The sequence below is a fragment of the Aliirhizobium wenxiniae genome, assembly GCF_014201355.1.
Classification (GTDB): domain Bacteria; phylum Pseudomonadota; class Alphaproteobacteria; order Rhizobiales; family Rhizobiaceae; genus Neorhizobium; species Neorhizobium wenxiniae.
This window is the reverse complement of record NZ_JACHEG010000003.1, coordinates 114634-172304: the sequence shown is the minus strand read 5'-3', so window position 1 is coordinate 172304 and position 57671 is coordinate 114634. Positions and strand designations below refer to the sequence as shown.

General features: G+C 57.9%; 53 protein-coding genes (2 of these 53 only partly in view). 28 read left to right on the top strand and 25 right to left on the bottom strand.

Annotated elements, in window-relative coordinates; translation table 11 throughout:
• From HNQ72_RS16300 to nirK, 5 genes are all read right to left on the bottom strand, one after another.
• A protein-coding gene (locus HNQ72_RS16300; RefSeq protein WP_183993307.1) for a response regulator crosses the window boundary here: on the bottom strand, positions 1-123 show its 5' portion. It extends 303 nt beyond the left edge of the window; the window shows 123 of its 426 coding nt (coding positions 1-123); its start codon is at positions 121-123; its stop codon lies off the left edge, out of view.
• Positions 120-1247, bottom strand: a complete 1128-nt coding sequence (locus HNQ72_RS16295) for a PAS domain-containing protein (RefSeq protein ID WP_183993306.1) — start codon at positions 1245-1247, stop codon at positions 120-122. The genes HNQ72_RS16300 and HNQ72_RS16295 overlap by 4 nt, the downstream gene beginning before the upstream one ends.
• A 366-nt stretch (positions 1248-1613) precedes the next feature.
• Complete coding sequence (locus HNQ72_RS16290; RefSeq protein ID WP_183993305.1) at positions 1614-2318, bottom strand: Crp/Fnr family transcriptional regulator; 705 nt, start codon at positions 2316-2318, stop codon at positions 1614-1616.
• Between the two features lie 91 nt (positions 2319-2409).
• Positions 2410-3306: a formylglycine-generating enzyme family protein gene (locus HNQ72_RS16285; RefSeq protein WP_183993304.1), complete on the bottom strand. Its 897-nt coding sequence runs from the start codon at positions 3304-3306 to the stop codon at positions 2410-2412.
• An 82-nt stretch (positions 3307-3388) separates the two neighbouring features.
• On the bottom strand, positions 3389-4528 hold the full coding sequence (nirK, locus tag HNQ72_RS16280) for a copper-containing nitrite reductase (protein WP_183993303.1): 1140 nt from the start codon (positions 4526-4528) through the stop codon (positions 3389-3391).
• Positions 4529-4990: 462 nt separating this feature from the next.
• Between nirK and napE the strand changes: the two genes are divergently transcribed.
• Genes napE through HNQ72_RS16250 form a run of 6 tightly spaced genes read left to right on the top strand, consistent with a single transcriptional unit; the run spans position 4991 to position 9627 of the window.
• Positions 4991-5206: a periplasmic nitrate reductase, NapE protein gene (gene napE / locus HNQ72_RS16275; protein ID WP_183993302.1), complete on the top strand. Its 216-nt coding sequence runs from the start codon at positions 4991-4993 to the stop codon at positions 5204-5206.
• A gap of 5 nt (positions 5207-5211) precedes the next feature.
• Complete coding sequence (locus HNQ72_RS16270) at positions 5212-5712, top strand: ferredoxin-type protein NapF (RefSeq protein WP_183993301.1); 501 nt, start codon at positions 5212-5214, stop codon at positions 5710-5712.
• Complete coding sequence (locus HNQ72_RS16265; RefSeq protein ID WP_183993300.1) at positions 5705-5986, top strand: chaperone NapD; 282 nt, start codon at positions 5705-5707, stop codon at positions 5984-5986. Before HNQ72_RS16270 ends, HNQ72_RS16265 begins: the two co-directional genes overlap by 8 nt.
• Positions 5961-8465, top strand: coding sequence for a periplasmic nitrate reductase subunit alpha (napA, locus tag HNQ72_RS16260; protein WP_183993299.1), 2505 nt, complete (start codon positions 5961-5963; stop codon positions 8463-8465). The genes HNQ72_RS16265 and napA overlap by 26 nt, the downstream gene beginning before the upstream one ends.
• Positions 8435-8926 carry a nitrate reductase cytochrome c-type subunit gene (locus tag HNQ72_RS16255; RefSeq protein ID WP_183993298.1) on the top strand — a complete coding sequence of 164 codons (492 nt, stop codon included), beginning with the start codon at positions 8435-8437 and terminating at the stop codon, positions 8924-8926. The genes napA and HNQ72_RS16255 overlap by 31 nt, the downstream gene beginning before the upstream one ends.
• Positions 8926-9627: a NapC/NirT family cytochrome c gene (locus tag HNQ72_RS16250; protein WP_280518282.1), complete on the top strand. Its 702-nt coding sequence runs from the start codon at positions 8926-8928 to the stop codon at positions 9625-9627. Before HNQ72_RS16255 ends, HNQ72_RS16250 begins: the two co-directional genes overlap by 1 nt.
• Positions 9628-9722: 95 nt before the next feature.
• Here the strand turns inward: HNQ72_RS16250 and HNQ72_RS16245 are convergent, their stop codons facing one another.
• Together HNQ72_RS16245 and HNQ72_RS16240 are read right to left on the bottom strand one after the other, a co-directional pair.
• Positions 9723-10232: a DUF2249 domain-containing protein gene (locus tag HNQ72_RS16245; RefSeq protein WP_183993297.1), complete on the bottom strand. Its 510-nt coding sequence runs from the start codon at positions 10230-10232 to the stop codon at positions 9723-9725.
• 70 nt (positions 10233-10302) lie between these two features.
• Positions 10303-10584: a DUF2249 domain-containing protein gene (locus tag HNQ72_RS16240; RefSeq protein WP_183993296.1), complete on the bottom strand. Its 282-nt coding sequence runs from the start codon at positions 10582-10584 to the stop codon at positions 10303-10305.
• 204 nt (positions 10585-10788) lie between these two features.
• Between HNQ72_RS16240 and hemN the strand changes: the two genes are divergently transcribed.
• Entirely contained in the window at positions 10789-12141 is a 1353-nt protein-coding gene (gene hemN, locus HNQ72_RS16235; RefSeq protein WP_183993295.1) for an oxygen-independent coproporphyrinogen III oxidase, read from the top strand.
• 68 nt (positions 12142-12209) lie between these two features.
• Here hemN and HNQ72_RS16230 read toward each other — a convergent pair whose 3' ends face one another.
• The 6 genes from HNQ72_RS16230 to HNQ72_RS16205 all read right to left on the bottom strand — a co-directional run bounded on the left by HNQ72_RS16230 (position 12210) and on the right by HNQ72_RS16205 (position 17829).
• Positions 12210-14108: a nitric oxide reductase activation protein NorD gene (locus HNQ72_RS16230; protein WP_183993294.1), complete on the bottom strand. Its 1899-nt coding sequence runs from the start codon at positions 14106-14108 to the stop codon at positions 12210-12212.
• A 12-nt stretch (positions 14109-14120) separates the two neighbouring features.
• Positions 14121-14924: a CbbQ/NirQ/NorQ/GpvN family protein gene (locus tag HNQ72_RS16225; RefSeq protein ID WP_183993293.1), complete on the bottom strand. Its 804-nt coding sequence runs from the start codon at positions 14922-14924 to the stop codon at positions 14121-14123.
• 69 nt (positions 14925-14993) lie between these two features.
• A complete protein-coding gene (locus HNQ72_RS16220) occupies positions 14994-16340 on the bottom strand; it encodes a nitric-oxide reductase large subunit (protein ID WP_183993292.1) in 1347 nt (448 codons plus the stop codon).
• 28 nt (positions 16341-16368) lie between these two features.
• A complete protein-coding gene (locus HNQ72_RS16215) occupies positions 16369-16821 on the bottom strand; it encodes a c-type cytochrome (RefSeq protein WP_148144240.1) in 453 nt (150 codons plus the stop codon).
• Between the two features lie 160 nt (positions 16822-16981).
• Entirely contained in the window at positions 16982-17254 is a 273-nt protein-coding gene (locus HNQ72_RS16210) for a cytochrome C oxidase subunit IV family protein (protein WP_183993291.1), read from the bottom strand.
• A 5-nt stretch (positions 17255-17259) separates the two neighbouring features.
• Entirely contained in the window at positions 17260-17829 is a 570-nt protein-coding gene (locus tag HNQ72_RS16205; protein WP_183993290.1) for a cytochrome c oxidase subunit 3, read from the bottom strand.
• 105 nt (positions 17830-17934) lie between these two features.
• Here HNQ72_RS16205 and HNQ72_RS16200 point away from each other — a divergent pair, with 105 nt between their 5' ends.
• From HNQ72_RS16200 to HNQ72_RS16160, 9 genes are all read left to right on the top strand, one after another.
• On the top strand, positions 17935-18090 hold the full coding sequence (locus HNQ72_RS16200) for a hypothetical protein (RefSeq protein ID WP_183686764.1): 156 nt from the start codon (positions 17935-17937) through the stop codon (positions 18088-18090).
• Positions 18091-18099: 9 nt separating this feature from the next.
• Positions 18100-18576 carry a hemerythrin domain-containing protein gene (locus HNQ72_RS16195; protein ID WP_183993289.1) on the top strand — a complete coding sequence of 159 codons (477 nt, stop codon included), beginning with the start codon at positions 18100-18102 and terminating at the stop codon, positions 18574-18576.
• Positions 18573-19256, top strand: a complete 684-nt coding sequence (locus HNQ72_RS16190) for an NnrU family protein (protein ID WP_183993288.1) — start codon at positions 18573-18575, stop codon at positions 19254-19256. Before HNQ72_RS16195 ends, HNQ72_RS16190 begins: the two co-directional genes overlap by 4 nt.
• A gap of 48 nt (positions 19257-19304) precedes the next feature.
• Positions 19305-19502, top strand: a complete 198-nt coding sequence (locus tag HNQ72_RS16185; RefSeq protein ID WP_183993287.1) for a hypothetical protein — start codon at positions 19305-19307, stop codon at positions 19500-19502.
• 95 nt (positions 19503-19597) lie between these two features.
• A complete protein-coding gene (locus HNQ72_RS31090; protein WP_183993286.1) occupies positions 19598-20617 on the top strand; it encodes an ABC transporter substrate-binding protein in 1020 nt (339 codons plus the stop codon).
• An 8-nt stretch (positions 20618-20625) separates the two neighbouring features.
• Positions 20626-21435: an ABC transporter permease gene (locus HNQ72_RS16175; protein WP_183993285.1), complete on the top strand. Its 810-nt coding sequence runs from the start codon at positions 20626-20628 to the stop codon at positions 21433-21435.
• On the top strand, positions 21432-22178 hold the full coding sequence (locus tag HNQ72_RS16170) for an ABC transporter ATP-binding protein (RefSeq protein WP_183993284.1): 747 nt from the start codon (positions 21432-21434) through the stop codon (positions 22176-22178). The genes HNQ72_RS16175 and HNQ72_RS16170 overlap by 4 nt, the downstream gene beginning before the upstream one ends.
• The gene (locus HNQ72_RS16165; RefSeq protein ID WP_210319625.1) at positions 22175-23395 is read left to right on the top strand and encodes an NnrS family protein; all 1221 of its coding nucleotides are present in this window, start codon (positions 22175-22177) and stop codon (positions 23393-23395) included. The genes HNQ72_RS16170 and HNQ72_RS16165 overlap by 4 nt, the downstream gene beginning before the upstream one ends.
• Before the next feature lie 2 nt (positions 23396-23397).
• Positions 23398-24591 carry an NnrS family protein gene (locus HNQ72_RS16160; protein ID WP_183993282.1) on the top strand — a complete coding sequence of 398 codons (1194 nt, stop codon included), beginning with the start codon at positions 23398-23400 and terminating at the stop codon, positions 24589-24591.
• 201 nt (positions 24592-24792) lie between these two features.
• On the opposite strand, the gene HNQ72_RS16155 is transcribed toward HNQ72_RS16160, so the two are convergent.
• Positions 24793-25836, bottom strand: coding sequence for a LacI family DNA-binding transcriptional regulator (locus tag HNQ72_RS16155; RefSeq protein ID WP_183993281.1), 1044 nt, complete (start codon positions 25834-25836; stop codon positions 24793-24795).
• 270 nt (positions 25837-26106) lie between these two features.
• Here HNQ72_RS16155 and HNQ72_RS16150 point away from each other — a divergent pair, with 270 nt between their 5' ends.
• The 7 genes from HNQ72_RS16150 to HNQ72_RS16120 all read left to right on the top strand — a co-directional run bounded on the left by HNQ72_RS16150 (position 26107) and on the right by HNQ72_RS16120 (position 36227).
• Entirely contained in the window at positions 26107-27288 is a 1182-nt protein-coding gene (locus HNQ72_RS16150) for a YyaL domain-containing protein (protein ID WP_183993280.1), read from the top strand.
• 8 nt (positions 27289-27296) lie between these two features.
• Positions 27297-29042 (top strand): DUF2264 domain-containing protein, encoded by a 1746-nt coding sequence (locus HNQ72_RS16145; protein ID WP_183993279.1) that lies wholly within the window; start codon positions 27297-27299, stop codon positions 29040-29042.
• A gap of 30 nt (positions 29043-29072) precedes the next feature.
• Positions 29073-30368 (top strand): ABC transporter substrate-binding protein, encoded by a 1296-nt coding sequence (locus HNQ72_RS16140; protein ID WP_183993278.1) that lies wholly within the window; start codon positions 29073-29075, stop codon positions 30366-30368.
• A 126-nt stretch (positions 30369-30494) separates the two neighbouring features.
• Entirely contained in the window at positions 30495-31382 is an 888-nt protein-coding gene (locus HNQ72_RS16135; protein WP_183993277.1) for a carbohydrate ABC transporter permease, read from the top strand.
• Positions 31379-32302 carry a carbohydrate ABC transporter permease gene (locus tag HNQ72_RS16130; RefSeq protein ID WP_183993276.1) on the top strand — a complete coding sequence of 308 codons (924 nt, stop codon included), beginning with the start codon at positions 31379-31381 and terminating at the stop codon, positions 32300-32302. Before HNQ72_RS16135 ends, HNQ72_RS16130 begins: the two co-directional genes overlap by 4 nt.
• Before the next feature lie 16 nt (positions 32303-32318).
• Positions 32319-33482, top strand: a complete 1164-nt coding sequence (locus HNQ72_RS16125) for an ABC transporter ATP-binding protein (RefSeq protein WP_183993275.1) — start codon at positions 32319-32321, stop codon at positions 33480-33482.
• 513 nt (positions 33483-33995) lie between these two features.
• Complete coding sequence (locus tag HNQ72_RS16120) at positions 33996-36227, top strand: methyl-accepting chemotaxis protein (protein ID WP_183993274.1); 2232 nt, start codon at positions 33996-33998, stop codon at positions 36225-36227.
• Positions 36228-36607: 380 nt separating this feature from the next.
• Here HNQ72_RS16120 and HNQ72_RS16115 read toward each other — a convergent pair whose 3' ends face one another.
• The 8 genes from HNQ72_RS16115 to HNQ72_RS16080 all read right to left on the bottom strand — a co-directional run bounded on the left by HNQ72_RS16115 (position 36608) and on the right by HNQ72_RS16080 (position 48922).
• The gene (locus HNQ72_RS16115) at positions 36608-37042 is read right to left on the bottom strand and encodes a DUF2721 domain-containing protein (protein ID WP_183993273.1); all 435 of its coding nucleotides are present in this window, start codon (positions 37040-37042) and stop codon (positions 36608-36610) included.
• A 614-nt stretch (positions 37043-37656) separates the two neighbouring features.
• Positions 37657-39591 carry a mechanosensitive ion channel family protein gene (locus HNQ72_RS16110; protein WP_183993272.1) on the bottom strand — a complete coding sequence of 645 codons (1935 nt, stop codon included), beginning with the start codon at positions 39589-39591 and terminating at the stop codon, positions 37657-37659.
• Between the two features lie 150 nt (positions 39592-39741).
• The gene (locus HNQ72_RS16105; protein WP_244654496.1) at positions 39742-40182 is read right to left on the bottom strand and encodes a potassium channel family protein; all 441 of its coding nucleotides are present in this window, start codon (positions 40180-40182) and stop codon (positions 39742-39744) included.
• A gap of 74 nt (positions 40183-40256) precedes the next feature.
• Entirely contained in the window at positions 40257-41963 is a 1707-nt protein-coding gene (locus tag HNQ72_RS16100) for a SulP family inorganic anion transporter (protein ID WP_183993270.1), read from the bottom strand.
• Positions 41964-42052: 89 nt separating this feature from the next.
• Positions 42053-43744 (bottom strand): aspartate-alanine antiporter, encoded by a 1692-nt coding sequence (gene aspT / locus HNQ72_RS16095; RefSeq protein WP_183993269.1) that lies wholly within the window; start codon positions 43742-43744, stop codon positions 42053-42055.
• A 72-nt stretch (positions 43745-43816) separates the two neighbouring features.
• Positions 43817-46558 (bottom strand): aminotransferase class I/II-fold pyridoxal phosphate-dependent enzyme, encoded by a 2742-nt coding sequence (locus HNQ72_RS16090; RefSeq protein ID WP_183993268.1) that lies wholly within the window; start codon positions 46556-46558, stop codon positions 43817-43819.
• Between the two features lie 148 nt (positions 46559-46706).
• A complete protein-coding gene (gene aspT / locus HNQ72_RS16085) occupies positions 46707-48398 on the bottom strand; it encodes an aspartate-alanine antiporter (protein ID WP_183993267.1) in 1692 nt (563 codons plus the stop codon).
• A gap of 227 nt (positions 48399-48625) precedes the next feature.
• Positions 48626-48922 (bottom strand): hypothetical protein, encoded by a 297-nt coding sequence (locus HNQ72_RS16080; protein ID WP_183993266.1) that lies wholly within the window; start codon positions 48920-48922, stop codon positions 48626-48628.
• Positions 48923-49371: 449 nt separating this feature from the next.
• On the opposite strand from HNQ72_RS16080, the gene ppk2 reads away from it, so the two are divergent.
• Positions 49372-50208 (top strand): polyphosphate kinase 2, encoded by an 837-nt coding sequence (gene ppk2 / locus HNQ72_RS16075; protein ID WP_183993265.1) that lies wholly within the window; start codon positions 49372-49374, stop codon positions 50206-50208.
• A 29-nt stretch (positions 50209-50237) separates the two neighbouring features.
• Positions 50238-51398 (top strand): AI-2E family transporter, encoded by a 1161-nt coding sequence (locus tag HNQ72_RS16070; RefSeq protein ID WP_183993264.1) that lies wholly within the window; start codon positions 50238-50240, stop codon positions 51396-51398.
• A 19-nt stretch (positions 51399-51417) separates the two neighbouring features.
• Here HNQ72_RS16070 and HNQ72_RS16065 read toward each other — a convergent pair whose 3' ends face one another.
• The 3 genes from HNQ72_RS16065 to HNQ72_RS16055 form a co-directional block, all read right to left on the bottom strand.
• Positions 51418-51666, bottom strand: a complete 249-nt coding sequence (locus HNQ72_RS16065) for a hypothetical protein (RefSeq protein ID WP_183993263.1) — start codon at positions 51664-51666, stop codon at positions 51418-51420.
• 235 nt (positions 51667-51901) lie between these two features.
• A complete protein-coding gene (locus tag HNQ72_RS16060) occupies positions 51902-52837 on the bottom strand; it encodes a DUF2950 domain-containing protein (protein ID WP_183993262.1) in 936 nt (311 codons plus the stop codon).
• A 29-nt stretch (positions 52838-52866) separates the two neighbouring features.
• Positions 52867-54264, bottom strand: coding sequence for a DUF3300 domain-containing protein (locus tag HNQ72_RS16055; protein ID WP_183993261.1), 1398 nt, complete (start codon positions 54262-54264; stop codon positions 52867-52869).
• A gap of 599 nt (positions 54265-54863) precedes the next feature.
• Here HNQ72_RS16055 and HNQ72_RS16050 point away from each other — a divergent pair.
• The 3 genes from HNQ72_RS16050 to HNQ72_RS16040 form a co-directional block, all read left to right on the top strand.
• The gene (locus tag HNQ72_RS16050; protein WP_244654497.1) at positions 54864-55304 is read left to right on the top strand and encodes a hypothetical protein; all 441 of its coding nucleotides are present in this window, start codon (positions 54864-54866) and stop codon (positions 55302-55304) included.
• Between the two features lie 2 nt (positions 55305-55306).
• Positions 55307-56533: an HlyD family secretion protein gene (locus tag HNQ72_RS16045; RefSeq protein ID WP_183993260.1), complete on the top strand. Its 1227-nt coding sequence runs from the start codon at positions 55307-55309 to the stop codon at positions 56531-56533.
• 254 nt (positions 56534-56787) lie between these two features.
• Positions 56788-57671, top strand: partial view of a hypothetical protein gene (locus HNQ72_RS16040; RefSeq protein ID WP_183993710.1) — the 5' portion only. 868 nt of this gene lie beyond the right edge of the window; 884 of the gene's 1752 nt are visible here — the first part of the coding sequence; it begins with the start codon at positions 56788-56790; its stop codon lies beyond the right edge, outside the window.

The following is a 57671-nucleotide window of genomic DNA, read 5'->3' as shown; positions in this document are numbered from 1 at the left end:
GATCTGCTGGCGTGCCTGAGTGCTGCTCATGGCAAGCCCGGTCACGATATGTCCTGCCATTTCCACCTCGCTTTCGAGCTCCATGGCAAGCAGCATCTCATCTTCTACGATCATGACTTTCAATGCGTATTCTCCTGATGGTCGCCGACGAGAAGGACGACATCGACAATCGTCTTCTGCCCGTCCCGCTTCCGTTCGATTTCGGCGCCGAGTTGCAGGGCGGAGGCCTCAAGCAACATCCGTCCAAGCTCGGCACTCTCGCTGTCCGGCTCAACCGGCTCCGATGTGTCTTCGACGCGGATCAGAAAGTGGCCGTTGAGGCGTTTGACGACAACATGGATATCGCCGCCGCCATCGCTTAGCCCACGCCGGACGGCGTCGCCGACGAGTTCGTTGACGATCAGCGAGAGTGGTGTGGCCTTGACGGCCGGCACAAGAAGAGGTGACAGATCCAGCGAAAGGCGAATGTCTTTGCGGCCTGTCGCATCGACCAGGTCGGTGACAAGCTCTCGCGTGAACTCCGACATGTCGAACCTCGATACATCGTCCAGGGTAAATAACTTGCGCTGAACCGTGCTGAGCGCTTCGATCCGGTTCAGCACTGACATCAGAGTGCGTTTTTGCCGATCATCCCTGGTGACACGCGCCTGAATTTTGACGATCGAGGCCATCGTCAAGAGATTATTCTTTACCCGATGGTCGACCTCGTGGACGAGGAGCGTGCGGGCGTCCAGCGCCGAGCGCAGGTTCGCCGTGTGTTTTGCAACCTCCGCCTCGGCCTGATGCCGCGCGGCGGCCAGATCCGCTTCTCGACTCTTGACGGGCGTGAAGTCGAGCTGGGAAGCAAAGAAGTAGATGATCCTATTTGCTTCGTCGCGCACAGGGCTAATGAATACGGCATTCCAGAACGTGGAGCCATCCTTGCGATAATTGAGGATATCCACGGCCACGTCCTGACCGGCGCCGATCCTTTCGCGCATCAGCGCGATGGTATCCCGATCAGTCTCAGGTCCCTGCAGAAAACGACAATTGCGGCCGATGACCTCATCGTCACCATAGCCAGTTAGTTTTCTAAAAGCCTCGTTGCAGAAGATAATCGGGTTGTCGGCCTGGTTTGGATCCGTGACGATCATTGGCATACGCGTGGCTTTGAACGCCGCCGCGAATGGGTCCTCACTCACATGCCCTGCGACCAAACGGTCCCCGGCGCTGCGTGCATCGCGTTGGTTTTGATCCTTTTCCTGCATAGTAGCCCTGATTGAGTTGCGTCACCAAAGAAGTCATGGCGGGGAAAATGGTTCCTGCTGGTCATGCCCTGCCGTGTGGCGGCATTAACGCCTCGATTTCACAGATGACCCCGGCAGAATCATATATGATCGTTGACGTTCCATTGAGCTCGGCCGCCAGCAAACGCTCGACAAGTCGAGACCCGAAGCCGTTCTTAAAGCTTTACCGGGAAGAGCGGATCATCGAGACAACTTCTTCGTCTCCGTACTTGCCAGCTGGAATCCGTTCTGGATATTCAACGTCTAGGCACCCAATCTTCGCTCTCAGCGCATGCTCCGATCACGATGTGAGATCGATTCCATTTCCTAGCAAAGTGGAGCGGAGTTTTATTTTCTCCGTCGAAATTCGCCCGCGGCAATACTCTCAAGCCCGGACATATCTTTTACAAAGAGCTTTTGTCGTCCGCCCAGTACAAAACCCATTTGTTCCCAAGCGCTTAGAATGCGCGAAACTGTATGAAGGGTAGTGCCAGTCATTTCCGCAATGTCTTGTCGGGAAATCAGGAAATCGATGCGGATGCCAAGCTCCTCCTGTTTCCCCGCCTTCTTGGCGAGGCGCAGAACGGTGTGAGCAACCCGTCGCTCAACTTCCTCGGTCGACATTTCGCGGATGCGAACATGTGCTTCTTCCAGCCTCTCCCCAATAGTCTGCATGGCCGTCACGGCAAGGCGCGGATTGTGCTCCACGAAACTCGGCCAAAGCTCCGTTGGCCAGGCCAGCGTGACACTTTCGGCGACGGCCGTTGCCGTGCCTGGGTAGTCGGTACGCTGCAGTGCCCTGGCAAACCCGAACAAATCACCCGGATGCACCACCCTAACAATGATCTGTTGGCCGTCTTCCGTCACCTGCGTCACCTTCAGCCGGCCGTGCAGAAGAAGAAAGAAGCTGCCGGCGGATCCGCCTTGTTCGAAAACCGCTTCCCCTTGGGCAAAGCGCCGCGCAGACGCATGCTGCAGCAACCGATCCAACTCATCGTCCGGCATAAGGTCGAAAAGCGAAATAGATCGAATAAGCGAGCGGTCGATTTTCAAGGTGGCTTGTTCCTCGGTGCGAAGCCGGTCAGGTCGCGTTCATAGCGAAACGCAGCCCACTTCCCTCCCTGAGGAATCGGGCTGAGCAACGCTACATCGGCCGGCCCGAAATGGCAAAAAGCAGCGGCGCATACCACCGTCTGTCACGCACGAGGCGAAAGCCTACATTATCGGGTGGTGCACCGACCGAACAACCGCCGCCTTTGGGTTCACGAATAAACGAGCTCAACGGGGCGCTATGTTTGCCGGCCGTGATATAGATGCCGCAACTTTCGGCTTCCGATATCGGCTTCGAGTACCTGTCCAGCATGACCCTGCGCAGGCAGGTTGATGTCCATTCCCATATATTTCCTCCGAAATCGGCAAGGCCGTTCTCGTTCTCGCCAAAACTCCCGTAGGGTTGAGGAAGAGGAAGACGCGAGGCTTTACGCGCGGTTTCGCGTTCATAGTCCGCCAGCCAGCGCAATGCGGGATTTTTGCTGTCCGGATCGATGCCGAGTGCATCATCCGGATATTTCGAGCCTGCAGCAAACGCCAGTTCTTCAATGGACGGCAATCGCCAGATCTCTCCGGTTTTATCAGAAAGCCAGCGGGCATACATGGCCGCATCGTCAAAGCTTACCCCGGTCACGGGCAAATCCGCGCGTGACGATGTCAGCAAATCGCGGCGAGTACAGCCCCCTTCGAGAACACATTGATCGTAACTCTCAGCACTCACCTGATATTTCATGATGCTCAGCGACTGCCGAAGAATTTTGACCTTCGGCGCATCGACGGCGAGGCCGTTGCGAAAGAACTCTCCACTTTCACGATACTCCAGGCGCCCCGCAGGGATGCGGATGGTTTCAGGAACTGGGCCGTCGTTTCCGCGCGTCGGCAGCAATCCAGACTGAAAGCCAATTGCGCCCGTCAAGCCGACAACAAGCGCGAACGGAAGAGCGATCGACGAAAAGGCATTACGAAGAAGAGCGGCATTGGGAAACGTCATAGGATCCTCCGATCCCTCCGGCCTCCTCTGGCCGGCACGGGGATGCGGCTCGGCACTCGATCCGAGGCCGAGCCAAACATCGTCAACCCGAGGTCGGCGAGACCACAGCAGTCATAAGGTCATCGTTCCAGTCGCCCGTCACCTTGAAGTGACCGGCCGCGCCAAGCTCGAACGCCTCGATCAGATTGTGGTTTACATATGCATAGATACCAGGCTGCTGGAACGTGTAGTAAGCCGCCCCTGCAGCGCCTCCGGGGATGAACCATGTTTCCTGATCGAGTTCTGGCGGATTGGCAAATTTGCCAGTAGCCCAGACATAGTCGCCATGGCCCCCGATGAGGTGCGGACGCGTATCTCTGTTGGCTTGCGAATGCAGGATCAGGACACGGTCGCCAACCTTTGCCTGCAAGGCGTTGTCACCCGTCAAAGCGCCGACCGCCCCGTTAAACACGATATGTGTCGGGGTCAGTGTCTTCATCGCTTCCAGGACATCCGGATAGGCTTCACCGGCGCTTTCGTACTTTTTGAACTGGCCGTTCTCATCCTTCGGAACATAAAAGTCCTGCTCGCCGACATAGTACACCTTGTCGTAAACAAGGTCGTGGCCCTTGTGGTCCTTGAGACCGTCACGCGGCAGAACCATGATCGCGCCATTCATTCCCGAAGTGACATGCCACGGCACCATGCCGGCGGGGGCACAGTGGTAGACAAACACACCCGCCTTGGTGGCCTTGAAGCGCAGCACCGCCGTCTCACCGGGGTTGACCACCGTCAGCGCTCCGCCACCCAGCGCACCCGTCGCCGAATGGAAATCTATGTTGTGCTGCAGTTCATTGGTATCAGGGTTGACCAGGGTCAGTTCGACATAGTCATCCTGGTGAACGACCATCATCGGCCCCGGAACAGATCCATCGAATGTCATCGCATGGACTTCCGTCCCCTTGTCATCGACGACAATCTTCTTTTCCTGGATGGTCATCTTGAACTCGATAACCTTTGGCGCGCCCTCAGCCTTCTGGGTGTGGGCATGTACGAATGGTGGCCTGACCAAGTCAACCTTCACGCGCTTCAGAGTCGCGATGTTTGCTCCTGCTGCAGCGGCATTTGTCTTGATATCTCCACCTTCGGCATGTGCAACAGAGGTGACGACCGGCGCCAATGCTCCCGCGACAGCTGCGCCGGCCAGCATGCTCCGGCGGGTCAACCGAAACTGTTCACTCATGAAAGTCTCTCCCTTTTTCAAGAAGCGGATCAATGTCTGTTCCGCAACTTTGAAGTTAGATCGACTTGAATGCGCGTTGTTGTTCCAACACAAATAAAAACGAAAGTTATCGCGTATAGGTAGATTACGCGAAGAGACACTCGTCCACTTGATCAATGCTGGTTTTTGGGGAACACTGAAGCGCCGGGCGAAGGAAGTTGTGCTCATTGAGCACCGAGGCAGCGGCCGATCTGAAACCAGATGACCGGACTTGGTTTCAGTCATTGGAAATATCGTCGTTAATGTTGTGCGTTGCCAGCGGTACAACTTCTGTTTGTCTACTTTTTAATCTTTACGCATATTTTTTTAGCGAACTGCGGCTGTAATTGATTTTTATCAAGGTGAGCGATTGGCAGATTTGGTTATAATTAAGGCATTTGGTGCATATTTGCATTTCAGATTCAGCTAAAACCGGAAGCGAATATGGTTGAGCCGACCGCAACTCTCGAACAGACATCGTTCCGTAAAAAGCGGCGTCGCGAGCTGCTGACTTTTGTTGTTCTTGCGTTTGGTATCTGGCCCATAGTCGCAGTCGGCACCGTTGCCTCCTATGGCTTTGCAGTTTGGGCCTACCAGATCGTCTATGGCCCCCCTGGCCCGCACGACATAACCCCGGCACGGCCCAATTCGGCGGAGTGAGTGATATGGGGCAGGTGGCCAGCACACGTCGCGCATTCTTGACCGGCAGCGTTTTGCGCGAAAATAGCAGTTATTATCCACCCGGCGTAACGGATGAATCCGTGCGCAACTGTTCGGGCTGCGGTGACTGCGTGGATGCCTGTCCGACGAAAATAATCAGCTTGCGTGATCGTGTTCCCACCGTCGATTTTCAAGTCGGCGAATGCACGTTCTGCGGCGAATGTTCCGCGCGATGTCCCGAGCGGGTTTTCCCGCCTGAACCCGCCATATCGTTTGCCCATCACGCCGTCATCGCAGGCACCTGTCTCGCGTTGAATTTCGTTGATTGCCAAGCGTGTCGCGATGCCTGTCCGACGACAGCAATCCGGTTCAAACCACGGCTGGGTGGGCCTTTCGTACCGGTGCTCGATACCGATCCCTGTACTGGTTGCGGTGCCTGCATTTCGGTCTGCCCCGCCCAGTCCATCAGCATGACGACAAACAGGATGGAGGTGGCGCATGCGTGAACCACAGCACCATATATCGAGCGCTGTGGTCGTCGTACGGCCGGAGGCGGTCGAGCGTATGACTGCCGCCCTCACCGATATCGAAGGCGTCGAGGTGCATGCCACCGGTGGCGGCAAGATCGTCATCGTCATCGAAGGCCCAAGTTCCGGCTTTCTCGGTGAAACATTAATCGGAATTTCGGCGATGGATGACGTCATCGCCGCACACATGGTCTTCGAACAGACAATTGCAGAAAAGGAGATGTCGGATGACGGCAGAACTCACGCGGCGTGATGTGCTGAAAGCGCAAGCTGCTGCCATCGCAGCATCGACAGCCGGCATCGCCATGCCGGCAGCCGCCCAATCCGTCCCCGGTGGCGTTGCGGCACTGGAAATCAAGTGGTCCAAGGCCCCCTGTCGCTTCTGCGGCACTGGTTGCGGTGTCATGGTCGGCGTTAAGGAAAACCACGTGGTTGCCACCCATGGCGACATGGAGGCCGAGGTCAATCGCGGCCTCAACTGCGTCAAGGGCTACTTCCTGTCGAAAATCATGTACGGCAAGGACCGCCTGACGACACCGCTCCTACGCAAACGCAACGGCGTCTTCGACAAGGAAGGCGAATTCGAACCCGTCACTTGGGAAGAAGCCTTCGATATCATGGCCGAAAAGGCCAAGAAGACCCTGAAGGAAAAGGGTCCGACAGCGCTCGGAATGTTCGGCTCCGGCCAATGGACGATTTTCGAAGGGTATGCCGCGACAAAACTGATGCGCGCCGGCTTCCGCTCGAACAACCTCGATCCCAACGCCCGCCACTGCATGGCATCGGCGGCTTATGGCTTCATGCGCACCTTCGGCATGGACGAGCCGATGGGCTGTTATGACGATTTCGAGCATGCCGACGCCTTCGTGCTGTGGGGCTCGAACATGGCGGAGATGCATCCCATCCTATGGACGCGTCTTGCCGACCGTCGCCTGGGCCACGAGCATGTAAAGGTCTCGGTTCTGTCGACCTTCACCCATCGTAGTATGGATCTTGCCGACATTCCGCTGGTCTTCAAGCCCGGCACGGATCTGGCGATCCTCAACTATATCGCCAACCACATCATCCAGACCGGTCGCGTCAATCAGGAGTTCATCGACAAGAACACCAAGTTCATGCAGGCAACCACCGACATCGGTTACGGTCTGCGCGCCGAACATCCGCTGGAAGTGAAGGCAACCGGTGCGGTCAAGGCCGCCGACATGACGCCGATAGATTTCGAAGCGTTCAAGAAGCACGTTTCCGAATACACGCTCGACAAGGTTGCCGAGCTTGCCGGCGTCGACAAGGCCTTCCTTGAACAGTTGGCCGAGCTTTATGCCGACCCCAAAATCAAGGTCATGTCGCTCTGGACCATGGGCTTCAACCAGCACGTCCGTGGCGTCTGGGCCAACCAGATGGTCTACAACATCCATCTCCTGACCGGCAAAATCTCGGAACCGGGCAACAGCCCGTTCTCGCTGACCGGCCAGCCCTCGGCATGCGGCACCGCACGCGAAGTTGGCACATTTGCCCACCGCCTGCCGGCCGACATGACGGTGACCAACCCCGAACACCGCAAGCATGCCGAGGAATTGTGGAACATCCCGCACGGCATCATTCCGGAAAAGCCCGGTTACCATGCCGTCCAGCAGGACCGCATGCTGCATGATGGCAAGCTGAACTTCTACTGGGTTCAGGTGAACAACAACATGCAGGCGGCTGCCAACAACAGCAACGAGGCCTATCTCGGATACCGCAACCCGGACAACTTCATCGTCGTCTCGGATGCCTATCCGACGGTGACCGCGATGACAGCCGACCTGATCCTGCCCGCCGCCATGTGGGTTGAGAAGGAAGGCGCCTACGGCAATGCCGAACGCAGGACGCATGTCTGGCATCAGCTGGTCAACGCACCGGGCGAAGCCCGCTCCGACCTCTGGCAGCTGGTGGAATTCTCCAAGCGATTCACCACCGACGAAGTCTGGCCTCAGGACATTCTCGACCAGAACCCGGATTACAAGGGAAAAAACCTGTATGACGTGCTCTTCCAGAATGGCAATGTCGACAAGTTCCCGGTCTCCGAAATCTCGTCGGATTATGAGAACCGCGAAGCGAAGGCTTTCGGCTTCTATCTTCAGAAGGGTCTGTTCGAGGAATATGCCAGCTTCGGCCGTGGTCACGGCCACGACCTTGGTCCGTACGACCTCTACCACCAGGTCCGCGGCCTGCGCTGGCCGGTCGTCAACAACCAGGAGACCAAGTGGCGTTACCGCGAAGGTTATGACCCTTACGTGAAAACAGGCGAAGGCGTCAAATTTTACGGCCAGAAGGACGGTCGCGCCGTCATTCTCGCAGCGCCTTACGAGCCACCGGCGGAATCGCCGGATGACGAGTTCGGCTTCTGGCTGGTCACCGGCCGTGTTCTCGAACACTGGCATTCCGGCTCCATGACCATGCGCGTGCCCGAGCTTTACAAAGCATTTCCGGGTGCCCGCTGCTTCATGAACGGAGACGATGCGCGCCGGCTCGGCATCAACCAGGGCGGACAGGTGAAAATCCAGTCGCGCCGCGGGGAAATCCTCAGCCGGGTGGATATCCGTGGACGTAACCGCATGCCGCATGGCGTGATCTTCGTGCCCTGGTTCGACGCCAGCCAGCTGATCAACAAGGTCACGCTCGACGCCACCGACCCCATTTCCAAACAGACGGATTTCAAAAAATGCGCAGTCAAGATCCTTCCCGTCGCCTGAGCCGGCGTCTCTGGACGCTTTTCGCGCTTGCTCTGTGTCTGGTCACCGGCACGGTCGCTCTCGCGCAGACCGTGCCACAACTATCGGGCCGTCCGAGCCCGATGCAAAACACTGGAGCGGATCCGCTGCCAAGATGGATCGTCGACGACATCCAGAAGATGCGCAACTATCCCGACCAGCCGCCGGTCATCCCGCATTCGATCGAGGGATACCAGCTGTCGGTCAACACCAACCGCTGCATGTCCTGTCACCGACGTGAACTGACGGAAGGTTCCGGTGCGCCGATGATCAGCGTCACCCATTATATGAACCGTGAAGGCCAGATGCTCGCCGACGTTTCGCCGCGCCGTTATTTCTGCACGGCGTGCCACGTCCCGCAGGCAGATACTCGGCCCCTGGTCGACAACACGTTCAAGGATATGAGCGAACTCGGCTTCAAACCGGCGGGATCTGGACAATGATCGGCATGATCAAAGCGGTGATCCTTTGGGCCTGGCGTATTCTCGCCACGCCCGCTGGAACCTTGGGCCTGGGCTTCCTCACGCTCGGCGGTTTTGTCGGAGGGGTTATTTTCTGGGGCGCGTTCAACACGGCACTGGAAGTGACCAATACTGAAAAATTCTGCACCGGCTGTCACGAAATGAAGACCAACGTCTACGAGGAACTGACGCAAACGGTGCATTTCTCCAACCGTTCGGGTGTTCGGGCATCTTGTCCGGATTGCCACGTGCCGCATCAATGGACCGACAAGATCGCACGCAAGATGCAGGCTTCGAAAGAAGTTTGGGGCAAGATCTTCGGCACGATCAATACGCGCGAGAAGTTTCTCGACAAGCGGCTTGAGCTTGCCCAGCACGAATGGGCGCGCCTGAAGGCCAATGACAGCCTGGAATGCCGGAACTGCCACTCGTCGATTGCTATGGATTTGACCAAGCAGACGAAACGTGCCGCCGACATTCACACACGCTATCTCCTCTCGGGCAAAGCGACCTGTATCGACTGCCACAAGGGAATTGCGCATGAACTTCCCAACATGGATGGTGTCGATCCGGGCTGGAAGGTTCCGGCCGAACTGATGGGTAAGGCCGCCTCGCACGGTCTTCAGGACACCGATCAACTGGCAGCCTATCTGGCAGCCCGGGAAGGTAACATCATCGACTGATAGCTACGATATAATCAGCCCCGAAACGGGGCTGATTATACTGTTTAATTGCCATGACAAACGATACGATCAGGATGGAAACAGGTCCAAGTCCGCTATCCGACCCGGATAAGCATTCGATAAACGTTACCTGAAACATCTGAAGCACCGACCCAGCGGTGCCCCCTGTTTTCCAGTTCGGTCGCCAGGAATGCTGGCTCGCGGTCAAAAAGCACAAACAAGACTTCGCCCGGCTCCATCAGCGAAAGTCGCGACAGGACTTTTTCCATTGGGACCGGTGGTTGCACACCGACGAGGTCGACCTGCCATAACGGCTCCGGCCAATCCGAAGCATCCTCGGCACCGCTCGATACGGCGACATGAGCCGCCTTTTTTGCAATTGGCGAAAAGATAATCTCCCAGTCGCCGGTATCGAGCTCATGGGTTTCGCTTGAAAAACCCTGTCTGCTCATCAGCGGCAGAAGCGGTGTCGGCTTGAATGTGGAGAGAAGCCGCAGCCCCTCTCCTGGTGCCAATGACTGAACAGCCGCCATGATGTCCTGAAAAGGCTCCCCGCCTTCGCGCAGAATAGGGCGGACATCGAGTTCCTTGTAAATCTGCGACATGCGGATTCTCCTAATAAAGGAATGTGGGCCGCTGCAATTAACCCGACAGTTTCAACACAGTCGACTTATATCAGTGATTGCCACCGCAGGAACAACCGCAACCATCATGCTTGAGCCGCTTGAGCTCGACCTTCCAAAGCTGCGGGCCGTGCTCGAGATATTCCCACCCAAAAAGGCCTGCGAATTGGGTGTCGAGATGCATGCGCAAAGGGATCGGATCGTGATCTACGGTAATGTGCAGCACCTCACCAGGCTCAAGCGTCTCCAGCGTGCCGAAAATGCGCCGATGACGCTGAGCGCCCGGAATTTCGCGAACATCGATCGAGAGAACCTCACCAAGCTTTGCAGTCATCGTGTTTATCGTCCTTCATCTGCCCGCGAGATATGTCGGGCCTGGGGCGCGGCCTATGATCTTTCGCTAACACACGCACAACGGCCCCTCCTTGTTTCGGCTCAAAGATCTTTCAGATGCAGCCAATCCGTTCGCTGCTTGGCATTCGGCAAAGAAGGATAGGTGTGCGACCTCTAATTTTGCTCCTGTCACAGGAGTTGAACGATGAAGAGAAGCATTCTTGAGCGCTATGGCGATGCACGCCTGCCGCGCTACACCAGCTATCCGACCGCGCCGCGATTTTCTCCGTCCATTGGTCCCGGAACCTATGGCGATTGGCTGTCCCAGATCGAGGGCGGCGATCCGATCTCTCTTTACGTCCATATTCCGTTCTGTCGGTCGATGTGCTGGTATTGCGGCTGTCACACGACAATCACCCTGAAGGACCAGCCGATACTCGATTATCTCGATGTCCTGAAACGAGAGATAAGCCTGGTTGCTGACGCCATGCCGAGAAAGCCGGAAATAGCCACGATCCATTTCGGCGGCGGCACGCCGACGATCATGGAACCAAATGAATTTCTGGATCTCGATTTCCACCTGCGCAGCCGTTTCGCTTTTGTCGAGAAAACGGAACTGGCGGTAGAGATTGATCCGCGCACCCTGACCGATGAGATGATTTCTGCCCTTGGCAAGGCCGGCGTCACGCGTGCGAGCCTGGGCGTACAAAGCTTTGATCCGAAAGTGCAAAAGGCGATCAACCGCGTTCAGACACCAAAGCAGACCCGCGCCGCAACTGAAGGCCTTCGCGCCGCCGGTGTCGGGAGCATCAATTTCGACCTGATTTACGGCCTTCCGCATCAAACCGTCGCCTCGGCAATCGAAACGGCAGAAACCGCCATATCCATGCGTCCCGACCGGTTTGCCGTTTTCGGCTATGCCCACGTCCCGACCTTCAAGAAACATCAGCGCCTGATCGATGAGACGGCCCTCGCGGACGCAGCCGGACGCCATGCACAGGCCGAGGCGATTGCCGAGACATTGCTCGATGCCGGATACAGGCAGATCGGACTCGACCATTTTGCCCTTCCCGGCGACAGCCTGTCGATAGCCGCCAAAACCGGATCGCTACATCGGAATTTCCAAGGTTATACGACGGATGCCTGTGAAACCCTGATCGGCTTCGGCGCCTCTGCGATCGGCCGTTCGGCTCAAGGCTACGTGCAGAACGAGGTCGCAATCGGCCGCTACGCACAGTCTATCGCGACAGGCCAGCTTGCCACTGCCAAGGGCTATAGGCTGACCGCTGACGATCGGCTGAGGGCCGAGATCATCGAGCGGGTCATGTGCGATTTTTCGGTCGATCTTGCCGCGATATGCCGGTCCCACGGCGTCTCCGCAGATACGGTCGTGAATGGGAATCCGCAGCTTCAACGCCTGCTCGCAGATGAAATCGTAACATTGGAGGATGGAGTTTTGCGTCTGCGCGGCGAGGAGCGTTTTCTGGTCAGGGCAGTTGCGGCCTGTTTCGACGCCTATCTGGCTCAGGCGGGCCGCACCCATTCCAAAGCGGCTTAAACGCTCATTGTAGAAGATGGACCCGGCCTTCGGGTAAGGCCGGGTCCTCGCTGGAGTCGGTTGGGGGATTAACCGACCAGCCCGCGATAGATGGCCGGAAGTGCCGAAGGCAGCTTGCGGATATCCGGCACGACAGCAAATCCATGCTGACCGAAAATCGCCGGCACATAGGATTTGGCATCCTGATCGACGGTAACCCCGAACACCTGCACACCCTTGCGACGCGCCTCGATCACCGAACGCCGCGTATCCTCCAACGCAAACCGGCCTTCGTAATGATCGACATCATTGGGTTTGCCGTCGGTCAGCACCAGCATAAGGTGCTTGCGGTTGGGCTGTTCGGACAGTTTTGCCGCTGCATGGCGAATGGCAGCGCCGATACGGGTGTAATAGCCCGGTTTCAGCGAGGCGATACGGCGGCGCACCGCATGGTTCATCGGCTCATCAAATGCCTTGATGGTTTCCACCCGTACCCAGTCGCAACGCCGTGAGGTAAATGTCAGGATGGAATGGTTGTCACCGCAGGCGGAAAGACCTTCCGCCAGCACCATCAGCGCTTCCTTCTCGACATCGAGCACGCGACGATCGTTGAACCAGGAATCCGTAGATAGCGACACATCGACAAGCAGCGTCACCGCCAGATCATGCGCTTGCGGCCGGCTCATCAGATGGACGCGGTCCGAGCATTCGCCGCTGGCCTTCAGGTCGGTGCGGCTGCGCACCACGGCATCGAGATCGAGATCGGAACCATCGAACTGGGCGCGCAGCATTTCGCGTTTCGGCCGCATCACCTCGAACTGCCGCCTCACCCGGCGAATGAGGTTTCTGACCTCGTCCGATTGCTGAAAATCCTCGCCCTCCAGCGGCGCCGGACCGGCAAACACCCGGCAGTGATCGCGCAGATAGATGCCGCGACGATAGTCCCATTCGGGATAAGTGAGTTCGGCGACAAGAGGCGTATGCACCAGCGCTTCCGGCGGCAGGTCGAGATCGAAACGGAACTTTGCCGATGGCCGCCCTTGGCGCTCGCCCAGCGTCATCTCGTCCAGTTCGTCGGCCGCCGCTGCGTCATGGTCGTCACTATCGTCACCGGGGCGATCGACATTGACCATCTCCGCCATGGCGAGGATTTTTTCGAACCGGTTGAGGATAAACGGGCTGCGCTCGCCTTTCCTCTGAGAATCCTTTTCGCGCACGGCGATATGGCGGCCACCGGCCATGGCATCCTGTGATGCACCACCGGCGGGACGATCCTCCTCCTGCCGCGGCTCGGCTTCCTCGCGCAACAGCGCGTCCGGCCACAGCGGCACCGGCAGCATCGGCAGATAACCGGGCGGCGCCTTCAGCGGCCACGGTCCCGCCTTGTAAAGCGGCGCAAGGCCGGCGCCATGCCGCAACAGATCGCCGATGCGGTTTTCCACCATCTGCTCGATACGTGGCAGCTTTCCGCGCTGCCGTTGTTCGATCAGCGACAGGCAGAGGTTTTGATACCGCAGCGCCAACCCCGGAAAGGTCTCGAGCACATCCTCCACCCGGCGCGCCGCCTGTTCGAGCAAGGCGAGATCGCGCTGAAGCGGATCGGTTTCATCGATCGGGACAAGATCCATCCGCGCCATGATCGCCGCCAGCCAGAGATAGAGATCGCGGTTTAGATTGCGCTGTGGCATCAGGTCTAGCACCGGCGGCAACATCAACGATGCCTCGTCGCGAGCAGGATGGATGAGCTTTTCCTCTCCCAACCCCATGCGCTGGCGGAGTTTCAGGCGATGCGCGGATGCCTTGCCCCGGGCAGGAACGAGCTGTACCGCCCGCTCGCCACCAAAACCACGGAAGCAGACGGAGATCACCGGAAGCACCTCTTCCAGCTTCACCGCCGCCGCCTCGTATCGCGGCCAGGTGCGGGTATTGCCGGCAAAATTGTGCCAGGCGCGCCCCACGGTTTCTTCGAGTTCGAGAAAATCCAGCATCGCGTCCTCCCCTTAGCGGATTACCGCCTGCATCAGTTCAAGGAGGGCCGTGCGCACATCCGGCTCGTCGGTCAAAGGTTCGATCATGGCCGAGCGCACCGCATCACGCGGCTCCAGGCCGGCATCGATCAGGCTCGCGCAATAGACCAGAAGACGGGTGGAAACGCCTTCTTCCAGATCATGGCCTTTCAGCGCCCGCAGCCGCCGGGCAAGTTCGACCAGCGGCTCCACACGGGCGGCATCGAGGCCGCTTTCTTCCGCCACGACCTCGATCTCGCGTGCCTTGGGCAGGAAATCGAATTCGATCGCCACGAAACGCTGGCGTGTCGAAGGTTTCAGCGTCTTCAAAAGGCTCTGGTAACCGGGATTGTAAGAGACCACCAGCATGAACGAGCCAGGTGCCTCCAGCTGTTCGCCGGTGCGCTCCAAGGGAAGGATGCGGCGGTCGTCGGTCAAGGGGTGAAGCACGACGGCAACATCCTTGCGGGCTTCGACCACTTCATCGAGGTAACAAATGCCGCCATCGCGTACCGCCCGCGTCAACGGACCATCGACCCAGACTGTATCGCCGCCCTTCAGCAGGTAACGGCCGGTAAGGTCGGCGGCGGCGAGATCGTCATGGCAGGACACGGTAGTCAAAGGCAGGCCGAGCTTTGCCGCCATATGGCTGACAAAGCGGGTCTTTCCGCAACCGGTCGGGCCTTTCAGCAGTAGAGGCAGCTGGCGTGTCCAGGCGGTTTCGAACAGGGCGCATTCATTGCCGGCCGGCGCATAGGCCGGGATCTGGGAGGTCGAGTGACGCAGATGCATGTTCATCGGAGATTTCCTTAAGGATGAAAGGATAAATCCCGGCCCACGCTTCAGGATCGCGGGCCGGGAAGTCACTCATTCGGCCGGCTCAGCGATGCCGCTAATCGCTGGGACGCGATCCTTGCCGGGTATCAGAATGGCCCAGACAAACATCAATGCCGAGATGAGGACGAAGACGCCTGAGCCCAAGCGGACCCAGTAGAACAGCGCCAGCTGGTCCTGCACGTCCATGTAGCCTTCCCCCAGCACGCGCTGCAGATGAACCTGCAGGACACCCGCAAAGGTGAGCGCGAAGGTCATCACCGACATGGCCGTGCACATCATCCAGAAGGACACCATGGACAGCCATTGGTTATAGGGCTTGCGGCCACGGATTTCCGGAACGGCATAGGCCATGATGGCAAGGTTGAGCATGACATAGGCACCGAAGAAGGCGAGATGGCCATGCGCTGCGGTCACCTGCGTGCCGTGGGTGTAGTAGTTCACCGATGACAGCGTGTGCAGGAAACCCCAGACGCCGGCACCGAAGAAGGCCATGACAGAGCAGCCGATCGACCACAGAAGGGCGGCACGGTTCGGGTGCTTGCGGCCGGCCTTCCAGGTCATCACGAAGGTGAAGATGACCATGGTGAAGAAAGGCGCGACTTCCAGCGTCGAGAACAGCGAACCGATCCACTGCCAGTAACCCGGAGCGCCGATCCAGTAATAGTGGTGACCGGTGCCGAGAATGCCGGAAAACAGCGCCAGACCGACGATGACATAGAGCCACTTTTCGACCACTTCGCGGTCGATCCCGTTGAGCTTGATCATCAGGAAGGCCAGGACCGAGGCCATGATCAGTTCCCACACGCCTTCCACCCATAGGTGAACAACATACCACCAGTACATCTTGTCGAGCGCGAGGTTGGCCGGGTTGTAGAAGGAAAACAGGAAGAAGATCGCGATCCCCCAGAGACCGAAAATCAGGATATTGGTGACAACGGTCTTGCGGCCCTTCAGCGATGTCATGGTGACATTGAAGAGGAACATCAGGCAGACGATGACGATGCCGACCTTGATGGCAAAAGGTTGTTCGAGGAATTCGCGTCCCTCATGGATCTTGAACATGTAGCCCACCACGGCAACGGCCGCGGCGATCAGAAAAATCCAGAACTGCGCGATCGCAAGTTTCGGGCTGTAGAGTTCGGTTTCCGCTTCTTCGGGAAGCAGATAATAGGTTGCCCCCATGAAACCGATCAGCAGCCAGACGATCAGCGCATTGGTATGGATCATCCTGACGATGTTGAATGGCAGGAGTTCGGAAAGAGTGTTTGGCATGACATAGATCGTGCCGGCCAGAACGCCGAACAGGACCTGTGCCAGGAAGAGGCCGATGGCGCCGTAGAAATACAGCATTGCGACCTTTTGAGTTTGGTATTTCATCGCATGTTTCTCCTTAGGTCCGAGCTCATCAACCGGCGTCGTTCGGCGGCCATTTCTGAGTGTTGATCTTGCTCGTCCATTCGAGGAAGTCGGCGAGGTCGTTCAGTTCCTGTTCGGTCAGATTGAACTGCGGCATCTGGCGCCGCCCCTCGATGCCCGAGGGCTGCGCCGCCATCCAGGCCTTCAGGCTGTCGCGGGCGCTTTCCGGGTCGTCCTTGCCACCATAACGAACCCAGACATTGCCGAGCTCAGGCGCGAAATAGGCCCCTTCCCCCAACAAGGTGTGACAGTTGATGCAGGCGTTTCTTTCCCAGACATGCTTGCCGCGGGCGACGCTGTCGGTGAGCGCCGTTTCATCCGTCGAGGTCGTGCGGATGTACCAATGACTATGGGCTGTCAGCCCCACGAAAATCGCGAAGAAGAATATTGACCCGCCGTAAAAGACGTTGCGGGCTCCGGTCTTGGTGAGGCGTTCTGCCATACCTTACGTCCTCTCATCTGACGCAGTCAGTGACCACGGCTCGAAATCCCCCGCCATGTTGCGGCCGGACGATCCCCTCGCCGGCCATGCGGGACGTCTTCTTTCTATTGTTCGGTGAAAAGCCTTCTTTGTGCATTGGCAAAGAAGGGAGCGGTTTGGCTTAGGCGAGATATGAAACGAGAAGCGGCCGCGCCAAGGCTACGAGAAGCAGCACGGCGCACCATGCCAGCAGTGAGAGTGCCATGCCGCGCTGGCCATGACGCAGTTCCATGAAATCGAGAATAACGAACCGCGCCTTGGCAAAAGCAATCAGGAGGACAGTGCCGATGGCGATCAGGCTGCCGTCAGACAGAGTCGCGATCGACGCACCGCCGATAGCCAGAACAAGAACGAGAACAAATGTCCCAAGTATTGGAAAACGGGCGTCATGCATATCGTTCAAACCAGATAGATGATCGGGAACATCACCAGCCAGACAAGATCGATCGCGTGCCAGAGTGTGGCGATAAGAAGGATATTGCCCCGCGCTGGTCGCCAGGCGACGAGAAGCAGGACGAAGCTGCCGAAAGCGACATGGAGAAGATGAAAACCGGTAATGAGGAAATAAAGCTGGAAAAAATAAGAGAAAGTCGCATCGAAGGAATAACGGAACTCGGCGGCGTATTCGATACATTTGATCACGACGAACAGAAGCCCGAAGGCAGCGGCCAGGCAAAGCGGAATCCGCGCCTTTGAGGGCGTCGCGCGCCGCCTTGCCGCGATCGCAGCCTGCCAACCGCTGGTTATAAGCACGAGAGTGTTTGCCGCCGCAAGGCCGGGGTTTAGGTGGATCCGGGCGACCGCAAAGTCATCTGCGTGTATGCCTGACATGATGAGAAATGCCGTGAGCAGAATGCCGAAGGCGATAAGTTCGCTCCAGACCAAAATCCAGAGGAGCAGCACATCCTCATCGACAGCCGCTTCATGGGAGGTCTGATGCAGCGCCCCACCTGATATCTCGTTTTGCATAGCCATGCCCGAAGATAGGCGTCGCGAAAATGTCCTTCTTTGCGCTCCGGCAAAGAGAATTGCGCATCACCAAGGCATGGTGAAACCGTCGAAAGGAATTTTACCATGACGGACGCACAGGTCGGCCTTCTCGTCGCGACACCCATCATCATCGGCTTCGCGCTCACCCTGCAGCGCATGGGAGTGCTTCAGCGCGGCGGCACGCTTTCGGCCGTTGCGGCATCGGTCATCATTGCCGGCATCCTGTTCTTGCAGCAATAGGGAAGCGTCATGAAGACCCGAGTCAATTCGTTGAACGCACCGGATATTTGCCGGCTCGAAACCAATCACCAGCAACTCCTCCGCCTGAGCCTTGAGCTTGAGCAGGCTATGGAAGAAATTGGAACCGATCCGAAATACGCCGACCTACGACACCTTTTCAACTCCATCTTCCTGCTACTTGGCGAAACGCATAACCTGGAGGAAGAGGTTCTCTTTCCCGGCTTTGACCATCGCGCGGGTTCGTGTTTTTCGGTCATGATTATCGAACATTTGAAAGCCGAGCACCGTTACGACAGACTGGCGGCAGAAGAGTTGCGGCTGACTCTCACGGCGCTTTCCGAAGGCCAGTGCACCTTGCCGCTCGACACGATAGCAAGAATGCTGTGCAGTTTCCTCGAGTGCCTGCGCCGCCACGTCTCCACCGAGAAACTGATGATGGAAGCCCTGTTGGCCGCGGAGTCCGAAGAACGGGAGATCTTCGCTTGAGCCAGCTTTATCTCGCCTTGTTCGCATTCGTCCTGCTTCATTCCGTACCGGCACTTCCGCCGATCCGCAGCGGCGTGATCGCCATCCTCGGCCGAAAAACCTACATCCTGACCTATTCGATAGTCTCGACCGTGTTGCTCGTCTGGGTGTTTCATGCCGCCTTGAACACGCCCTATGTGGAACTCTGGGAGCCATCAGGCAGCCATGCCATGGTAACACTCGTGCTCGCGCCGCTCGGTATATTTCTCGTGCTTGCCGGCCTATTTACACCCAACCCGGCCTCGATAACCTTCCGTAGCGGGGACCAGCCCGGCGCCATCGTGTCTGTCACCCGCCACCCGGTTTTATGGGGCTTTTTCTTCTGGTCAGGAGGTCATCTGATCGCCAATGGCGACCTGCGGTCTCTCATCCTATTCGGCGGACTTGGCCTGTTTTCCGCAGCCGGCTTCCTGATGCTCGACAGGCGGGCAAAACGTCGGCTTGGCCTGGGCTGGAGCGCGTTTTGCGCAGATCATCCGCTGCTGGTTCTGCCAAAACTCGCGAGCGGCACAAACAGGATGAGGGTCGATGCACCGATGGCGCTTGCATTTGCCCTGACAGCGGCCATGACCCTCTGGCTTCTCCTCGGCGGCCACGCCTTTCTGTTCGGCGCCGACCCGCTGATCATGGCGACCATGTAACCTCAAACGGGTGCCAGACGAGATGCCGGTCGACAACATGAACACATGGTGGACCGATCCTCACACTGTGATCGATCTGAATACCGAATCAATGACAAACTCTCGATCTTTGGCGAGATCACCGATCTGTTCGACGAGAAATATGCCACGTCGACGCTGGTGGTGGATCAGGTGAGCCCGGGACAGGCCGCCTATATTCCGGACGACGGTCGCGGCTTTTATGCGGACCTCAGGAGCCCCTTCTGAAAACTCGCCCAGTTGTCCGTCGTTTCTTGCGCTTACGCAAAGAGGCAGCCTGAGGACCGGATAAGATTGCTAACGCCCTATGGAAGGAACCCGTCGTGAATCTTTTTGGAAAACCCGAAAAAAACTCCAACATCTCGAACGGCATCGAGCGCCGCTCCCTGTTGCAGACGGCCGCAACTGCTGCGCTTACGTTTCCTTTCGTAACTCGTGTCAACGCCGCCACACTCGATGAACTCGTGCTTTACGGCCCGCCGGCCGGCCCTTCGATCACGCTTGCCTATGCCGTTGGCGCCGGACTGCTGCACGATGTTGCCGAGCGGGTGCGTTTCCGCATCTGGCGCACACCAGATGAGATGCGCGCGGGCCTCACCTCCGGTACCATGCAGGCCGTGGTCATGCCGGTGACAGCCGCAGCAAACCTCAACAACCGCGGCTTCGGCGTCAAGCTCGCCAATGTGATGACCAATGGCCTGCTCTATGTGATCTCGACCAATCCTGAAATTCTCAGCATTGCAGACCTGGCCGGCAGAGAGATCACCGTGCCCTTCCCCAACGATACGCCGGAACTGGTATTCGATGCCGTGCTGGCGCATCGCGGTCTGGCTGACAAAGTCAAAGTCAGCCGCTCCGGCTCGCCGATTGAGGCCATCCAGTTGCTGCTTTCCGGCAGGATCGAAACGGCACTGGTGCCTGAACCTGCCGCGACCGCTGCGATGATGAAAGCCTCGACTGCGGGCAAGACCGTTCATCGCGTGATCGACATGCAAAAGGAATGGGGCGCTGTGACGGGGCTTGGGGCCATCATGCCTCAAGCGGGGTTGGCGCTCGCGCCAGCCTTCCTGCAGGACCACCCGGAGAAGATCGCCCCCCTCCTCTCGGGTCTCGAAAAAGCGACCGCCGAGGTCGTTGCCAACCCGGCAGCCGCGGCTGGCCACGCCGCTTCGGCGCTGGAACTGCCCTGGCCGGTTATCGAAAAATCCGTACCTTTTTCCAATCTCGTCGCAACGCCCGCAAGCAAAGTGCGCCCCGAGATCGAGGCACTGCTTGAAGCAATCGCAAAGACCAACGCACAAATGATCGGCGGAAAACTTCCCGGCGATGGTCTGTATCTGTGAGGTCAGTCATGCCGTCACTTGTTGAGCGTGTTTCAAGAACGGCACAATTTCTCTGGTCCGGCTGGTCCGGTCTTGCGGGATTGAGCGTTTTTGCAGCCTTCTGGCAGGTAGCGCATGAAGCCTATGGCAGCTTTATCCTACCCTCACCGCTGGAAACGCTTGCCGCCGCGAAGGCCCTTCTGGGCGAGGCTTCCGCCTGGCAGCTCTTGCTCACCACTTCGTCACGCGCACTCTCGGGCTTCGCGCTTGCCGGCGTGATCGGCACCGTGTCCGGATGCATTGCCGGTTTTCATCCGGCGATCCTGCGCCTCGTCCAGCCACAGATAACATTGATGCTCGGTGTACCGCCGATCGCCTGGATCGTACTTCTGATGATCTGGTTCGGCACCGGTTCGGCGACAGTGACGACGACAGCTGCAGTCGCCTGTCTGCCGATCGTTTTTCTCGGCGCTGCAGAAGGGATCGCCAGCCGCGACAGGCTGCTCGACGACATGGCGCTCTCGCTCGGCATGGGACGCGTTCGTCGATTTTTCCACATCACCGTTCCGCAGATGCTGAACCGCCTGCTCCCGATCCTCGTCATGGCGCTCGGAACCGCTTTCAAGGCGGCAGTCATGGCAGAACTTCTCGCCAATGCAGGTGGAATCGGCGAGGCACTCGCAGTCTCTCGCTCGAACCTCGACGTTGCGAACGCGCTTGCTTGGATTCTTCTGTCCGTTAGTGCGCTGCTTGGAGTCGAATATGGGCTGATCCAGCCAACGCGTTCCGAACTGGAGGTCTGGCGCCATGCTGCCCGGCCGTGGGGTGTCAAACGATGAACGCCCTCCATCTCAACGGTATCGGGCACGCGTTTCTCGGCCGCACGGTTCTCGACCGGATTACGCTCGACATCGGCGATGGCGAACTGGTCGCCCTGGTCGGGCCATCCGGCTGCGGCAAGAGTACACTTCTGCATATCGCCGCCGGGCTCCTCGAACCGCGGCAGGGCCACATCATCCGGACCTATGAACGACACGCAGTCGTGTTTCAGGAACCAAGGCTACTGCCATGGGCCACTGCGCGCAAAAACATCGGCGTGGCGCTTCCGGAAAGGCTCTCTGCTCGCGATCGCGATGATCGTATCCTCGCCGCGGCGGCGGCGGTCGCTCTTGAAGTCGAAGATCTCGACAAATATCCGGTCCAGCTTTCGGGCGGCATGAAGCAGCGCACTGCGATTGCCCGCGCGCTGGCAAGCGAAGCCGATTTTCTGTTTTTCGACGAGCCGTTTACCGCGCTTGATCCCGCGCTTCGCCGCCATATGCAGGATATCGTCATCCGCCATGTGGGCAGCGGCAAACGCGGCGGCCTGTTCATCACTCATGACATGGTAGAAGCCGTTCGGATCGCTCATCGGGTCGTCGTGCTGGACCGGCGCGGAAAAGGAATATCGGGGAAACGTCACATCGCACCCATGCCTGGAGAACGTGACGAGCGGATGATTTTTGAGACCGTTCAGCACTTTATGAAGGAAGACCCGCTGTTTCGACATGTCGAGGAACTCCTCGAACGGAGGCCCGGATGACGGTCATGCCCGTTGATACCTCTCCGGGATGGCGCAATATTTTGCGGGCAGCGACCGCCGAAGGGCTGCGGTTGTTCTTCCCGATTGCTGCCTTGCACGCAGCTCTCTGGCCTCTGCTTTGGGTCGCAGGCTGGCAGCTCGGCCTGCCCTTCGCTCACAACACCCTGCCAGCCCACTGGCATGCCCAGGAACTACTGATCGGATCGTTTGGGGCTGCATTGCTAGGGTTTCTCACTTCGGCCTTGCCTGAATGGACGGACACGAGGGGCTTAAAGGGAAACCCGCTGTTTATTCTTGCCTGTCTGTGGGCTCTGGCCAGGCTGATTGGCCTGTTCGGCATTGATGCCGCAATTGTTCTCGGTGGCATTCTCGATCAAATCTGGCTGGCTTTCCTTGTTGGTTACGCCGCCTGTCTGGGCTGGAAAAAACGGACGATGGCGCTGACCGGTTTCGTCGCGCTGCTCGCGACGTTGGCAGTTGCCGCCGGCCTTCTGCGTTTCTCCATGCTGACGGACGCCTATGATCTGGCCGAGCGCGCTATCCGGCTCATGCAATATGCATTTCTTGGCCTTCTCGGCTTGGCTCTGGCTCGCATTACCGTGCCGATCACCAATCGTGTTCTCGACCCGAGTGAGGAAACCTCGCCCTACCGGCCGCATCCGGGGCGGATCAACCTCGCGCCGGGGCTTGTAGGACTGCTGATCGCTGCCGAATTTTCGGGCTTTTCCGATGCCGTCTGCGGCTACTTGGTACTGGCGACAGGCGCTGCATTCCTCGACCGCGTCGCCGAAGGTTTTATCGGCAGGCAGGGTTGGACGTTCGAGATCGCAGGCCTGTGGCTTTCGAGCCTGCTTGCCGGCCTGGGCCTTCTCATTATCGGCTTCGGCAGGATTGGCCTAAATATTCCGACGCTCGGCGGCCTGCACCTGATGCTGATGGGCGGTCTGGGCCTTGGCGTGTTGCAGGTCCCGTCGATTGCCGGTTTGTTGCATACTGGCCAGGCGCTCGGTTTTTCGCGCCTCACCCGCGCTGCCATTCTCTGCCTTCTAACTGCTGTGGTGCTACGCGTAATACCGGAATTCTGGCCATCTCTCATGTTGCCCGGCGGGCAATATGGCCCGTCTGCCCTCGCCTGGGCTGCCGCCTTCCTTCTCTGGCTTTATGCCTATCTCCCCCTCTTGTGGTCGCCCGCCACCACCGAACAGGACAGATGCTGACCATGCCGAACACCTCCGCCTCCGCCCGGAAATTTCGTCTTTCGAGCCTCGCGCTCGAAGGGTTTCGGCCGTTCTTTCTGTTCGGCGCCCTTTATGCAGCGCTGTCGATCCTGCTCTGGGTGCCGTGGTATCTCGGTTTTCTGCATGTGCCGACGGCACTGTCGCCGATCGCATGGCACCAGCATGAACTTCTGTTCGGTTATGTGCCCGCAATTATCGCTGGCTTCCTACTGACAGCCATGCCCAACTGGACCAAACGCAAACGGTTGACCGGCACGCCCCTGGTTCTTCTGTTTGCCCTCTGGCTAGCGGGACGGCTGGTGACCTTCCTCTCGGAATATACCGGCCTCACCGTCTCAAGCGCCATCAATCTCGCCTTCCTCTTAGTGCTCGGCCTTTATGCGCTACGCGAAGTCGTGGCGGCCAAAAACAAACGTAATTACAAACTGGCAGCCGTGATCGGCCTGATCGCGGCAGCGCAGGCGTTTTTCCTTTATGAATTTTCCCGCTTCGCCCATGTCGATGTCGCCGGACGCCTTGCCATATCCGCCATCATCCTGATGATCGCTATCGTCGGCGGCCGCATCATTCCCACCTTTACCGGCAACTGGCTGAGAAAGAATAATCCCGGCCGCGAGCCGCCACCTTTCGGTCGTTTTGACCTTTTCGTAATGGTGATCTCGACCACGGCGCTCGCCGCATGGCCGCTGGCGTCGCACTGGGACGCTCTGGCAACCCCGGCTGCAATCCTGATGCTGCTCGCCGGTGCTCTTCAACTGGTCCGGCAGGCGCGCTGGTGCCCCGAACGCACGCTCTACGAACCGCTCGTCACCATTCTCCACGTCGCGTTCCTATTCGTGCCACTTGGCTTTGTCTTGACCGGCATCGCCCTGCTTACCTATGATTCAAGCTTCGCCTCGGCCGGTATCCATGCGTGGACATCGGGGGCGATCGGCACCATGACGCTCGCGGTAATGACCCGCGCAACCCGTGGCCACTCAGGTCAGGCACTGCATGCGCCGGCCTCGACGGTTTTCGTCATCTACGTGCCAATCGTTACCGCTGCCGTACTACGCATCGCCGCAGCGCTTGCGCCACAATACACGATGTTGCTTCTGCCGCTCGCCGGTCTGCTTTGGGTTCTAGCCTTTTGCGGCTACGCGATTTTTTATGGCAGGTACATACTGTCCCAATAGCGTCAATGCATGTTGCGGGTCTGATCGCTCTGAGGTCGACGCCTATCCATTGAATCGTCACGCGGCACGCAGCGAGTGCCGGCGATGTCGTCATATAGAACTCTATCAATGCCCATGAAACAGAACGATTGCCGCATTAATCGCATTCTTGCTGTGCAATTTCTGGAGGCTATTACTTCCCGAAATGTCGATTGGCCGTGACTAAATAGTTCCGACTGAGGAACGCGATACGAGCGAGACGCCGATCCCCACTCGGCGCGCCACGCGATCCGGCATGGCGGCTCGCTCGAGCAGCAAATCGACCGCTGTACGACCTACCTCCTGCCGGTCGATGCGAATCGAGCTGAGCGGCGGCGTTGAGTGACTGCTGACTGGTAGATCGTCGAAGCCGATGACCGAGATGTCGTTGGGAACCGAGAGACCGGCCGCGGTCGCGGCCTGTATGACGCCGAGCGCCAGCATGTCCGCGGCACAGACAAAGCCGGTATAATCCAGCCTGCCGGCTGCCAACCTTTCTTCGACGGCACGCCGTGCATCAAGGCTCATCAGCGCACGACTCTGCGTGTCGATCAGGTGAACCTCCGGATCGAAAGTTATGCCGAAATCCGAGAGTGCATCTCGAAAACCGTCGAGCCGGAGCGCAAACGACACGCGCCAGGGATGCGTCACATGCGCGATTTTGCGATGCCCTTGTTCCAGCAAATGCCGTGCCGCCAGCCATCCGCCAAAGTGATAATCGGGTGACACGCTCGGAATCCGCATCCGGCGGTCTGCGCCGTTGACGATAACGGCCGGACAGCCCAACTCGCTGATTGCATCCAGCATTTCCGGCGTATCGATGCCAAGCACGATGAGACTTTCGGGACGCTGCCGTCCAAACCAGTTTTTCTGGGCTAGCAGTGTTGGAACTTCGACAGAAGGAAGAAGCTCCACATTGGTGGCAATGCTGCGCCTTTCGGCTTCCTTCGTTATCGAATCGAGGATCTCGCCGTAGAACTGGCCGCTCACCACGAACCGGTCAAAAGTTATGATCGTCGCGGACGTAACGTTGTATGCGGGTTCCGGCGGCAGCTGACGCTTCTGATATCCGAGCTTGCGTGCTGTCTCTATGATTTGGGCTGCAACGCTTGGGCTTACGCCACCGCGTCTGTTGAGCGCCTTGGATACTGTCCCGACCGAAACTCCGGCCGCCGTTGCAACATCGTGAAGTGTCGCCGTTGAAAGATAGGAGTCTGGATCGCTCATCATTCGCCTTCTGCGGTTCGTAATGGCCATGGGCACTTCCGCGACACAATGTCTATCACGAAAATTTTCGGCGCAAAAGCTGCCGGCTTTTCGTCGCGATTTTCATAAATTTTCGCATTGAAATCAATAAGCACAACAACTCACGTAGTTGTTTTGTATAATAACCGCCAATTTACAAAGGTGTTTTTCGCCGCATGTGCGAAAATTTTTCTTAATTGACAAAATTTTCGCACATGCCAAAGTCTTCGCATCGACAGCGAGGAAAACTGCATGCTCACCGCCACCCTTCCCCACTCCGTCCAATCTCCTGCCAGGGCAAAGCCAAATGGTCGCCAAGCAGTCCTGGAACGGTGCGTCGAACGGGTGAAGTCGACATCGCGCATTTTCGGGCTGCGCAACCCTCAGATCGGCAGCGTGGAAAACGGCTGGCAATATTGCAATCCGTTCGATTGGGTCATCAGCTTTTATGCCGGGCAGCTTTGGCTCGCTTATCAGTTCAATGGCGAACCGGGATTGGCCAATCTCGCTCGAGCCCGTCAGTCTGACCTCAACCTGCTTTTATCCAACCTCGCAGCGCAGGATCATGATCTTGGCTTCATCTTTTCGCTGAACTGCGTGGCCGATTGGAAACTGACCGGATCGCAGACAGCGCGGCAGATGGCCTTGCGCGCTGCAGAAGCGCTGCGCGCACGCTTCAGGCCCGCCGGCGGCTATATCCAGGCCTGGAACTCGCATGGAACGGAAAATACGACGCGCTCCACCTTCGTGGCCGGACGGATCATTGCAGATACGATGCAGAATCTGGCCCTGCTTTACTGGGCACATACCGAAACCGGCGCGCCCGATTTCAAGACGATCGCTGACGCCCATGCGGAGACCACCCGCCGCAATCTGATCCGGGAAGACGGCACGTCCTTCCACACATTCGTTTTCGACGCCACGACCGGCGCTCCGCTGCGCGGTGAAACCCATCAGGGTTATGCGCATGATTCTTGCTGGGCGCGCGGTCAGGCCTGGCTGGTACATGGCTTTGCGCAGTCCTACCGCACCACAGGCAATCCCGAATATCTCGATGCGGCTCGACTGGTCGCCGCCAAGGCCGAAGAACTTATGGGCGCTGATCGTGTACCTCTCTGGGACCTGCGGCTGCCCGCTGATGAACCGCAATATCTGGACAGTTCAGCGGGGGCCATTCTGTCCGCCGGACTCTTCATCCTAGCGGATGTGACAAGCGGCGAAGAGAAAATCCGTTGGCGCGCCTTTGCCGATCGGCTGCTCGATGGCCTGATCGATACTTGCGACGTTACGCAAATTGAAGGGGCGCAGGGATTGCTCGATTATGGCGCGGCCCATGTACGGCGGGGCTCGGTGCGCAACATGCTGCCCTATGGCGACTATTATTTCATGGAAGCGCTCATGCGGTCGCTCGGCCATTCCCGTTTTTGCTGGTGAGACCGACGATGCATCCTTTCCTACCAATCGATCCAGATGCCGCCATCGACCGGGATGCCGCCGCGCATCTCCTTTCATGGCTCGTCGGCAACCATCTCGGCGCGTTCACGCAAGGCAATGCCGGGCTCAAGCTCGGATCAACCGTTGCGGCCTATGATGAAAGTGCCGCACGCCTTGAGGGGCTCTCGCGCCTGCTGTGGGGAGTGGTTCCAGCGCTCGCCGGCGGCTGTTCGGTACCCGGAGTGGAAGCCATCATCGAAGGCTTGGCCAACGGCACCGACCCGGATCATCCCGCTTATTGGGGTGAAGCCGGCGACATGGATCAGCGGCTGGTCGAGATGGCAGCGCTCGCCGTATTTCTACGTGAACAACCCGAGCTCCTGAACAGGCAGATGCCACAGGCTTCCCGGGAAAATCTGTTACGCTGGTTATCCCGAATTCAGGACGCTCGCATCAACCCGAGCAACTGGCGTTTCTTCCGAATTCTGGTGATCGATGCACTCGCCAGCCTCGGCTGGCCGGTCGACAGGAAAGCCCTCGCCGAGGAGCTTGATTTCATCGACAGCCAGTATGTCGGTGAAGGATGGTACAAGGACGGCGCTGAGGTAGGACGGTTCGACTACTACAATCCCTTCGCCTTCCATTTCTACGGGCTCCTCTATGCGCGCTGGCACGCGGTTGACGATCCCGAGCGCTCGGCGCGTTATATCGAGCGGGCGAGAGCCTTCGCCCTCTCGTACCGCCATTGGTTTGCTGAAGACGGCTCGGCTATAGCCTATGGCCGTTCAATGACCTATCGCTTCGGCGTTGCCGGCTTCTGGGGCCTGCTCGCCGAAGTCGGCCATCCCGAACTGAGTGCAGGAAAGCTGCGTGGCCTCTGGTCTCGCTCGATGCGCTGGTGGCTTGATCAAACGATCTTCGATGCCGAAGGGCGGCTAACCGTGGGTTACGCCTACCCCAACCTGCTGATGAGCGAGTTCTACAACAGCGCACAGTCACCACTCTGGGCGTTGAAAGCTTTTGCGCCCCTGTCTCTTCCCGCAGACCATCCATTTTGGAGCGCCGAGGAGGAAGTGGACACTCCGCCCGCTCTCCATGCGGTTGCCGTATCGCGCCAGATTACTTGGCGCTCCAACGGCGTTGCCTATCTGGTCGCGCCGCCGCCGAAGCATCGCGAAATCCGGCATGTCGCCGATAAATACGCAAAATTTGCCTATTCCTCCCATCACGGCTTTTGCGTGGAATCGCTGGATTGGATTTCGAGCGGCTTTGCCGGCGACAACCTGCTCGCATTGAGTCGAGATGGCATTACCTGGGCATTTCGCACCGAGATCGACGAAGCCGTTCTTGAAGACGGTGAACTGAAAACGGTCTGGTCACCCTTTCCCGGTTGCCGCGTGACGACACGACAGCGACCGAGCGATGCAGGAGAGTTGCGCGAGAGCATGATCGAGGCGGATTTTTCGCTGCAGGTTCTTGCAACGGGCCATGCGGCAGATCTTTGGGTACCGCCGCGGTCTTTGCAGCAGGTGATCGAAGGCGCAGGACCTTCCGAGGAAAGGCCTGCGGCTGAAGGTTTGACGCTGTTCAGCGACCTGCGTGATCTCGATGGCAGGCTGAAGCGACGCGTGCTGCCCTGTGCGCCGAACACCAATCTTGTTCACCCCCATTCCGCAGTGCCTGCCTTGCTCGGCTCCATACCCGCCAGCCGCAGTCTCATGCGCACATACCTGACCGCCGGAGGGCGATCATAACAAGCTGAAGAGGAAGTTTAGGAGGAGACCATGTTCAAACGAAAGACACTTGCGGCGCTGACATTCACAGCGCTTGTTTCACTTACATCTGCGGCTTTTGCCGAGGACGCGTCGATCCGTTTCGCCTGGTGGGGTAACGAAGCACGCGCCGCAAATACACTTAAAGTCATAAAACTTTTCGAGGAGAAAAACCCGGGCATCACCGTGAAAGCCGAATATTCCGGCTATGACGGTTACCAGACGCGCCTGAGCACTCAGTTTGCCGGCGGAACTGAACCGGACGTCATGCAGGTACTACTGGCTTGGCTGCCGATGTTCTCGAAAAAGGGCGACGGGTTTGAAGACATCAACAAGTTCTCCAGCCTGATCAATCTCGAGGAATTCCCCAAAACCACGCTTGAGCAGGTAAGCATCAACGGCAAGATGCAGGGCGTGCCGATCGGCTCAACCGGATTCCTGTTCCTGTACAACAAGGAACCGTGGCAGAAGGCCAAAATCGACTATCCGAAAACCTGGGACGAGTTGTTCGAAGCCGGAAAACTGATGCGCGAGCGTCTGGGCGACGAATATTACCCGCTCGATCCGACCACGCAGGGCAGCTTCCTGATCTCGCTGTCCTGGGCCATGCAGAAATACAACGTAAACTTCATCGATCCGGACGAACCCAAAGTGTCGATGAGCGAAGAACAGGTGGCCGACTGGCTGCGCTTCTTCAAACGACTGGAAAACGAACATGTTCTGGTCAGCATCAAGGCGCGCACAGCCATGGGAGGTGCAAACAAGCCGACATCGCAGATGCCCGACTGGGTGGAAGGCAAGTGGGGCGGCGTCTATTCGCAGGATTCCACGCTGACATCACGCGCCGACACGCTTACCGGCGGCCTCGATCAGTTGGAAGTCGGACCTTACATAATGCTGCCTGACGCCAAGACCGCGGGCACGATGAGCCGCACCGGCTTCATCTATTCGATCAGCAAGCATAGCAAACAGCAAGAAGCGGCGGCAAAATTCATCAACTTCCTGACAACGGATGCCGAAGCTGCCCGCATCATCGGCACGTCACGCGCCATCCCCGCCTCTAAAACGCAATGGGATGTCTTGACTAACGAAAATCTCATCCCGCCGATCCAGAAGATCGGAACAGGTCAGATCATGGAACTCGATGAGAAGGGACTTGTGCCGCGCTTCTCGCTCTATTTCGAACATCCGCTGATCTACAAGCTTCTGTTCAATACATTCGAAGAACTTTCCTTCGACAAGACCACACCGGAGGAAGCTGCGCCGAAGCTGATCAAGGAAGCCACCCGGATACTGTCCCGCCTTTAGCGCGACAAGGGTCACCGGCCCGTGAAGGCCGGATGAGCCTGACCTTTTCGGAAAAGTGCGACGGCTGCGGTCGGCGCACTCACCCTTCCACGCGGCCAGCGGCCGAACATTTCTCAGGTGATGCGGATGTATGAAAGCAAACGCCTTGGCTATCTCTTTGTGCTGCCCTTTATTCTGGGCATCCTCGCCTTCAATCTATTCCCTTTCGCGGCCTCGTTCGCATTGAGCTTTACCGACTATCCGCTGATCGGATCGCCCACCTATATCGGGCTGGAAAACTACGAAAAGATGGTTTTCGACGATGATCTGTTCTGGAAGTCGCTGACGGTTACGGTGTCCTTCGCCCTTATCGTCGTTCCGGCCAGGCTCGCGGTCGCACTTTTCATCGCGCAGGTGCTGAACTTCAAGCTGCGCGGCATCAATTTCTTCCGCGCCGCCTATTACCTGCCGACCATTCTCGGTGGTTCGATCGCCATCTCCGTGATGTGGAAGTTCCTCTTCCAGCAGAAGGGGCTGGTCAACATCATCCTCGATACCGTCGGCATCGATCCGATCCCGTGGCTGGCAAGCGAGCGTTATGCGGTCTGGACGATCGTGGCGCTCAACACCTGGCAGTTCGGAGCGGCCATGGTGATCTTTCTGGCAGCACTCCAGGGTGTGCCGAAATCGCTTTACGAAGCAGCCGAAATCGACGGTGCATCCTTTTGGCAGCAGTTCCGCAATGTCACCCTGCCGATCATCACGCCGGTCATCTTCTTCAACATGATCATGCAGATCGTAAACTGCTTCCAGGAGTTCAACGCGCCTTACATGATCACCGAGGGCGGCCCGCTCTACTCCACTTACTTCATGGCCATCTACATCTACGACGAAGCATTCAAATATTTCAACATGGGCTACGCCAGCGCCCTGTCCTGGGTCCTGTTCTTCCTGATCGTCGCGATTGCAGGCGTCCTGTTCTGGTCCTCGAAATACTGGGTCTTCTATTCAGGGGAAAAGGAGAAAGCGCGATGAGCAGTGAGACAATCGCAACCGCGCTGCCGAAAACGCGAATCCCGTCGAACGCGGAAGTGCTGCGCACGCAACGCAGGGAGCGGATCTCGCTCACCTTGCGCTACCTGATACTGGGAAGCGTCGGCCTATTGATGCTCTACCCGCTTTTCTGGCTGCTGGGTGCATCGTTCAAATCGAACCAGGAAATCTTCACCACGATCTGGTTCCTGCCGCGCGACCTTACCCAGCTGCTCGATTTCAGCGCCTATTACAATGGCTGGATGACGCGGACCGAGTTTACCTTCGCAACCTACTTCCTGAACTCGTTCCTCATCGTCATCCCACGGGTTATCGTCACGCTGATCTCGTGCACGCTGGTGGCATATTCCTTCGCACGCTTTGAATATCCGGGGAAAAAGCTCCTTTTTTCCATCATGATCGGCACCATGCTCCTGCCGCCGATCGTGTTGCGCGTGCCGCAATATCTGATGTTCAAGGAACTGGGCATGATCGACACCTATTGGCCGTTGATCCTGCCGTCGGCCTTTGCCGTCGATACGTTCTTCACTTTTCTCGTCGTCCAGTTCCTGCGCGGCACGCCGCGCGACATGGAAGAGGCCGCGATCATTGATGGTTGCAACGCATTGCAACTCCTGTGGCACATCGTCGTGCCACTTCTGAAACCGGCGCTGATTTCGGTTGCCCTCTTCCAGTTCATCTGGACGATGAACGACTTCATCGGGCCGCTGATCTACATCTCCACCGTCGAGAAATACCCTGTGTCGCTCGCGCTCAAGATGAGCATGGACGTCAGTGGCGAGGTCGAGTGGGCCAATATTATTGCAATTTCCATCGTAGCCCTGCTGCCGTCACTCACCGTGTTCTTCCTGGCGCAGCGCTACTTCATCGAGGGTGCGACCTCGAGCGGCATCAAGGGTTGAGGAAAGGGAGCCAATCATGGCTAGTGTTAATCTCGAAAAGATAGTCAAGACATATCCCAACGGTTTCGAGGCGGTGCACGGCGTCGATCTTGAAGTGCGCGACGGCGAATTCATGGTCTTTGTTGGCCCGTCCGGCTGCTCGAAAAGCACCATCCTGCGCATGATTGCCGGTCTGGAATCGATTTCGGGCGGCGAACTCAAAATCGGCAATACGGTCGTCAACAATCTGCGCGCCAAGGAGCGCGGGATTGCCATGGTATTCCAGAACTATGCGCTTTATCCGCATATGAAGGTCTATGACAACATGGCCTTCGGCCTGAAGCTGGCAGGTCTGCCCAAGCAGGAAATCCACGAACGCGTCACCCAGGCTGCCAAAATGCTGGAAATGGAGCATCTGCTCGATCGCCTGCCGCGCCAGCTTTCGGGTGGGCAGGCGCAGCGCGTGGCTGTCGGCCGCTGCATCGTCAAGCGGCCGGAAGTGTTCCTCTTCGATGAGCCGCTCTCCAATCTCGATGCCAAGCTGCGTGCCTCGATGCGCGTGCGTCTGACAGAACTTCATCGCGAATTGCGTGACCGGGGACAGCCATCGACGGCAATCTACGTGACCCATGACCAGGTCGAGGCCATGACCATGGGTGAGCGCATCTGTGTGCTGAAAGACGGCACGATCCAGCAGGTGGACACGCCGACGACACTCTATGATCGCCCGGTCAATGCCTTCGTCGCTGGGTTCATCGGCTCGCCCGAAATGAACATCCGCCCGGCAACGGTGGTGGCGCGCGACGGCGGGTTGGGCGTTGAGATCGGCGATACGATGCTGCCGCTTCCCGCTGCATATTCCGATGCGCTTCGCAACCTGATCGGCCAGAAGGTGCAGTTCGGCATTCGCCCGGAACATATCGGCACGCCCCGCAGCATTCTTGCTGCGGGATCGCAGGAACGTGCTGCCATCGCCAATTGCACCTTCCGCCTGCGCGAGCATATGGGCAACGAGGTCTATACCTATTTCGATCTCGGTGGCCACGAGTTTGCCGCCCGCATCCCGACCGATTTTGCCGGCGAGATCGACAAAGCAGAACGTGGCCAGACGATCCCACTCGGTTTCGTGATGGACAAGGCACACATATTCGATGCGGATAGCGGACTGAATTTGACGCTAAGCGCACTGCCACCGGCATAAGCTACCTGGCTTGACAGGTAACACCTGCGCCAAAGCACGCAGCACATACCTGTCAGCTGGAGCTGCGCAAGATAAACCGCCTTCCCTTGAATAGGTTCGGCGGTTTGCTGCAGTTCGAAGAGGCTTCGCGCGCAAAGACGGGTCTGCAAAGCTCTTGAATAGCTTCGAACCTGTGACCCTATGGTTCTGAAGCATCAAGTCTCTGTTTTAGCTGTCAACTGCCCTTCGAGAACCGCTTGGCTGACGCCACGACTTCGGATCATCTGTAAGTAGTCGATAGGACACGCGGTAGCTGAACCCGTGCGCACAATTTCGATCATCCGCATGCCGAATGTTGCGCCGCACAACAAATACGCACAATAATTCGATCGATATGGACGTGAATTAGGAAAGATTTAGTCAATATTGAACATTGATCTTGCAATGCGAGATCGCCTTGATCGCGCGGAGGATATCGGATCGGCGTGTGCAAGGGGAATTGCGTCTCGTGCCGGTCCCTTTGGGGGCGTTGCAATGAAATTTTCGGTTCGAAACATACTCGTCACCGTGTTTGCGGTTCTCAGTTTCACAGTGATGGGTCTTATGTCGCAGCAACTGCTGCGGCAGATCGAAACCCAGCGCATCTCCAGCCAACTGGCGGGCTTGGCCGCGCTCGATAAATCGCTGTTCGATGCGCTGCTCGGCATGCGCGGTGAACGCGGCGCCATCAGCTCAGCCGTCAAGCTGGAGCCGGCGGATATGGCCTCTACCCGCAAGAATATCGAGGATGGCAGACGTGATCTCGATGCCGCCTTCAATGATGCCACATCGATCATCGACAGGGTCGAACCGGCAAGCCTGAAGGTTAGCCTCGGCCCGGTTCTCGAAAACTACCGCAAATGGCTGGATCTTCGCGCGAAGGTGGATGCGGGACTCGCCCTTCCGGTCAAGGATCGCGATGCCAGTATCGGAAAGAACGCGCTCGGCCTTGCCGACCAGATGCTCGTCGATCTCGAAAAGGCATCCTATCAGGTCGAAGCGGTGATCAATGCTCGCGGTCCTGCCATGATCATGTTCACGCAGCTGCGTTCGCTTGCCTGGACCTCACGCACGCAGCTCGGCACCGCCAATTCGTCGATCGTCGGTGCCATCATTTCCAAGCAGCCGCTTTCGGCAGAAAAGCTAGCCGAAATCGCCGTGCAGGACGCCCGCGTGTTTCTGGCCTGGGACGTGATCTCGCAGATTGTTGCAAGCGACACTACGCCGGCCGCCATCCGCGATCTTCACAAGGTCGCGCAGAACACCTACTTCTCCGGCGCCTATGCCGAACAGAAATCGGCCGCCATCAAGCAGTTCCAGGCCGGTCAGCCCTTTGCCATGAATGTGGATGACTGGCGCAAGCCCGCCGGCCCGGCACAGGCATCGGTTGCCGATATCGCCTCGGCATCTCTGAAGGAAATGACTGCTCTGACCGCCGCCAATGCGGCCACGTCTACACGGTCGATCGTCATCTATGGCGTTGCCACCCTTCTGGCTCTGGCGCTTGCCATTGTCGGTTTCTCTACCATCATCTTCCGTATCGCCAACCCGATCACCGCGCTGACCGGCGCCATGCGCACGCTCGCCGCCGGCGATCTGTCGGTCAAGATCGATGGCGCCGCCCGCAGGGATGAAATCGGCGATATGGCTCGCGCCGTCGAGGTTTTCCGCGAGGCCTCCATCCACAACCGCCAGCTTGAAGAAGAAGCAGTCCGTTCTCGCCAGGCGGCGGAAGCCGAGCGCATTGCCTTCCAGAAACGCGCTGAAAGCGAAGCCGAAGCGCGCCTCACCCAGGCGACTTCCGGCCTCGCCTCCGGCCTGCGCCGTCTTGCAGCCGGTGATCTTCTCTGCGAAATCGAAGAGGAGTTTTCCGAGCAGTTCGAAGCCCTGCGCCACGATTTCAATAGCTCCATCCGCCAATTGCGGACAGCGCTGGAAGGCGTCGCCAAGTCAGCACTGACGGTTCGCAGCGGCAGCGACGAGATTTCCACTGCCTCAGACCAACTTGCCAAGCGCACCGAACAACAGGCCGCCTCGCTGGAAGAAACGGCCGCGGCACTCGAACAGGTTACGACAAACGTCAAGCAGACGTCGGAACGAGCCTCCGAGGCTCGCGAGATGGTTCGCCATGCCAGCGCTCGTGCAAACTCCTCCAGTTCGGTCGTTTCGAACGCGATCGATGCAATGGGCAAGATCGAGGCAGCGTCCACACAGATAGGCCAGATCATCGGTGTCATCAACGACATCGCCTTCCAGACCAACCTTCTGGCTCTTAACGCTGGTGTGGAAGCTGCCCGTGCGGGCGAAGCGGGCAAGGGATTTGCGGTCGTTGCTCAGGAAGTCCGTGAACTCGCCCAGCGCTCCGCGAACGCAGCCAAGGAGATCAAGACGCTGGTCGGCAATTCGGAAGCCGCGGTCACGCAAGGAGTGGCGTTGGTCAACGATACCGGTGACGGGCTGAACGAGATCGCGAAGCTCGTCTCCGCAATCAACCAGCACATGGACGCGATCGCCCTCGGCGCGCGCGAACAAGCATCGGGTCTCACTGAAATCAACACCTCGGTCAATCACATGGACCAGGTAACCCAGCAGAATGCAGCCATGGTTGAAGAAATGAATGCCGCTGGCGCTGGCCTTGCTGATGAAAGCGGCCGTCTCTCAGAGCTGCTCATGCGTTTTGAGATGCGCCAAGCAGCTGCCCAAGTGTCAAGAATGCGCGCCGCCTGATGAAATGAGTTCCGTAACTTTATCGTAGGTCAGAAAAGCCTCAATGCGTTGCGCTCAGCCACGAGCGCAACGCAACATGAACAGAAAAGCACAGTGGATCCGACTTCAAGTAATGCCCATTTTCGGCCAAAGGGAAAATGATGCCGCACGCAATCATCGCGCCGACGAACTCACTCAATACATTTTCAGGGCATCCGCCTGTTCGCGATGCACCTAAACGCTACGAAATGGCCAAGGCACTCGTGGTTTCTAGCTCGAGCTCTTGATAAGACTGGACTAGGCCTTGTGCCAACAGCACCGGCAGTACGGCGATATTCAAGAGGCAGTGGTGCGGCCCGTGAGCAGGCATAGACGAGGATCGGCTTGAAATGCTGAGCCGGCTAGCGTCGCTCACGGATTTGCTGGAGCATACTCCTGCCCGCATAAACAAGCTCCAGCAGGAACGCGAGCAGCGAGAGCATCAGACAAATGATCGCCCCGCCAAAGAACCATGGCAGGTTCTCCGGTCGAAGTCGAATGGAGAGGCCGCCTGCAAGAAGATTAAGAATAGCAGCACAAGTACACAAACCCGATACCACTCCGAAGATGACTGCTACCTCCAGAATAAGCGTGCGACGGCTTAAATAGGTTAGCCATTGCACTCCTCTCTCTCCCAAATCGGGTTTGTCTCCGACTTCATTCAGGCGGTCCGCAACCCTGCCCAGGCGCAGGCTGTAGATACTCACGAATGCTGCTGTCCCGGCAAGCAGAAAGACAGGCGCCAACGATGTCTGAATTATCCCTGCATACTGGTTGATGATGGGTGGTGTATCCATGTTTCCTCCTCGTTCAAGCGTCGCCCTCCCCTGAGAAGTTCCGGAGCCCTCTTCGTCACCGGAGCAACACCTGAAGCAATAGAGAAATGGTAGGGCAGACCGGAAGTCTTGGCTATCCTGCAGTCAAGCCGGCCAATGCAATTTGCGCATAGACCCGCCGAGCAAAGCTAGGCCTTGTCGGACGCAGTCACCCTATTGGGTCTCTCGACCAGATGGAACTTGGCCTTTCGGCAAAATCTGGCTGGTGAAGCGACAGCCAAGCTCTATCGCCTCAAGCGCCGCGCCTCGTTTGCTATCGGCAGGATCACGTCTGAGTCTTTCCAACATCTCGATGAGCTCCAGGATCGGCCCGGACCACCGCATTTTGGAGTCGTCGTCCGACATTCGATACGCTTTAGCTATATCGCGAAGTAAAATTCCCAAGACCGCTCGACGTTGTTTGTGAGAAAGATTGCCCCACAGCGCCTCAACATCTGTCTCTCGAGCGATCACAATCCGTTACCTCGCAGACGAACCAGAAATCGTTGCCAGTTACTTCTCGCCTCCACCACCGAAAATCACCGGCTTCCGGTTTCATTCCTGATTGGCGCCCGTTCATTAGAGCGGCCTCGCAGTCATGGCGGGTTTCCATCGATGGTTGCGGCTGGCTGTGTGTTCTTGTTCAAGGCCTGTAATGCTGCCGCAGACGCATTGCCCGCAGCCCCCTCTCCTCCGACATTCACCGTCGGCTGTGCGAACTGAATTCCGTTCGAGACGAAAGCCTCACGCAACAGAAGGTTTGCACGCCTTCGGATGAAGGACTGCATCGGAGAAGGCTTGAGCGTCATCCCGAAGCTCAGCACCATTCCGTAATCGCCGAATTCCTCGACGCCCTTCATCTTCAAGGGTTCGATGAAAATGGGGCCGAACTCGGGATCCTCCAGCATTGTCGCACCGATCCTTTTCGTCAATTTCCGCGCCTTCTCGACATCGGCGTCGAAACCGACAGAAATGCGGAATTTCACCACACCCCAATCCCGGCTCATGTTCTCCACCGCACCGAGTTCGCCGAATGGGACGGTAAAAATAGGCCCCCGGTGGTGGCGGAGACGGACAGACCTGAGGCTGAAGCCCTCCACGGTGCCCTTGTAACTCTTCGCCTGAATGTATTCTCCGACCCTGAACGCGTCGTCGAGCATATAAAAAACACCGCTGATCACATCCTTCACCAAGGTCTGCGAGCCAAAGCCGATCGCAACCCCGAAAACCCCTGCTCCGGCAATCAGCGGGCCGATCTCCACCCCGAGTTCCGCCAGGACGAGAAGCACGGTTATCGTCAGGCCGACCGCTGCCAGCGCATTTCGCAGTATCGGAAGCAAGGTGCGCAGACGCCCGCGACGCGACGTTTCCTGTGGTGTCAAACCTGTCTCGTCACTTGTGACGAGCTGTCCGTCGATCCAGCATTTCGCCATGTGCCACAGGAGATCGGCAACAAGCACGACTGCGACACTTTTCAACAGCCCATAAAAGACCGCCGAGAGTGCAGGATCCCGCTGCGCAAGTCCTTCCGGATTCATCTTCCAGACAAAAACGAGCCAAGCCAAGGCAACGACGATGATCGCGGCACGCGCACCGCGTGTGATAAGCACGCTCCGCATCCCTGTGGCATTCGGCACCAGACGCAGTGCTGCTTTTCCCACTGACTGGAGCGTAGCAGGCAGGATCAGCGCAAAAGCCCCGATCCAGAAAAGCCCCTTTAATCCCAGACACCAAAGCGCCCAGATGACGACCATGGCAAAAGTCAACGTGAACCTACGTTGCAGGCTGCGCGTCCGCACCGACCAGACAGCCTCCAGCAGCAAGGCCAGAAGGAGGATCGAGCTGAGATAAGACAGGGCATCCACTACGTCCTGATCGATACCGATCAGAGAACCGGCGACCGAATTCGCGATCGCCAGCACTGCTGCTCCCACTAGAATCTGTGCCCGTATCAGGCCCTCCCTTGGGACTGCAAGCACAACCAATGCAGAAGCCAACCGAAAGCCCACGAAGGCAATCAGGTAGACAAGCAGAGCCACACGCACAAGTGGCGGCCAGTGAACGGCGAAGAATATGATGGCCAGCGGCACGGCAAAAACGAAAACGGACAGCAGGCCGTAAATGCCATTGTCGGCATGTGACCGCATGCGAAGATAAAGCCGCTCAACAATCATTCCGACAAGGATGAGCCCAGAAAACATCAGGAAGACCGGTGCGTATCCGTTGGAGACAGCATCCTCCCTGACGCGTTTGGCAGCCTTCAGAACTTCAGCTGGGATTCGGGGGATTGCCGCAGCAATCCTGTCCATGCGGGTCCGGATGGCCGTTTCCCACGTCGAGATCGAAGGTTCGGAAGACGGTGTCGGAGACGGCGTGCTTTTATCCTCGGCCCGCTTGATCCAGGACTGGACCTCGGGATCCTGAAGCAGTGTTGTAAGCGCTTCGATCTTTTCGGGCAGAGGGGGCGCCGGCTGCGAATAGGCAGGCGCGGCGGCTAAAAGCAGGAACAGCGATAGCGCCAGCCACTTCATTATGCGTACGTCCTGGATAGCTACTCAGCAAAAATTATTGCCCCGAATGATATCCCGGACGTTGCCTGCGTATACGTAGAATACCGTAACCTACTGGCGAGCCGTACGAACTGGCATGCTCCATGTGTCGCTCTTTGACACCGTAGATGTTTATCTCTGACCCGGCTTTGGCTTCTCATTGTCTTCAATGAACCAGAGCGTTCCCGAAACCTTGAAAAGGAATGCTGTCGTCCAGCCGAAAAGGAGGATGCCATTCACGCCTTCGATCGCACTGCCGATCCTCCAGCCACCGGAAAGCGTGACGTCGCCATAGCCAATTGTTGCAAAAGTGACGGCCGAAAAATAGACGGCCTCCTCCATGCTTTCGAGCGCACCCAATGCCCGGTAAGCCACAGCCCAGATGACGATTTCAAAAAAATGAGCAAAAACAAACCCCAAGACAAAGACGTAGGTGAGGCAAAGCCGGGCTACGCCGGATAGATTTCGGGCATTTCTGACCGCGCCTATGCACAGGCTGTACAGACATGTCACGACCAGCCCGTGAATGATGATGGTGAAAAACAGTATGCCGGCAGAAAGAAGGATGACCATGAACATGAAGGATGCCCCGTTTCCTATATAAAGTGCTGATCGGCAATCACATATTCGCGGTTCCGCTCTCTCTTTCAGCTGTCATGCGGATCGAGTTTCACCGGGCTTGAGACAGAGGCCTCGATACTGTGCTGGAAGTGGCGAACCCCGTCATCCACACGCTTGAACATACGGCTGTCGCCGAGATGTTCAGCGAATCCTGACGCGCGGACATAGTCGAGTACATCGGGGTTGAGGCTCGCGAGCCATAATGTCACTCCCTGATCCGCGAGATTTCGATCGCTCGCGATCACCATCTGCATCGCGGAATATTCAATATCGAACACCCTGCTCAGATCCAGCAACAGGACCTTCGGCTTTCTTTGCAGCACGAGGTCGCGGATCCGATCGGCAACCTGCTGCACATTGGCGAAGAACAGCCGCCCTTCCGGGCGCAGGATCAATAGCCCATCCACAATATTCTCTTCATCGTCCTTGTCCGAAACAGGCCGCAAGGCCCTGTCTCCGCGAGCACGACCTATTACATGTATGCGTGGGTTTGCGGATTGGCTGGATAGGCCGAGCAGAGAGACGATTATCGCGACAACGATACCCTGGAGCGTGCCAAAGAACAGCACCCCCACCAGCGCAGCCAAGGCCCAGCGAAATTCCATCCGCCGAACCTGGAGTATGCTTCTGAACTCACTGGGCCGGATCAGACCGAGTGAATAGACGATGACGATTGCAGAAAGCGCTGCTTGAGGCAAAAGCCCCAGCAAGGGGGCGAGTACCAGCATCGTCGCAACGGAGACGGCGGCCGTGACCAGTGAGGCGCGCTGGGTTTGCCCTCCGACTGCACGTACGACCGCGGTTTGCGACGTCCCGCCCCCGGCTGGCATGGCGCCGAAAAATGCGCCTCCGAGATTGGACGCACCGATGGCGAACAACTCGCGATTAGGGCGGATTGGAGGATCCGAAGAAATTGCGAAAGCGCGTCCTGCGGCCGCGGTCTCGGTGAAACTCATCAGTGCCACACCGATCGCCCCAGGCAACAGCATCATGACCAGATCGAGATCGGGCACGGTCACCGTTGGCAGCGCCCGCGGAATCTCGCCGATAATGGCAACTCCTCTGTCGCTCAAGCCCAACATCCATGAGGCGGCAATCGCGCCCCCGACGACAGCAAGCGGCGCCGGAGAGTGAGGGCGGATCCATTCCACCAATAACAACAGGAGAAGAGCGGTCAATCCGACAATTGCGGTGATTACCGATGCTTGGGGAAGCTGCTCCACAAACGCCAATATGTCTCTGAAGAAGCCGGCCTTGGTGATGTGAAGCCCGAATAGCTTCGGCAACTGATCCAGGATGATTACCAGCCCTATGCCGGCCTTGAACCCAGTCAGCACCGGCACCGAGATGAAATTGGCAACGAAGCCCAACCGTAAACCGGACGCAATGAGCAGCAGCGCGCCCGTCAAAGCCGTGAAGGTCGCAGTGGCGACGATGAGCTTGCTTGGATCGCCATCGGGTACGACTAACTGCAACTCAGCTGCGGTCAGGATTGCGATGGTTGTCGTCGAACTGACGCTCAACACCCGTGACGAACCGAGAAAAGCATAGATGATCATCGGCACGAATGCCGTATAAAGGCCGACGATCACAGGCAATCCGGCAACCGTCGCGTAGGCCATGGCCTTCGGCAGAACGACAGCCGCCGCCGTCAAGCCAGCAATGACATCTCGCCGGATGCTTCCAGCGGGGGACAGATCGGCAGTGCTGCCAGAGGGTGATGGCCCGATCATCGTTACCGTTCCTTACAATCGTGGCGGAAACTGCCTGTCTCCCGCCAAACCGGATATTCACGCACGAGGTCGCCCGGCATCGACGATCCCTACCCTGCGATCACATTGACGATTACGCTTCCCCAGGTGGTCAGCAGGATGTGGCCAAGCGGCACTGCCGGCGTATACCCGAGCACCGCGACTGTGCTGCCTGAACGTTCCTGAACTGCCGCCATGGCCGCCGTCATCGTCTGCGCCCCCGCAAGTCCGCCAAGAAGCAGGATGGGGTTCATCTTGAGGACATAGCGGCCGAAATACAGCCCGACGATCAACGGCGTTATCGTCACGATCATGCCTCCGAAAAGAAGACCCAGTCCCGCTTCCGCGATCGCCGAGAAGAAGACAGGTCCGGCATGCAGACCGATCATAGCCACGAACGCCGAAAGCCCCAGGCCGGTCATCAGCGAGACACCTGCGTCCGGTATTCGACCGAAAAGCGGGAAGCGCGTGCGCAAATGTCCAACCAACAGGCCTGATAACAAGGCACCGACGCTGGTGCTGAGCGAGATCTGCATGCCGCCGACCGGAAACGTCACAATGACGCCGACAAGCCCACCTAGGAAAATCCCCAGTCCCAGGACGAAGAAGTCCGTCGTCTGCGTCGCGGATATGACTGTTCCGATTTGTCGGGCAGCTTTGCCGACCACCGCTTCCGGCCCGACAAGTCCGACAATATCGCCACGCTGCACGGTAACGCCGGGCGCGATCGGCACCTCGTTTCCACCACGGGTCACCCCGCGCAGGTAGAGGCCATGGGCGAGGTTTCCCTCTCCCAATTGTGTAATCGTTCGCCCATCGAGATCGCGGTTGGTCAATATGACGTCGGTGGAGACGACCGGCATATCGAGCAGAGCCTGGTCCTCGATCTCCTCGGCATGCGGGCCGATCAACCTCACGAGTTTTGCGCGCTCACCCGAGACGGCAAGAACATCGCCAGGAACGATCACCGTCGAGGGTGTCGCATCGATCAGGGCATCGCCTCGACGCAGCCTGTGAATGAACAGTCTCTCGCCCGAAGCCTGCCGTTCGGCGGCAGCGATGGAGAGACCCGCGACCAGTCCGTTTTCGGCAACCCGATATGCCCGCAACTCGAACCGGCGCCATGCGGACGCCACTCCCTCGGATCGGCGGACGATACCCAGTTCACGTTCGAGTTTCAGCGCTTCGGCAGACAGGTCGATCCCGAGCAGCCGGGGAGCGACGACACTGCAGAAGAGGATCACGCCTAAGGCGCCGAAGACGTAACATACCGCATCAGCCACAGCGATATGCGCCACAAGACGTTGGCGCTCCGCATCGGGTAGCGGCAATGCATTGATCGCCTCGGCGGCAGTGCCGATCGCCGGACTTTCCGTCAGTGATCCAGAGAGAAGACCTGCCGCGAAGCCGGGATCGAGATCCAGCAGTCTGGCGATGGTAATCGCCATGCCCAGCCCGGTGACGGTGACCACCACGGCGAGCAACATAGGCTTCAGCCCGTCTCGCCTGATCGACTTCATGAACTGCGGGCCGACCGAATAGCCTGTTCCGAAGAGAAAAAGGAGAAACAGGAAGGACTTTGCCATGGAGGCAATCGGCACATCGGCCAGCTGTCCGATCGCAATACCGGCAAACAGTGAACCGGTCACAGGCCCCAGGCTAAAGCCCGCAATCTTGAAGGTCCCGATCAGATAGCCGATGCTGATCGCGAGGAACACCGCCAGTTCGGGATACCTGATAAGGAATTGTTCGGTCCAGACCATTGAAAACCAGCCTTGTCTGTTCCCGGAACGCGCCGGGCCAGAATGCCCGACGCCTAAGATCCGGTACCATTCTCAATGCGATCGCTTCTCGTCCTTGCTCTTTCGTGGTCGTTCTGCCACGGCAATCGCATCTGAACGGATAAGCTTCAGCCCCCTCGCCTTTTCGAAGCCGTGGATTTCCTTCACATCCAGTTTACGCATGAAGTCGATCGTCTCCTGCGTCAGGACCTGGCCCGGAACCATGATCGGAAAGCCCGGCGGATAGGGGATAACGAAATTTGCAGAGACCATTTCCGGCCCGTCCTTGAGCCGCTTGTCACATTCGGCACCGAACAGGGGCACATATTCGCATACCGACGCATCATAGGCCTTGAAGAACGCCGTCCGGATATCACCCTCCGGCGTGTCGCGGCCTGCATCGTGACGAAACGCCTCATGGAAGTGGCTGAAGTTGGGCAGATCCGGTACGTCCGTCATGAGTGATTTCACACGCGCAGCAAAGGCAGTGCGTTCGCCTTCCCCGCCATCGGAGAGGCGCTCCTCGATGGACTGGCATATCTCGACCAACACCCTGATCAGGTGTGCGACATCGCTGCGGGTGTTGTTGATGTTGGATTGCAGCAGCACACTGTTGCGGGACGTCTTGTTGAGCTGGATGCCGTATTTCTCGGCCAGCACGCCCTTGAATTGCGTGCCGTCGAAGCCGGCCGTGCCGCAGACAAGCGTGATACGCGTCGGATCGAGATAGAACTCGTCCTCGTGCATCGCCTTGGCGGCATCCGCCCAGGTCGTGCCGTCGCGGATATACCCCTCAAACCCCGACTGACGATAGGATTTGGGGATCATATCATCGGCATCGAGCGCCTTGAAATACTTCGAGATCAGCTTGTGCTCGTTGACGCTACGCCGGATCTTGAGTGCAATCTCGATCGCGTTCATCACCAGCCCGTAGCCTTCCAGCTCCATCTGCCGGCGAGCAACATCAAGGCTCGCGATCAGTTGCTGATTGGGGCTCGTCGATGCATGGGTAAACACAGCCTCGCGGAATTGCGCGGCAACGGTATGAAAATCGACGTCCTTGACGAGAAGCATCGATCCCTGCCGGATAGCCGACATTGACTTATGGGTCGAATTCGTCTGGTAGACACGAAGCCGGACAAGACGCGGATCAGGAATGAGGCGCGCCGCAAGCAGGGCATCATCGCCGGGATTGTCACCGAGTTGCGCCTTCTGCGCTTCGAATGCCTTGAGAGACGCCGGATCACGCAGCCAGTCTTCGATTTCCTCCGCGGCACCCATTGCTGTTCTTGGGCGCAGGAAGGGCGAGAAGCGGGCGAAACCGGACCAGGCTTCGTCCCACAGGAAGATCAGATCCGGCTTGATTGCGAGGCATTCCTCCATCACCCGCCGCACGTTGTACATATGACCGTCGAAGGTGCAGTTGGTCAAATCCAACAGCTTGAGCCGTTGTAGCCGACCTTCTGCCTTCAACGTCAGCAGCGCCCGCTTGATCGTCGCAAGCGGCACGGCCCCGTACATCGAATATTCCGTCATAGGAAAGGCTTCGACATAATAGGGCTGCGCGCCCGACAGAACCATTCCGTAATGATGCGACTTGTGGCAGTTGCGGTCGACGACGGCGATATCGCCCGGAGCCAACAGCGCCTGCACCGCCATCTTGTTGGAGGTTGACGTGCCGTTGGTAACGAAGAAAACGTGGTCAGCGCCGAACGCCCTAGCCGCCATATCCTGAGATCGTTTGATATTGCCCGTTGGCTCAAGAAGACTGTCCAGTCCGCCGGTCGTCGCACTGCTTTCGGCCAGGAACAGGTTCAGGCCGTAGAACTCGCCGAAATCGCGGATCCAGTCCGACTTGAAGACCGACTTTCCTCTGGCAATCGGTAGAGCATGAAAGGTGCCGATCGGTCGGCGGGCGTATTTCTTGAGATTGTCGAAGAACGGCGTCTCGTAGCGCGCATAGACACCTTCCAATACGGCAAGGTGCAATTCGAGCATCTCTTCGACCGCGTAAAAGACCCGTCGCACGCCCTTCGCATTGGGGTCGCCTGCGATCTTTTCCACCTCGCGATCGGACAGCAGATAGACGTCGAGTTCCGGGCGAAGCCTGCGCAGGGCACCGGAAAGCCGCAATGCAGAAGCGTCTGCACTCTCAACCTCGCCGAGCGGATCAAGGACGGAACGCAGTATCGGCGCATCGTGACGCGAGCGATAGGGAAAACCTTCCGCGAGAACGACGGCGACGATATTGGGGTTGAGGATCGTCGCGCAGATGGCATCTTCAAACGAGCCGACCATCACCGGCTCGTAGATGAATGCATCCTCGCGCCGCCGCAGCCGGCGTATTTCCCGTGCGAAGGCCGGCCATCTGGCAGCCGGCTGACTGTTGACGAACAGGACCTCGAAATAGGGACGCCGTTCACTGGCCTCATTCGTCGAGGGCGGCAGGATGTCGGGAACCTCCGACGCCGACATCTCGTCGTGAACGTCCCATTCCGCCGACCGGCTGCGATATGCATCTGTGAGCAGTCCGTTGGAGATGCGTCGGGCCAATCGCGCAGCACCGCCGGCATCATTCGCCGCAATGCTTTCCCGCAGTGCGGCAAGAAGCTGAGGCCCGGGATAGGCATGATATTCCTCCACAGCCTCCAGGGCGCTCAAGACTGCCTCCAGCTTCAACCTGTCACCCTGCTGTTTCGCCCAGGCATCTGCCATCGTCGTCAGTTCGCGCCATTTGTCCGCACGCGCCGAATGGAGGAGGAGGAACTGGTCGATCTGTGCGTTTCGATTTGACATTTCACGCTCCCGTTGTTTCCCGATTATGGTTGGCGGCACCGGTCGAACCGGGCCGCGCTTCCCGCCGCTGGCGATGAAAGAAACTGCAGATGCAAGGACTTGCGCATCGTCGAGGGTGACGAGTTTCTTCACCCCCGACCTGTCTGCTTCAGGCCAGAAGCAGGACCAGAACCATGCCCCAGATGGTCAGCAATGTGTTTCCGACGGCATAAGTTACGGTGTAGCCCAAGCCCGGAATTTGGCTTTTTGCCCGGTCGTTGATCATCCCGAGGGAGGCCGTCGTCGTGCGTGCGCCGGAGCAGCATCCCAGCAGGATTGCGGGATGAAAGCGGAAAACGTATTTGCCGACATACATCGCAAGGATCAGCGGCACCGTCGTCACCATCACACCCCAGAGGAACAGGCTGAACCCGAGCTGTTGCAGACCGGCGACGAAGCCCGGTCCCGACGAAATGCCGACCACGGCGATGAAAACGTTGAGACCGACGGAATTCATGAACCAGACGGTAGGCGAAGGTATGCGCCCGAATGTCGGACGAACCGACCGAAGCCATCCGAAGAAAAGGCCAGAAATCAATGCCCCGCCGGATGTCGAGAGCGTCAAGGGTACGCTGCCAACCTTGTAGGTCATCGCCCCGATCAAAGCGCCGATCGCGATAGCGGCGCCGATGAAGGCCACGTCGGCGATGTCCGTCTGTGCGTCCGGCCGGCCAAGAGCGTTTGTTGCCGCAGCGGTATCCTGCGTGCGCCCGACAATCGTCAGAATATCGCCGCGCTGCACCTGGGTGTTCGGCAGGATAGGAATTTCGGTTGCAGTCGCACCGCGAACGATCTTGCGCAGAAAGACGCCACGTGCGAGCGGCATGGATGCAAGCTCGGCAAGCGTCTTCCCGTCCACCGCCTTGTTGGTGACAAAGACATCGACACCGCCGGCCGGGACTGCGAGCAGTTCCTGGTCGTTTATTTCCTCCGCCACGCTGCCGATGAGATCGACGAGGATTTCCCTTCGACCTGCCACGGCGAGAATGTCGCCGGCGGCGATTACAGTATCGACGGTTGCGTCCTGCACCCTTCCGTCGCGCCTGATGCGTTCGATGAATACGCGTTCGGACGGAAGCATACGTTCAGCCTCGAGTACGGTCAGCCCCGCGGCTCGTCCCCCCTCCTTCACCCGGTAGGCGCGCAACTCGTAATGATGCCATGCAGTCCCTGCACCACCCAGAGCCTTCTTGCCGCCATGCTCGAGTTCGTAACGCTTGCATTCCGCTTCCAGATCTATGCCCAGCAGAGATGGCCCGATCAGCGCAAGGACGATGGCGGAGCCGACCGTCCCGAAAATATAGGTGACGGCATAGGCGACAGGCATTGCATCCAGCATCGCCTTGCTCTGCTCAGGCGGAAGACCAAGACGGTTGATGGCATCCGTCGCCAGCCCCATCGAGGCCGAAATCGTCTGGGAACCTGCATAAAGCCCGGCGGCAGAGCCGATGTCGTAACCGGCGATGAGTGCGCCGAAATAAGCCGACCCCAGGCAGAAGAGGCAGACGACGGCCGCAAAGATCGCTTGCGGAATTCCGTCCTTCGCGATCCCTCTCACGAACTGGGGGCCAACCCCATATCCGATCGCGAAAAGGAACATCAGAAAGAATGTCGACTTCAATGGCGGGGAAATGGTGATGCCGAGCTGGCCGATGAGAACCGCGGCAATCAGTGTTGCAGTGACGGCACCCAGACCCAGCCCTTTATAGGTGAATGAGCCGAAGTAATAACCAAGGCCCAGCGACAGGAAGATCGCAATTTCAGGATAGGTGCGGAGCGTGTTTACGAACCAGTCAACCATCGGTCCCTCTCTCGGTTGATCGCAGGGGCATGGGAGGTCGTTTCCCTCTGAATGCACCCGGACGGCTCTCCTTTGCTCCAAACCACGTGCGGGTGGAGCGCCGAGCTCAGGGTCGCTCACCAGAGAGGGTTCGCGAAGTAGAATACGGTATTATACCGCGGCGGCTGACACTGGTTATAAGCGCGCGCCCCCGAGCCAGATGGCCTGTCCGCAAAGTGGGAATGGAGCTAGTGGCGCGGCGGCCGCAACAGGATGACATTGGCTCGTGAGAGGGCCTGTTCGATTTCCTTGGCAAGGCTGTCGATAAGCTCTTCATACTCGAGCTGCCTTGCATCTCTGATATCGGCAGGCAGATGCCGACATTCGTTCAGAGCGGTTTTGACATCCGCCAGGTCCTCGCAAAGAACCCTGAACTCTTCATCGAGTTCGAACAGGTTATCTATTTGTCTCAGCAAATCCGGAAATCGCTCGCGAGCTGCGGCAAGTCCGCGCGAATGTGGTGCCTTATCTGAGCTGGATCCCATCACACCCCCACGAAGGCTTCGATTGCGACAGATTGGTCATCGTAGCGCGGTTCGGGAAAGCGTGGCGTATTATACTCGAAGTTACCGAGCCTCCACCGGGAGACCTCTCCTCGCCAACCTGACCTTTCCAATGGCCGTCGGATCATTGCATCACCTAATCCGGTGCGATCGAAGTTACGCGATCGTCGAACTGACGACCGTGAGCTTGCCGCGACGCGCCGTAACACAGAGATTACGGGAAGTTACGAGCCACGCGAGACGGGCCGCACTAGATTAACCGAAGGCTCGCAATCAACGCGACAGCATACCGCTATTCTTGGCCGTGTTGTTCATTTCTCCCTGAGGCCCAATCTCAACACCGTCAATGGTTCTGCCGTCTGGACTGCGTTTTCCGATCACAGCTTGGCCTCATCATGGGCCGGCATATTCAGGCAGTACAGGAGGCTAGGATGAACCAGTCGCACGACGCGGGTCACGAGATCGGAAAAAAAGAAAAGAAGTCGTGGAACTATGACAAGGAGCTCAGGAGGCTCCAGGTGGAACTGGCTCACCTTCAGGCATGGGTCAAGGATTCCGGCATGCGGGTCGTCATCATATTCGAAGGGCGCGATGCCGCCGGCAAAGGCGGGATCATCAAACGTATCCTTGAGAAGGTCAGCCCCAGAGTGTTTAGGGTTGTCGCGCTTCCGGCTCCGACAGAGCGTGAGAAATCTCAGATCTATATGCAACGCTATATCGCGCACCTTCCTGCAGCCGGCGAAATCGTGATCTTCGACCGCAGCTGGTACAATCGGCCCGGCGTCGACCGGATCATGGGCTTTTGCAGCGAGAAGAAGGCACGCCGTTTCCTGGAGCTTGCACCACGTTTCGAAGCCGCGATCGTCGAAAGCGGCGTTCTGCTCCTGAAGTATTTTCTCATCGTCAGCGAGGAAGAGCAGGAACGCCGTTTCAAGAAGCGCATTGAAGATCCGCTGCGGCAGTGGAAACTGAGCCCGATGGATGTCGAATCCTATCGGCGGTGGTGGGACTATACTCAGGCCTATGACGAAATGCTGCGCATGACCGACACCGAGCACGCGCCTTGGTGGATCGTCCCCTCGGACGACAAGAAGCGTGCCCGCGTGAACTGCATCGCCCACATTCTCTCATCCATTCCCTATGAGAGAATAGCGTTCAAGGTCCCTGATCTCGGCAAACGCCAGAAGCGGCCGAACGATTATATCGAAGATCAAAGTCCTCGACATATCGTGCCTGACATCAGCCGATCAGCACGCCACGGTGATTGAGCCCGTTCGTCAACCAGCGAGGCCAGATCATGAACACCGCCGCCCCAGCCGATAAGCAGGAGCCGCATCCCGTCGCGGCAAGCCATATCTCGATCGAGGCGCGCGTAAGCGATATCGTCCGGATCGGGGTCATCGCGGCCTTCACCTATTGGTCGGCACAACTGATCGCACCCTTCGCCCTGATCATCATATGGGCGGCGATCATGACAGTCGCGCTCTATCCGTTGTTCGACCTTCTGACCAAGCTCCTCGGAGGACGGCAGTTCCTGTCGGCATTCACTCTCGTCGCCGCATGTCTTATTGTGATAATCAGCCCTCTGGCGCTCGCTGCGGTGAACTTTGTCGATACCCTGCAGACATTTTTTTCGGATGCCGTCGGCTTCCACATACCGAAGGCGCCAGAGCGACTGAATGAGGTTCCGATCATCGGAACAAAGCTCTACTCCGCATGGAACGAGGCCGCCACCAATCTGGCGGCCGCGATCCTGTCGTTCAAGCAGCCGTTGCGTGAGGCGGGTGGAGTTATTCTGGGCAGGGTTCTATCAATCGGCGGTGGGATCCTCAGCTTCATCGTTTCGGTAATTCTGTGTGGAGTTTTCTTGACCATGGCGCCTCGCCTCGCCTCCGGCATCCAGATCGTGGCGAGCCGCATCGCTGGCGAAAGAGGTGTAGGATTCGCGAAACTGGCGGGCACGACGGTGAGAAACGTTTCGCGCGGCGTGATTGGCGTCGCGCTGCTCCAGGCCATCTTATGCGGGCTGATCTTCATGGCCTTTGGGGTGCCGGCGCGAGGAGCTCTGACCTACGGTGTCTTCATTCTGTGCCTGATACAGATTGGGCCAGCTCTCATCCTGTTACCGCTGCTTGTCTGGATTTGGTTTTCATGGCCTTTCAACGTCTCCGCTCTGTTCACGGCAATTATCGTCCCGGTCATGCTCGTCGACAATATTTTGAAACCGATCCTGATTTCCAGAGGACTTTCGACGCCCATGCCGGTCATTCTGGTCGGGGTTATTGGCGGCACGCTAACCCACGGGCTCGTGGGACTTTTCATCGGTCCGATCGTTCTGGGCGTATTTTATGATTTGATCGTCGCCTGGGCATGGCCGCAGCCGCCCGTTTCACAACCATCCACCTCTCTCGAAAAATCACCCGAGGAGATCGTGTCGGAGAATTCACCCGGAACCTGAAATCAACACCCACTCATACTCAACTCATCTCAGAGCAATAGCGAGAAACTTCGCGTTCAATTTCACGGCAGAGGTCTTCGTATTCATGAACGCGGTTCACGTCGGTTGGCCGCTCCAATCGTAGACGATCCAGCGCGATTGTCGCGAGGTCGTAGGATTCGAAAAGATCGGCAATCGTGTCGCTGACATGGCTGCGGAGCAGATCTCGCAATGCAGGCAATTTCAACATCAGTTTGTTGCGCCCGCTGCGGGCATTGGAAGACTGCATCCCGATTGCCTTGGTTTCGACCTCTCCGACAAAATTCGACGAGGCACCAGATAGTTCCAATGTCGCAATCAAAAGCTTGAAAATATCTCGGCGACCCGCTGCGGGTCGGGCAATGCATGAAGCACGATAGCTGTAAGTATATCTCGGAAGCTACCCATTGCGCAGAACGCGGCAGCGCGTGATCCCGCGCTGCCGCTTTTGTTTTAAGTCTTACGGAAGCCGCATCGACCAGCGGCTAGTCCATCGTGATATCCCAATCGTCACCCGGATTGAATAACCGGATTTGCGACACACGTTCTTGCGTCTCGTCTCCCAGGTCCTTCTCGTAGACGACCCCCGAGTAGTTGACGATGAAGGTTTGGACGCCCGTGACGCCATAGGTAACGGGCCAGGCGATCAGTGCAAAACCGTTCGTCATGTTACCATTCAGGATATAACTGTACTCGCCGCCCAGCACATTCGGCCCCTGAGCCGTGAGAATGCGGTATCGGTAACCGTAATACCCTTCGCCCTGTTTGGCCTTGCTGAAGGCTGCAGATTCGAGCATCGGCCCCGCCGGGCTTTCCTCTTCATCGTCTTTGGCTTGCCAATATAGTCCGTCACGTTTGCCGGGCGAGCTGATCAGCCGTTGAGCAAACTCGAGAATCTGATCCCCGTCTTCGTCTATCCGGGCATATTCATATTGGGCGTCGACATAATCCCGCATGGTATCGATCGTGACGAGCTCATTCTCGCCAATCCGTCGATTGACGATCTCTTCCAGCCCTATCTCCGTGTCGAACGACCATTGCCCGTTGGCCTGCTTGGACAAAGGAAAGGGCAAGGGCCACAGGACATCTCCGACGGCAACGACCTTGAACCCCCTCACGTCCTGAAGGCGCAACTGTTTCGCTGCTCCCTCGCGGATCAGATCGAGGCTCGTCATGGCCTCGCTGCTGTCGCGTAGCTTGCTGGCATTGAGCCCAAGCAGCTTTGCCAAGCCGTCGACATCCTGCGCCTTCAGCGCCTTGCCGAATTCGTCCATTGCGGCTGACGGCTCCGCGAAGGACGGTGGCATCTCGCCTTTGAATTCCTGAAGGTTTGTCTTCTGCGCAGCCTCTGACGGTGTCGCGATGGCCACTGCAGCGGCCACGACAGTCAGGCCAGCCAATAATCTAATCTTCTGCCTCATGATCTGTCTCCAAACACTGGTAGGAACGTTTATCTGCGGCCACCACCGCCGCCGCGGCCACCACGACCGCCGCCGTGATGCATGGGGCGTCCGCCGCCGCGGGGTGCCGCGCGGGGGGCGCCACGCTGTCCGCCGCCCATGCTGTGTCCTCCACGCTGAGAGGCGACGGATTCCCGCCGTCCCGACTGGACATTGCCGAGCGCATTCGGTTGCCGTGCGCGATTGTCGGGTCGAGCGGCCATTTTCGGCTTATTCGCCTGCTTGGCCTTCGGAGCGGATTGCGAACTGCGACGCTGTTCCGCCGCCGGCCGATTGGCCGCCTGGTTGCTACGGTTTGCTGCGGGCCGATTTTCGGCAGCCCTGTTGGTTGCGGGTCTGGTTCCCTGTTTCAGCCCCTCAGCAGTCTGCCGGCGAACGTCGTCGGGGCGGGACAGGTTTTGCCTGTTTGCAATTCCGTCGCTAGCCTTGCGATCACGGACCTGATTTTTGAGGGAATTACGATTGTCCGAAACCAGACCGGATTTTATCGCGGAGCGATCGAGATTTGCGAACTGGTCCTTGCCAATATTCAACTTGCTGCGATCTACCTTGCTCCAATCGACGTCGTTCCATTTCAGTTTGCCGTTGAAATTCCGGTCGTTGAAGCAGTTATTGCAGTCGATATCGACATCACCGCCGTTCCATCTTCCGCCCCAGACACCCCAGTCGTCCCAGTTGACGATGGCCGCCCAAGCAATCCCCGTGACCGCGCCGGCGAAAAATGCCGCGCCGGGATAGTAGTAGTTGTCGTAGTAACTATCGGAATAATAAACCGGCTGGGCGGCGTAGCCCGGCTCATAGAGCATCTGCGGCGGATATTGCGGGATATAGACCTTTTCCGGATCCGTGGGGCGAATGATGACGTTTTCATTTTCGACGACGACGGTGATCTTTTCGTCCGTCTTGATCAGATCCTTGGCCATTGCTTCGTCTCGAAGCTGCTGGATGGCCACAAGCACGTCCTTTTGCTGATAGGTCAGCGCATTTCCAAGTGCTTGTGTCCAGGCAAGGTCGTCGCTCATCATCTTGACGACGTCGGGGTAGTTGAGAAGCGAGATCACGCTTCCATCCCACCCTTCATTCGGTTTCAAATCCTTGTTCTTCTGCTTGGCCTGCAGGAACCGGTCAGCCTCGACAATCTGCAGCGGCAGGAGTGACGCGGCAGAGATCGCAGCAACCAATTCGTCCGGGTAGAGCGCGATCCGCGCCACCAGAATTTCGAGCTGGTCCTCCGACAACAAGGCAGTTTGCGCAGGCGCCTGAACGGACGTCGCTGTCGGATTAGGTTGGGGCACCGGCGCCTGGGAAAAGGCGGGCGCGCCGGGATATGACGAGACAAGTGTCAGCGCGGACAACCCGGCGACCAACGTGAAGCTTTTCGATTTCATCACTCGTCAACCTCATCCTGTTCAATGAAAGATCTTGCGGGCTGGAGAGGTCGCGTTCGCGTCACAAAGTATGGGATACAGAGGAAGAATTCTGTGTCTCGACGCAGTTCGGCAGCAACGGACGTTGCGGCAGCCCAGGGGACATATAAACCGCCAAATCGGCGCTGGGGCGTAGTTTACGCGATCCTACTTTTCGCCCTTGACGCGTCCTGCAGGCCGAAAAATGGCTGAGGCGGCAGGATAACCTCAGGCATTCAAGTGCATCTGTTGAGGCCGCAGTGTCCTTATCGGCCTCGCGATGCTGTTCGGTTATCCGCAACGAAACAGATACGGATCCACCAGTCAGTCAATTCTCCTGCTTCCCCCAACAGCGGCGGGGAAAGTGCCGGAAAACCAGAAGCGAATCCGCCGTAAATTACACGATGTTACGAGCGTGAAACCCCGCTAGGCGCGTATCGTCGTTATGAACCCCAAGGTCGCTTGTGCAGACGCCTATTCGCGTGAGTTCTACGGCTCATCGACGTCGCGAGAGACGGCAGATCGCAGCACCTTCGGTCGTTCGGTTTTGATTGTGACTTATTCTGCAAAGGGAAATCGCAATGGCGCAAGACATTCATCCGGCGGCGATCGATCACCTGCCGGCTTTCATTACCGAGCCAGGCCAGACTGATTATCTCTTCGTCGCCGTTGTCGTCTTCCTGATCGTGGCCATTTTGGTCATCGGTAACCTCTACTTCCAGCTTCACGCCGTGCCTGAACGACTGGCACATCGCACCAGCAAGGTGCAGATGGAGATTGTCGCGGTTCTCGCCCTGATTTCGCTTTTCACGCACAATCATCTCTTCTGGATCGCTGGCCTGCTGCTCGCCTTCGTCCAGATCCCGGACTTTTCCACACCGCTCTACTCGATCGCGGAATCGCTCGGAAAGCTCTCCGGTCGCGATGTCCGCATGGAGCTTGACGAGAAACCCGAGGAGGAAATTACGCCACCTCCGGACAACGCCAATTTGAAAAACGCACCTGGTAGCGAGGGAGTTTGACAATGCTGGAACTGATGCTCTGCTCCCTCCTGACGATTTTCCCGGACTACCTCTATCGGCGCTTTGCGCAGAATAAGCGGATCGGTCGCGAAATTACGCTTTACACCATGTGGTATGAACTTCGCTGGGGTATCTCGGCTTGCCTGTTGCTTACCATCTCCCTGATCACGCTGATCTTTTATTTCCACCCCTCGACCAAAAGCGTAACCGCTGTTTTTCGCACAGTGACCATTCTGCCGGAAACGGTCGGCCGTGTTGATCAGGTCTATGTCGGGATCAACGAAAAGGTTACGGCTGGAGCGCCTCTTTTCCGGCTGGACGATTCAAAGCAGAAAGCCGAAGTCGAAACCGCTCGACGACAAGTCGCGGAGATCGATGCCCAAGCGCATGTGGCGCAAACGGAACTGGCGACGGCAGATTCACAGATACAGGAGGCGCAGGGCTCCTTGCAGGTTGCTGTCGACGAATACGAAATGAAGGTCCAACTGCTGGCAAAGGATGCCGTTGCCCGGCGGGAAGTTCAGCGGCTTGCGAATACCATTGAGGCCCGAAAGGGAACTCTCGGCGCCGCGATGGCAAAGAAGCAAACTCTCATCACGCAGATCAATGTCCTTTTGCCGGCGCAAAAGCAAAGCGCCGAAGCAGCTCTGGCTCAGGCACAGGTGGAACTGGACAAGACAGTTGTCTACGCTGGCGTTACTGGAACCGTACAGCAATTTACCCTCCGCGTCGGAGACGTGGTCAACACGATGCTGCGTCCCGCGGGCATTCTCGTGCCGGCCGAGGCGGGACGCGGTAATCTAGTCGCGGGTTTCGGGCAGATCGAAGCGCAAGTCATGAAGAAGGGTATGATCGCGGAGGCGACATGCATCGGCAAGCCTTTCACCATTATCCCTCTCGTCGTGACCGAGGTCCAGGACGTGATCGCCGCCGGACAACTGCGCCCGACCGACCAACTTCTTGACGTCCAACAACTGAGCAAGCCCGGAACACTGACGGTTTTCCTGCAGCCTCTTTACGATGGCGGCCTTGACAATATTCCGCCCGGCAGCAGCTGCATCGCAAATGCCTATACCAATAATCACGAGGCTCTCGCGGACAAGAATATCGGCGTGGCGCAATGGTTTTTCCTGCATGCAATCGACGCAGTCGGTCTCGTGCATGCAATGATCCTGCGGATGCAGGCTCTTTTCCTCCCAGTGCAGACATTGGTTCTGACAGGCCACTGAACTGCAATTGATTAATATAGGTCCGCCGCGTCGATAACGGGCCGTGAACATTCAAGGCGCCAGCTGCATGCAGCCTGGCGCCTTTGTCGAACGCAGGAGTACATGAATAAAAGCCCAAGGTCCTCGCACAATTGCCCATAATTACGGCCCCTGGAGACGACAAACTAACTGACATATTGTCAGTTAGTTAAGCTTGTGCTTATGTGGCAGGGTCGCGAGTGGAACAGTGTACTTTCAAAGTACGAGGGGGAGCGATGGAAGATGCAAGATCTAGAGAGCCGAACTTTCTCGAGCCCTGCGCAGAGGAAGTAAATACACAGCTTGAACGAATACTTGCCTGCGAGCGGGTAAACCTTCCCGAACGCGCACGGAAATTTCTCCGCTTCGTTGTCTCTGAAACGCTTGCGGGACGTTCAATGTATCTCAAAGCATACACGATCGCGGATGTCGTCTTCGGAAGGCGCAATTTCGATGCGCAAAGCGATCCTGCAGTTCGGATAGAAGCTGGCCGCATTCGCCGTGAACTGGAGCGCTACTACCTCATGGCCGGACCGCGAGAGCCGGTCATCATCACGATCCCGAAGGGTGGATATGTTCCGACATTCGAGAGGGGAGCAAGTTTTGTCGAAGAAAACCCGGATGGTCCGCTCGCAGTTACGCCAAGCAGCGTAACTGTTCCGGCACCCGACCCTTTGGTGGATCTTCCTTCCCCCGGGAACCGACTGATAGTGAGCCGCCTCGTAATAGCGGGATTGACCGCAGGGGCGGTGCTCGCCGGGCTCACTTTCTTTCTCCACGATATGCGTAAGCCGCTCCTGAATAATAGTGACGGCCGCGCGTCCATTGCCGTCGATCTATTCGACTATCCTGTCGACGACAGGGACCTGTCGAAGATATCGCAGGGCACCACCGATGAACTCATTGCCAAGCTCGTGAGATTCAAAGAGATCGTGGTGATCGACGCAGCTGCAGACGAAGGGAAACCTTCGAATGCGAGATATCTGCTCGAGGGCAACCTGCGAAAACACCAGGACATAATTCGATCCAGCGTACGATTGGTTCGCCAGTCGGACAATGCCGTCATCTGGGCAAGCAACTATGACACGGATCTCAGCATCCAGAGCGTGCTGGAGGCGGA

Bases quoted from the DNA above. Each gene is read 5' to 3' on its own strand.
- HNQ72_RS16135 (WP_183993277.1), top strand. From the start codon at position 30,495: ATGTATGAAAGCAAACGCCTTGGCTATCTCTTTGTGCTGCCCTTTATT.
- HNQ72_RS16150 (WP_183993280.1), top strand. From the start codon at position 26,107: ATGCTCACCGCCACCCTTCCCCACTCCGTCCAATCTCCTGCCAGGGCA.
- HNQ72_RS16160 (WP_183993282.1), top strand. From the start codon at position 23,398: ATGCCGAACACCTCCGCCTCCGCCCGGAAATTTCGTCTTTCGAGCCTC.
- HNQ72_RS16200 (WP_183686764.1), top strand. From the start codon at position 17,935: ATGACGGACGCACAGGTCGGCCTTCTCGTCGCGACACCCATCATCATC.
- HNQ72_RS16230 (WP_183993294.1), bottom strand. From the start codon at position 14,108: ATGCTGGATTTTCTCGAACTCGAAGAAACCGTGGGGCGCGCCTGGCAC.
- HNQ72_RS16105 (WP_244654496.1), bottom strand. From the start codon at position 40,182: ATGGTCATCCTTCTTTCTGCCGGCATACTGTTTTTCACCATCATCATT.
- HNQ72_RS16045 (WP_183993260.1), top strand. From the start codon at position 55,307: ATGCTGGAACTGATGCTCTGCTCCCTCCTGACGATTTTCCCGGACTAC.
- HNQ72_RS16245 (WP_183993297.1), bottom strand. From the start codon at position 10,232: ATGTCGCAGATTTACAAGGAACTCGATGTCCGCCCTATTCTGCGCGAA.
- HNQ72_RS16140 (WP_183993278.1), top strand. From the start codon at position 29,073: ATGTTCAAACGAAAGACACTTGCGGCGCTGACATTCACAGCGCTTGTT.
- HNQ72_RS16145 (WP_183993279.1), top strand. From the start codon at position 27,297: ATGCATCCTTTCCTACCAATCGATCCAGATGCCGCCATCGACCGGGAT.
- HNQ72_RS16210 (WP_183993291.1), bottom strand. From the start codon at position 17,254: ATGCATGACGCCCGTTTTCCAATACTTGGGACATTTGTTCTCGTTCTT.
- HNQ72_RS16175 (WP_183993285.1), top strand. From the start codon at position 20,626: ATGCCGTCACTTGTTGAGCGTGTTTCAAGAACGGCACAATTTCTCTGG.
- HNQ72_RS16295 (WP_183993306.1), bottom strand. From the start codon at position 1,247: ATGCAGGAAAAGGATCAAAACCAACGCGATGCACGCAGCGCCGGGGAC.
- HNQ72_RS16125 (WP_183993275.1), top strand. From the start codon at position 32,319: ATGGCTAGTGTTAATCTCGAAAAGATAGTCAAGACATATCCCAACGGT.
- HNQ72_RS16205 (WP_183993290.1), bottom strand. From the start codon at position 17,829: ATGCAAAACGAGATATCAGGTGGGGCGCTGCATCAGACCTCCCATGAA.
- HNQ72_RS16100 (WP_183993270.1), bottom strand. From the start codon at position 41,963: ATGATCGGGCCATCACCCTCTGGCAGCACTGCCGATCTGTCCCCCGCT.
- HNQ72_RS16215 (WP_148144240.1), bottom strand. From the start codon at position 16,821: ATGGCAGAACGCCTCACCAAGACCGGAGCCCGCAACGTCTTTTACGGC.
- HNQ72_RS16110 (WP_183993272.1), bottom strand. From the start codon at position 39,591: ATGAAGTGGCTGGCGCTATCGCTGTTCCTGCTTTTAGCCGCCGCGCCT.
- HNQ72_RS16285 (WP_183993304.1), bottom strand. From the start codon at position 3,306: ATGACGTTTCCCAATGCCGCTCTTCTTCGTAATGCCTTTTCGTCGATC.
- HNQ72_RS16065 (WP_183993263.1), bottom strand. From the start codon at position 51,666: ATGCAGTCTTCCAATGCCCGCAGCGGGCGCAACAAACTGATGTTGAAA.
- napA (WP_183993299.1), top strand. From the start codon at position 5,961: ATGACGGCAGAACTCACGCGGCGTGATGTGCTGAAAGCGCAAGCTGCT.
- aspT (WP_183993267.1), bottom strand. From the start codon at position 48,398: ATGGTTGACTGGTTCGTAAACACGCTCCGCACCTATCCTGAAATTGCG.
- HNQ72_RS16225 (WP_183993293.1), bottom strand. From the start codon at position 14,924: ATGAACATGCATCTGCGTCACTCGACCTCCCAGATCCCGGCCTATGCG.
- HNQ72_RS16170 (WP_183993284.1), top strand. From the start codon at position 21,432: ATGAACGCCCTCCATCTCAACGGTATCGGGCACGCGTTTCTCGGCCGC.
- HNQ72_RS16055 (WP_183993261.1), bottom strand. From the start codon at position 54,264: ATGAAATCGAAAAGCTTCACGTTGGTCGCCGGGTTGTCCGCGCTGACA.
- HNQ72_RS16060 (WP_183993262.1), bottom strand. From the start codon at position 52,837: ATGAGGCAGAAGATTAGATTATTGGCTGGCCTGACTGTCGTGGCCGCT.
- aspT (WP_183993269.1), bottom strand. From the start codon at position 43,744: ATGGTCTGGACCGAACAATTCCTTATCAGGTATCCCGAACTGGCGGTG.
- HNQ72_RS16270 (WP_183993301.1), top strand. From the start codon at position 5,212: ATGGGGCAGGTGGCCAGCACACGTCGCGCATTCTTGACCGGCAGCGTT.
- nirK (WP_183993303.1), bottom strand. From the start codon at position 4,528: ATGAGTGAACAGTTTCGGTTGACCCGCCGGAGCATGCTGGCCGGCGCA.
- HNQ72_RS16155 (WP_183993281.1), bottom strand. From the start codon at position 25,836: ATGAGCGATCCAGACTCCTATCTTTCAACGGCGACACTTCACGATGTT.
- HNQ72_RS16240 (WP_183993296.1), bottom strand. From the start codon at position 10,584: ATGACTGCAAAGCTTGGTGAGGTTCTCTCGATCGATGTTCGCGAAATT.
- HNQ72_RS16050 (WP_244654497.1), top strand. From the start codon at position 54,864: ATGGCGCAAGACATTCATCCGGCGGCGATCGATCACCTGCCGGCTTTC.
- HNQ72_RS16165 (WP_210319625.1), top strand. From the start codon at position 22,175: ATGACGGTCATGCCCGTTGATACCTCTCCGGGATGGCGCAATATTTTG.
- HNQ72_RS16255 (WP_183993298.1), top strand. From the start codon at position 8,435: ATGCGCAGTCAAGATCCTTCCCGTCGCCTGAGCCGGCGTCTCTGGACG.
- napE (WP_183993302.1), top strand. From the start codon at position 4,991: ATGGTTGAGCCGACCGCAACTCTCGAACAGACATCGTTCCGTAAAAAG.
- HNQ72_RS16070 (WP_183993264.1), top strand. From the start codon at position 50,238: ATGAACACCGCCGCCCCAGCCGATAAGCAGGAGCCGCATCCCGTCGCG.
- HNQ72_RS16120 (WP_183993274.1), top strand. From the start codon at position 33,996: ATGAAATTTTCGGTTCGAAACATACTCGTCACCGTGTTTGCGGTTCTC.
- ppk2 (WP_183993265.1), top strand. From the start codon at position 49,372: ATGAACCAGTCGCACGACGCGGGTCACGAGATCGGAAAAAAAGAAAAG.
- HNQ72_RS16265 (WP_183993300.1), top strand. From the start codon at position 5,705: ATGCGTGAACCACAGCACCATATATCGAGCGCTGTGGTCGTCGTACGG.
- HNQ72_RS16090 (WP_183993268.1), bottom strand. From the start codon at position 46,558: ATGTCAAATCGAAACGCACAGATCGACCAGTTCCTCCTCCTCCATTCG.
- HNQ72_RS16080 (WP_183993266.1), bottom strand. From the start codon at position 48,922: ATGGGATCCAGCTCAGATAAGGCACCACATTCGCGCGGACTTGCCGCA.
- hemN (WP_183993295.1), top strand. From the start codon at position 10,789: ATGAAGAGAAGCATTCTTGAGCGCTATGGCGATGCACGCCTGCCGCGC.
- HNQ72_RS16115 (WP_183993273.1), bottom strand. From the start codon at position 37,042: ATGGATACACCACCCATCATCAACCAGTATGCAGGGATAATTCAGACA.
- HNQ72_RS16220 (WP_183993292.1), bottom strand. From the start codon at position 16,340: ATGAAATACCAAACTCAAAAGGTCGCAATGCTGTATTTCTACGGCGCC.
- HNQ72_RS16130 (WP_183993276.1), top strand. From the start codon at position 31,379: ATGAGCAGTGAGACAATCGCAACCGCGCTGCCGAAAACGCGAATCCCG.
- HNQ72_RS16195 (WP_183993289.1), top strand. From the start codon at position 18,100: ATGAAGACCCGAGTCAATTCGTTGAACGCACCGGATATTTGCCGGCTC.